Origin of the sequence: Paenibacillus aquistagni (assembly GCF_900177815.1) — a bacterium.
GTDB lineage: Bacteria > Bacillota > Bacilli > Paenibacillales > Paenibacillaceae > Paenibacillus_B > Paenibacillus_B aquistagni.
The window spans coordinates 115,344-173,014 of record NZ_FXAZ01000008.1; the positions used below are offsets into that span (position 1 = coordinate 115,344).

Genomic DNA, 57,671 nt, shown 5'->3' on the forward strand with positions numbered 1-57,671 from the left:
TCTCAGCTCTTCCTTCGCCTCGCAGATGAGCTTGGCACAACCTGCTCGTTAACCAATCATTTTGAACCCGATTGGTTCCCTTCCGATACTCCGCACGATGCCGAGTTATTATATCGCATCGGGCCATTGCTGTCATAGAAGATAAGCCGTTCGAAGCGTTCACCAAAAACGATTAACGAGGAGGCCATTCTATTGAAGCAAACTGCTATGAAACAACCCAAGTTGGACGTATTTAATCAAATGGAGTCTGAGGTAAGAAGCTATTGCCGCAGCTTCCAAACCGTATTTAACAAAGCAAGCAATGCCCTTTTATGGGATAAACATCATAAAGCATATATCGATTTCTTTGCTGGCGCTGGCGCACTGAACTATGGGCACAATAATCCTCGCATTCGCGAAAAGCTCGTTCAATATTTGCTGGAAGACGGCGTCACCCACAGCTTGGACATGGCGACCGAAGCTAAAGAGCGCTTCCTGCTTCAGTTCAACAACCTCATCCTTAAGCCGCGCAGCATGTCTTATAAGGTCATGTTCCCTGGCCCTACAGGCACTAATGCTGTGGAGAGCGCCCTTAAAATTGCCCGCAAAGTAACAGGTCGCACCAATATCATCTGCTTTACAAATGCTTTTCACGGCATGTCCCTCGGCTCTTTATCTGCGACAGGCAACTCCTTTAAACGCAAAGGTGCAGGCGTCACTTTAGGCAACACCACCTTTATGCCTTATGACCAATACTTCGGCTCATCCATCGATACAGCGGCTATGCTTGAGAAGATGCTCGATGATCCAGGCAGCGGCATCGATAAACCGGCTGCCGTCCTTCTCGAAACGCTGCAGGGCGAAGGCGGGCTGAACTCCGCAAGCCAAGCATGGCTTCAAAGCATTGAGAAGATCTGCCGCAAGCATGACATGCTGCTTATTGTCGATGATGTGCAGATGGGCTGCGGACGCACGGGAAGCTTCTTCAGCTTCGAGGACGCAAAAATCGAGCCTGATCTGATCTGCTTGTCCAAATCCATTGGCGGCTATGGCCTGCCTATGGCCTTGACCTTGATCAAGCCAAAGTATGATCAATGGGAGCCTGGAGAGCACAACGGCACCTTCCGCGGCAACAATCTCGGATTCGTGGCTGCAAGCGAAGCCTTGACTTACTGGTCCGATCCTGATTTTACGAGTCAAATCTCAAAAAAATCAAAGATTCTCCATGATTTTCTTGCACGCATGGCCAAGACGTATCCGAAAGAGATTCAAGAAGTACGCGGCAAAGGATTTATCCAAGGCTTAGCCTTTGTTGAACCGTCTCATGCCGGCAAGCTTAGCGCTGAAGCCTTCGAGCGCGGTGTCATTATGGAGACTTCCGGCCCTCGTGATGAGGTGGCGAAGATCATGCCGCCGCTTACTATTGAGGAGAAGCTTCTGCATGAAGGACTTGAGAGGATTGAAGAAGCGCTCCAAGCGATGTTCAGCCCTGCTGCGGCGAAGGGAAAAGTGTCGGTACACGCCTAGCCGTTCCATATGATTCACAACAACCATTCACTTATTCATGCACAAGGAGGATATGAACCATGATCGTAAAGCATCTGGACCACATTGTGAATACCGAAGACGATATTGATACAAGCACATGGAACTCCCGTCGCTTGCTGCTTAAGAAAGATGGGATGGGTTTCTCTATGCACGATACATTAATTAAGGCAGGCACCGAGACATCGATCTGGTATCGCAACCATGTCGAAGCCGTGTACTGCGTAGAAGGCGAAGGAGAGATTGAGGTTGTTGACGGGGAAACGTACCCGATTCGGCCGGGAACCTTATACGCTCTTGATGGACACGAGAAGCACTTGCTGCGTGCAAAGAGCCAGATGCGGATGGTGTGTGTATTCAACCCGCCGTTAACAGGAAGAGAAGTTCATGATCCGGAAGGAGTATACCCTCTCATCGAAGATTAAGCTCGTAGCAGCTTCATGCACCCTTAGTTGAATCGATGATGTCCCCTCACTCCATGATTCCAGATTCCAGTGAATGAAGATCAGCTGCAGGAAAAATCCCATTTCTATGAAAGAGAGGTCATTGCAAATGAAAACGGAAGCGAACATTGTCAACAAGGTGAACGATGTGTATCCATCTCGAATAGCTGCGAAGCCAAGTATTGAGGACCGTAAAGACCCTGTGGTCTACAGTTCATGGACAGAATCGAGTCCGCTGACAAAAGAGCAGACCGAATTTTATGAGAAAAATGGCTATCTGTTCCTAGAGGAATATTTCACAGAGGAAGAAGTTCAGGCATGGAAGCAAGAGCTTAAGCAACTGCAAAGCTATTACAAGGAACAGGAGTCCGAACACGTCATTCGTGAGCCAGAGAGCCACGAGGTGCGTTCTATCTTCGCGGTGCATGACAACAATGCGATCTTCAAGGCGCTTGCCAAACACGAGAAGCTGACTTCCATCATGGAGTATCTGCTGGGTTCCAAAACATACATTCACCAGTCCAGAATCAACTTCAAGCCAGGGTTCACCGGTAAAGAATTCTATTGGCACTCCGACTTTGAGACTTGGCATGTTGAGGATGGAATGCCGCTTATGCGTGCACTAAGCTGCTCGATTGCGCTTGAAGACAACAACCATTTCAATGGTGCGCTCATGGTCATTCCCGGGTCGCACAAGTCCTTCGTCTCCTGTGTCGGAGCGACGCCTGAGAACCATTACAAAGACTCGCTGCGCAAGCAGGAGTATGGCGTACCTGACCCAGACAGCCTTACAAAGCTTGCGGACGAAGGCGGCATACAGATGCCGATCGGCAAAGCCGGCTCTGTGCTCCTCTTCGACTGCAATATCATGCATGGATCAGGCAGCAACATCTCGCCGTATCCAAGAAGCAATGTGTTTATGGTCTATAACAGCGTTGAGAATAAGCTTGCGGAACCATTCTCCGGCCAGCAGCCCCGTCCGGATTATATTGCAAATCGCAGCATCTAGCAGCCATTACTCCAGCGGCTTCACACCGCGTATGTTCCTTGTGAGAGATTGCAAGGATCAGGTTGTAGAAGTTGTATGATGTAGCGCCGCCTGTCTTCAGATAGGTGGCGTTTCTTTTTGTGTTCATTCAAAGCCTACCTCCCCCACCCTCTTCGTCACTGTCACCAACTAGACCATGCCTATCCAGAAAGATCACATAGACAGTCAGGATGATGAATATAAATCAAGCAATACGTATGTAAGGGAGCATGTCTATGGCTGAGCATGTCTATGAACCATTATCAACAGAACAAATGGTTCAGATTATCCGCGAAGGACTTCCCCCCGCCTCGTATCCGAAGTCGATCTTAGTCATTGGTGCAGGCATGTCTGGTCTCGTTGCCGCCTCTCTGCTTCAATCCGCTGGACATCAGATTACGATAATAGAAGCCAATGACCGAGTTGGTGGACGTGTCTACACGATTCGCAACCCTCCGTTTCGAGAGGGCCTCTACTTCAACGCCGGGGCGATGCGGCTACCAGACAACCATACCTTAGCTCTCGAATATGTGAGGAAATTCGGACTGTCCCTCCATCCGTTCTTCACTAGCACGCCTGGAGATCTCTATTATACGAATAAAGTGATGACAAGGAAGCTTATCTATGAGCAGCTGCCAAGCATACTTAGATATCCTGTCGCTCCAGAAGAGCAGGATCAGACCGCCGAGGAACTGATTATCGCCGTGCTGAATCCGATTCTTGAATTTGTAAGACAAAATCCCGATCAGAACTGGCATATTGTTGAGGAAGAGTATAAAGATTATTCATTGGGGAATTGGCTCAATCTTCATTTATCACCCGGGGCCGTTGATATGATCGGTGTCCTGCAGGATCTTGAAGTGTTCATGGGTATGTCTCTCGTTGATGTCATTCGCATTTTTTACGCTCAGCCCTCCAAATACTTCTCCATCGAAGGCGGCATGGATCTTCTGCCAAAAGCCTTTTTGCCGCAATTGCAAGATCATATCCACTTTCATCAACGGATGACTGAGCTGCATGTAATGCCCAATTATCATGTTGTCCATTCCATTCATCAATGGACCAAAGCACCACAGCGCTTTACCGCGGATTATACACTCATCACGATTCCCTTCTCTACGCTGCGATTTGTTAAAATCAAGCCCTATGACGCGTTCTCTTCCAACAAGCATAAGGCTATACGCAAATTGAATTATTTCTCAGCCACCAAGATTGCCTTGGAATTCAAAAGCCGTTTCTGGGAACGCTCTGGCATGCTTGGTGGCCGTTCCGTCACCGACATCCCCATTCGCTTTAGTTATTACCCAAGCGACAATCTTGGATCTGCTGAATCAGCTATTGTCATAGCCAGCTACACTTGGGCAGACGAAGCCTTGGTATGGGACAGTTTAAGCGAGGAGGATCGAATCTACTTTGCGTTAGAAGGGTTAAAGGAACTACACGGTGAACAGGTGTATTACGAATACATCACTGGAACCTCCTTCTGCTGGGGGAAAAATCCTTATTCCATGGGAGCCTTCACCGCCTTCGAGCCTAGGCAGGATACTGAGCTGTATCCCTATATTGTACAGCCGGAAGGACGTGTGTATTTTGCAGGAGAGCATGCTAGTCTTATCCATGGCTGGATTGAAGGTGCTATTCTGTCCGCAGTAAGAGCAGCCTATCTGTTGAACCAGCACCCCCATGCTTGACCGCTGGGTAATCGTATAACAAGAACCTAACTTTGATATATGTATATTTTTAGAAGATTATAGAAATATAATACTATAATGATAGATTGTGTAGTATACTCTCGATGAACTCCACGGTTGCAACACCTGTTCTCCGCTACTGCCTGCGATCAGCCAGCTAAACCTACACCCTAATACTCCCTTTCCATGAAAGGAGGTAGAGCACGATCCACAATTTGCTGCTCAGCCCCCCATCTTCTCATTCCAATGAGCGGATTCCACACGCAATGTCTATGTATCAGACCTACTATAAGCTCGTATATCCCGATGTTTATCGCATTTTACAAGATCCCTGGATCGCAGAAGATGTCATACAAGAAGCCTTTCTAAAGGCACTCATGAATATGAACCGCTTGCGGCATGAAGCGGCCCTTACGAGCTGGTTCAGGCAAATTGCCAAGCACCAAGCGTTTGACTATCTCAGACGAAGCCGCAAACATCGTTCTATGATCCCTTTGCACGCGAATACGACCCCAGATAACGATTTTTCTGCCTCGTGTGAATATTCAGATGTCTCTCAATTCATTGAGAATAAGCTTCGCAATGAATCTCTTCTTCTCTCCTTAAGCAAGCTGCGCCCCCAAGATCAAAATCTAATAAAACTGCATTATTTCGAGGACAAATCATATAAGGAAATCGCTCAGGAACTTCAATTGACAGAGCAGATCATTAGCCAAAGACTCGCACGAGCTCGCAAGAAGCTTCGTCAATCTTTTACAAAAGCATGGCCTCTATAAAAATTATTCGTTAGATAAACGAGTCGACTTACGTCTTATATGATAGAGACATGAGCAAGATAGGCATCCTGTCTCTACTATAGATGAGAGGGGTAATATGGGATGAAGAGAAAATGCTTTAAGGTATTGCAGGCATGTCTGGCGATTATGCTCCTCATGCAAGTGAGCGTCGCTGCAGCAGAAGAACAAAAAGGCGGTTCACTGAGTCTGTCAGATTTGACAACGACAGACGCCATAAGCACGATTGATGCACCTGTGTTACAGCCTGAAGAGGAGGTCATTCACAATCTGTCACGATCACCTGAAGACCTTGCACTAAACACATCCAACACGCGTGCTCTTACCCGCTCCATTCAACTGGAAGACCAATCACAAGTCAGCTCCTTCTCCATTCATCAAGCATCTTTTGCTTCAGCTGTGCCATCAACTGTCACGACGGATACGTACTCAGGCGTCATCACGAATGAAGGAGAGTCATCGCTGTTATATCCAATATACGTCGATCCCGGACATGCTCTTCAAGTTCAACTGACACCTCCTGGCTCAGCGCAGCTAGATTATGATCTCTATTTGTATGAATTTGACATGGCTACCGGCGACCTTATTACGACTCCGATAGACTACTCCATCTATGGAACATACTTAAATGCATACAGCGACGGAACGAAGACGCTTACCGAGCATGTAGGAACGAAGAATACGACCACTGGAGCTAAAGCGTACCTTATTGAGGTATACGCCAAGCAAGGCGCTAGTATTAACGATCCGTTCTATGTAACGGTAGCTAAGAGCGCAAGCTATGATGCCTTTGAAACCGATGAGAGCGCCTTCCATGCCTATGCGATTACAGTAGCGACTGGAGGCTCTTCCTTAAACAGCCGCTCCATCAACTCCACAGTAGATAATGATTGGTATGCGCTTACCGTGCCTGCTGATCGCAACTATGATGCGATGAACTTTTCTTTAGATCAGACATCGGCAAGCAAGGGGTATAAAGTAGAAGTGTATGGTGTGCTTGCTGGTAATAAGATGAAGCTCATCACATCCACAGGCAACAACAATATACCGCTCGGAACAGGCACCTACTACATCCGAGTATATACGACTGGACAAGCGGATGACACCAACTATACTTTGGCAATGAGACCTGTCTTGCGAGCCGATAAGCTGATGAACGTGAGCTATAATTCTGGCGGAGGCTCTAATGATTATCCGACTTATCAATATGGTCGCAAATTCCGGATTCAGAAAAACTGGCTCACTGTCCAAGGCGTAGTCGCTACCTCAGATAATTATCCTGTAGCCAATGCCAAGGTTGATCTTCTCTGGTTAAACGAGAACTGGACAGAGCAAAGCGGCAACCGGACTCGTACAGGCTCTGCATATAGTGATCAGAATGGACAATTTACGATTACGCTCCAGCTTCCTCCTTCAACCGGCAGCATCGCTGAATATTTGCCTGGTCCAATCAGCTTCACCCATTACTATGACTTAAGCGGAATTCTTGTTCAGGTATCCGACCAGCCTACAGCCAGCAAAACGGATGTCATGTACCACTTTGCATACAGTGTTTATGGTGGATAGGCAGCAGAGCCAAGAAAGGCATTTCATGTGTTCTATTCTTTCTGCTATGTCACGAAGCTTAGGGATTCACGTAACAAAAAGCAGTCGGGAAGTTCGTCTTCTCGACTGCTTTTTCATGGTTTTCCTAGTTTTGCTTCCTTTACTTTTTCAGTTCTCGCTCGCCATAATGGTGGCTGGAACCTGAGAGAAAGCTCGCTCCTCAATGACAAATTGCTTAGCCATGCCCAGCTGCTCCTCTATGTCCTGCAAGCTCTTTTCGGCTTCAGCCCTAGTATGAAACAATCCCGCTTCTACGAGAAACATCCCTTCTTCATCCTTCAATATGCGCTTTCCCTCACGATCGGACAGCACTTCTTCGAATAACCCTTGTGACTCCCCGTATGGAGCGGATACTGTCCTAAGAGAATACATTGACGGCTTCTGAGTTAGATCAGCAGTAGACATGGGCTGAAGCGTAATGACCACCTGTGCAGGCTCTTCATACTCCTTAATCTCATACTTTACAGCTTCATTAAATACTACATTGAAGCGAATAAGCGAATCATCCATGGATATGATCTGATACGCATCTTCAATGTATTGGCTTTGCTCAAGCATCTTCAGTTCATCTATGGCTGTAAATCTTCTTGCATCCATGGAGAAGGTCATCATGCTGGGGTATGATGAGATCTTCACATGAAATAAACTTGCTGTCTTTTGAGGCTTGCTTCCCTCCGAGAAATGAAGAATGACACTCTCTTGAGCGCCTTCTTTTTCCAACTGAATATGACGAATGTTAGCTGCTCCTTGCAGAGAACCCCCGCTTGCGCTTCCATTATGAAATTGCAGCACCTGCACGAGCTTGCCAATCCCCGGAATGCTCTTCAGGCTGCTCGCAAAGGCCGGCATCGTATTCACGGTTAAGGTAAGCAAAATAAAGAGAACGGCAGTACTTACGCCGATTCGAGTGGTCCAGCGCTTTATCGTTCTCATGCGTTTGCGCTGAATCCTGCCTCTCTCCATACCTGATTGTACTGCTTGAGCAAGCTCTTTAGGAATCTCAATATCATAATAGGCTTGTTTCAATGGATGAATCTCCTTATTCAAGTAATTCACGCTCCCCGAGATTTAGTTTTAATTTTTCCAACCCCCGGTATATGATGGACTTCACTGTACTGACAGGAGTATCAAGCAAATCAGCAATATCCTTGATTGATCGGTCTTCAAAATATCTCAGCATCAGCACGGTTTTGGATTTCTCATCAAGCTGACCAAGCGCTTCATAGAGCACCATCTTGTCTTCTCTTGAATGCTGCACATAACTTGCTTCTTGCACCTGTTCTACATACACGACCTTTTTCTTTTTGCGGAGATAATCTATGGCGCAGTTTACGCCAATCTTGGTCAGCCAAGTATTAAAATACTGTGCTTGCTTTAACTTGTGCACGGAAATAAATGCGCGATATACGGTTTCTTGCACGATTTCCAAGGCATCATCCTGATTGTTTACATAAGTGAATGCCATCCGATAGATATGCTCTCTTCGCTCTTGAATGAGCAGAGCAAAGCTGTCCTCATCCCCATCGATAGCTTTATTGACTAGCTCTAAGTGATCCATACGACTGCGTACCTCCTGAACACATTCAATCCTTCTTCTCGCTAAATGCCTAATGCCAAACCTACAGTTCACCACTCCATTTATAATGGTCTACTCTTAATAGACGGCTTCATCGAGGAGAAAGACGCAGGTACGAACAAGGAATATGTTCCTATTCATGCAAAAACAGCTGTCTTCTATGAATGACCAAGAAGGCAGCTGTTTATTCAAGGTAACGAGTGTATGCTCTTTTTCCATCGCTATTCAAATAAGATTCCATTAGACATTTCTTGCAGGCGAGTCCAGTCCAGCACTCGAATATAATCCTTCCCCCTCTCCAGAATGCCCTCTTGGCAAAGTCCTTGTATCGTTCGGTTAAGATGCCGATGGGTGGTACCCAGCAGGCCTGCGATTTCGCCAATCTTGGAGGTTTGAAGCTCTGATGTGAAGGGGGTATAGGCCTCCGACAGCATCGTGGACAGCAGATAACTGGCAAATCGATTCTCAACAGACGACAGCAGGTTCACACTTGCTTGGCTTGTACAGGTTTGCAGCTTGTGACTCAGATGCAAAAGCAGATAATGCAGCAGCTTGGCATTATTCATCTCATGTTTGCGTAGATAATCAAAATCAAGTCCAAGCAGCACACAGTCGCTAACGGCAGCCACTTGAGACTTCACGGATATCCGGCTGATGAACTCAATATCGCCAATGACAGACGGAGGATTGCAGAAGCGAAGGAGCAGCGATTTGCCTGTAACCAGATTGGTCGAGATCTTTAATTTGCCCTCAACTAAAAAAAGCAGCGTGTGAATCTCATCTCCCTCATGGAACAGAACCTCATTCGCTCTGTAGGAGTACAGCTTAAATGGAATTTCTCGGATAGGATCAAACCATTGATCCATGCCAAACCGTTTTATAAGATCATTGACTTCATTAGATATAGGATTAACCATGTGGACACCTCAGGCTGTTTGATTTCGTTAAAGTGAAAAGCGAGGACATATGTCCTTCTATTATATCCCAACCCTTGTATGATAGAAGAAAAACGATATTCGAGGTGCACCATGAAGTTTGTCTTTGATTTGGATGGAACGATTTGCTTTCAAGGAAAGCCCGTACCTGCAAAGCTAACAGATGCAATAGCCGCCTTAACCGCAGCAGGGCACGAAGTTATCTTCGCTTCTGCAAGACCGATTCGCGACTTGCTGCCTGTCATCGATAAAGCTTTCCATGCTTATCCCATGATCGGAGGCAATGGCTCTATCGTGGCACAAGCTGGCGTCATTAGCTCTACCGTTCATTTTAAGGATCAAGAACGGCTGCAGCTCCTTGAACTTATTGCATGCTTCAACGCGACCTATCTAGCAGACGGCAAATGGAATTACGCCTATACAGGCCCCTTAGACCATCCGATTGTTCAGAATCTTGATCCTGAACAACGAGCAGCCAACATCACGATCGAGGAATTGCAGCCACTGATTAAACTCCTAATCGTAACCTCATCCGATATGGAGCGTCTGGAGGAACGTTTAAGCACCCTGAATGTGATCGTCCACTCCCATGGCAAGGAAGGGGTGCTGGATATTAGTCCCGCTGGCATTCATAAGTGGAGCGGCTTGCAGCAGCTAGGTGTCCAAGAGAAGACCTATATTGCCTTTGGCAACGATGCCAATGATATCACGATGTTTCAGCATGCCAAGCATGCGGTCATGATCGGCCATCATGACAAGCTCGTCTCTTATGCTTCTGAAGCAATCGCTATGGATGGAGAGCAGGAGGAAAAAGAGGATAGAATCGTACAGAAGCTGCTTCAACTCTCACAGATCTACAGCTAGTAAAAGAAAGCGGAGAAGTATGAAGACATCGATCTCATCTTCTTTAGCTTCTGCCGCTCCAACGAAGAAGCAACAACAGGGGTGAAGCCTAACCACATTCTAGCTTCATCCTGACATCATCATAACCGATGACATGAGCCGCCAATGAATCTTTCGCTTTATCAAAATTGGTGCAGTGGCTCTCCAGTGGCTACCATCACGCACAGCCACCGGCTTCACCGCAGCTTACTTGACAAAAAAGAGGCTTTGCGTCTATTTAACGCAAAGCCTCTATCCTTATTATGGTGCCATGCGAAGCAGCAACGTTACCGCTTCTGCTCTAGTTACAGCATCATTCGGCGCAAAGCGCTGATTCTTGCCTTGAATGAGCCCCGCTTCATAGACTGCTGCGGCTGCTTCTCTCCCCCATGCTGGAATATCATCCGCATCAACGAACGGAAGCGCTGCCTGCGAGCCCTTCAGCTCCAATGCGCGAGCCACGATGCTAACCAGTTCCATGCGCGTGATCGTTTGGCCTGGTCGGAAGGTATGATCCTCGTAGCCCTTCACGAGTCCTGCCTTCACCACACTGCTGACGTATGGCTTCGCCCAAGCTGGGATGCTTGCTGCATCCTTGAAGGATACCGCAGTCTCATCTGCCGGCAGCTTCAACGCTCGAACCAGCATAGCCATCAGCTCGCTGCGCGTTACTTTCGCATTTGGACGGAATGTGGAATCCTCATACCCCTTCACGATTCCGCGTTCTACAGCCTTCTCAATGGCTTCACGTCCCCAATGCTTCGCAATATCGGAGAAGCCTTGTTGCTCTGGCTTTTCATTTCCGCCATTGCCATTGCTGCCGTTATTTCCATTGTTATTATTATTTCCATTATTGCTGTTTCCGTTGTTTCCTGAGCTGCCATTATTACCATCGTTTCCGCTGTTGCCATCATTACCATTATTGCCGCTGTTATCGTTTGGCAGATCACTAAGCGTAATCGTCACGGACTTCGTTTGAAGCGGCACTGTTACCATTCCTTTGCCCTGATCGATCGTGCCTGCTGAAGTATGCTTAATATTGTTCACCATGCTTGGCAGTTGAATGCTGAAGACCGCATCTGCTGCATCTACCTTAGCTTGTGCCAAGCTAGTGGAGAATGTAAAGACAAGCTTGTTCCCGCTGCGCTTAATCTCATAGCCTACTCTTCCGCCTTGAAGAGCTGGATAGTTGTTGATCGAGGCTACAATCTGCTTGTTCTTCGCCGCTTCTTTGACCCATTCTTTTGGGATACCGCGGCCTACAATGATCTCGACCTGTTGATTCTTATCATAGATGCGCTCTGCAATTAGAGAATCGACCAGCACCTTGGAGTTTACAGCTTGGCCCCACATATGCTGTGCCGAGCCGCCTCCGCCCGGCGTATTCTGTACGCCAAGACGATCATTGGCAGCTGCCCATGGACTCGATTCTGCAGGATAGTTGATGCCTTCCCACCAGCTGAATGGTCCACTCATTGACTTTTCAATCATGAACTCATAGGCTTTGATACCCATATCGCGGTACTGCTCGCCGCGAAGCGCGGCACTGCCGTATCCCGCATTGTAAGCACTGGAATAGAAGCCGTGAGGATATCCGCCAAAGTTGTAAGGAGAATCGGTCGTCCCCTCTACCACACGGCGCTCCATACCGTATGTGTATGTGTCATCAAGCTTCGTTAAGTTAATGTTATCTGCTGGCTGCTCTGCTCCATAGAGATAGCCATCCCACAGCCATCTGCCGAACAAGAACATGGAAGCCCAGTTCGCGTCTCTCGAATCCTTCATCCGGTTCTCATCATTGCTCTGTACAACCGAAGCCGGAATATAGTCGAGTCCCTTCTCCTTCATTGTTGACTCAAGCTTTGCCGTAAAGTCTGCTAGCAGATCGTCGTACTGTGCCTTCGCCCACTCTGCCTCCGCGAGATAGCGGTCATCGCCCTTCAACTGATGAAGCTCTCTAGCAATATATTCATAGGAAGCCAAGCCTGTAAGCGCTGAATAGTTGTCGATCGTCCATAATCCAAGCGTATCAATGGCCTTTGTCTGCTTCATAATGCCGCCTTCGCCGGCACGATCGCTCTCGATGCTTCTTGCACCGAACTTGACGCGCTTTTCGAATACAGTGCCCATGGAGCCGTCATCCGCTGTCATCATCTCATCGAAGATCGAGGCATCGCCTGTCTTGCTCAAGTATACGGCATACGTCCATGGCAGCTTCCAGTTGGCATCCCAGAACTGGTTCGGGTCGATCTGCCCCGTCTCAATGTTGATGCCTCCTGTCAGCGGAATACTCTCGAGATACTCCCTCGCATGAGCGAAGTCACCGCTCTGAATGAGTTGAACGAAGATGCCGATCGTATCGTGCGAGTACAAGCGAGCATAGCCATTCTCACCAACATGCAGATAGTTGCCATCCTTGATGATCATGTTGTAAATGTAGCCTGCCTTGAAGGCATTCACAAGCTCCTTGTTCGGCAGGTTCATATCGACAACCGAACCAAGTCTTGTGTTCCAGTAAGACTTCATCTCGCTGTAATTCGAATCGAAGGAGCCTTGCTGTGCAATCTGAGCTCTCGATAGGGACGCAAATGCCTCCTTGCCTGCATCGAAGTACTCATACTTGTCAGCTTCGATCGCATACTCTCTTACCACAGTTTCGCCTGGCTTAATGACATAAGCATTAGCCGCTGCTGCGTTCATCGGTACAAGATTGCTCGATACAACCGGCAGCAGGCGTGTCTCGCTAGACGCGTTAGTTACCGTCATTCGCGTATAGTTGACGACATAGTCTTTGCCATCAACCGTTCTCTTGTTCGCGAATGATTCGAGCTTGACCTTCATCTCATGGCTGTCAAACTCATGAATAAACACTGGCAAATAGCCTTCGCCATTCACCCATTTGATATTGGATTCGCTTGTCGCCCCGAAGGTTACTATCTGCTTTGGCGCAACGGGGCCATGCTGCATTGGGCGGTTGCCGCCAATCTGATAGGAGCCATCCAAGAAAGCAAGCGTTGCATTCTTATCCCCTTCAAAGCCGAAGCCTGCGGTTACTTTCGGATTGGTTGCATATTGATAGCTCTCTGTGAGCTGAAGCGCATCCATCGCATTTAGCACAGCGGAGTAGGACAGAATCCGCTCTTGCTCTGCTGCATTTGCAGGCAGCGCTTGTGCCGCTTGAAGCACAGCTTTGAGGCTTGCAGCCGATTCATCAGTATAGCCTGCCAGAACGACTTGGCTCATTCCTGCCAGCATAGCAGCCACATCTTCCAGCTTCTTGCCAAGCGCAAGCTGGTCATAGCACTGCTGCACCCGAAGAAGCGCTGCATCCAGTTCCTCCTGCTTCACATCGACATCGCTCAAGCGCTGCTCGGCATGACTTACTGCAGCCTCCAAGGCTGACCACGATTCGAGGGTGAACAATTGACGGTTAACCTGCTTCACTTGTTCAAGCTTCTCAAGCAAAGGCGCCTTCACAATATTGCCTTCCTTCACGATGCGCATCATGCCTGTTCCAAGCGTGGATTCGGATAGGAGTACACCATCCTTCTTTTTGCCAAAGTACTCGTTCATGGAATCTGTAATCTTCGGCATAACCATCCATCGATAGGAGCCAAGTCCCAATTGTTCTTGCGTCAGTACCAATGCATAACGGGTATTGGATTGAAGATCATAGCTGAGCTCCGCAGTCGTAAGGCCGCCGTCAATGATGGAATCCTGCTTAACGACTGTCTTCGCAAGCGCTTCTCCCTCCGGAAGTCCCTCTGCATTAACAGCATGCAGCTGAACGACAAGGTCACTTACAGGCTCCTTATATCGTTTTACAACGAATTGAACAACCTTCATTGTGAAGCCTTCCTCTACAGAGAACGTCTGGTAGCGTGCTTGCTCATTCTTGGAAGTACCAAAGGTATACTCTCCAATGGAATGGCCTGTATAGTCAATGACGATATTCGATTCTCGCTTCACAAGAGCCGCTTGAGCGGCAAGCATGCCTTGGTAAGCGCTGTCAACTTGCTGCTGAGTGGCTGCTGCAAGATCGAGCATCCGCTTTGCTTCCTCTCTTGCATTCACGAGGTTAGCCCATGATTCATCTGTATACAGCCCTTGTGTCATATACATCAGACGATTGTATTCGTTATTCAGCGTCAGCTTGTCCGCAAGCACACGATTGCTAAGGGCAAGTCCAGAGAAGGACATATTTCCGTTTTTACTGCGAACATTGGTAAGACGCACATCTACTCTGATCTTTTTCTGAGCGGGGACTTGAAGCTGGACCTTCATCACCTTAGATGCAGCATCTGCTCCAAACTGCTTCGTATCAAGCAGCAGTTCATCAGCATATACCTCAACCTTCACATCAGCCTGCCACATCCCTAAGCCAAACATAAGTGTTGAAGGCACTGCTTGAGGTTCAACCTGAATATTCCATCCTACGCGATCATACTGGCCCGGCTCACGGCTGTCTGCTGGGTAGAATACGCCAAAGCCGGTATCCTTAGAGCCATATTGTGCGCCTTCCATCCCATCAGTCCACGTATAGGACATATAATTTACATCGCTGCCTCTGCTGGTCTTGCCTTCTGAAGCCGTATTGCCATAAACATCAAAGGTAACCGAGCTGCCTCCAGCCTTTTTCACCTGCGCGACCTTGCCAAGGTTGTCGCCTCTTAAGTGAATCCAATCCGCATCGCCCGTTTCAGTGAGATTAAGCGAATACTCCCCTTGAACCTCGCCATCAGTCATATGGAGCCCAGCATCTGCCTGCAAAGCATTTGCTTGCAAGACATTCTCCCCAGCTGCTGCTTCTGCTCCAAGGTTCACATTCGTTCCTTGAATGGTCTCTTGATCTGGGGAAGCCTGTACGGCTACTGGTCCTAGCGTTGTCGCAATCATGCTGACGAGTAGTGCTTTTGATACCCATTTCTGTAGTGGATCTTTCAACGTCAATTCTCTCCCTTCAATGCCCTTCTATAAATTCAATGCTCTTCTTAAAAAAAAGGGGGGGACCTTACATCATGCAAAGTCCAACCCCTGTCATGCTAGTTTTGTCCGTACTTGCTTTGAAGATCGTTGAGCAATTGCTCGACAGTCAGGCCGTCCTTCTTAAAGATGATCTCTTCTACGCCTTTAAGCAGGTCAGCGTGGAAGGCTTTTGTCTGCTCAGGATAAGCAAATGGCATGCCTACTTTTTCCATGTTGTCGAACACTGGCTTAAGCTCAGGGTTCTTTTCCAGATATTTAGGCAGCAAAGCAGATACTGCTGGAGAATAGCCGACCGCTTCGATAGCATTGATCTGAGCATCATCGCGAAGAGCATATTTGATCACTTGCATCGCTTCTTCTTTGTTCTTGCTGCCCGCAAGGATAGACAAGCCATGCGAGTAAGCGCTTTGTGCCTCAACCGTGCCTTTTGGCATTGGAAGCGCGATCATTTCCATGTCTGGGTTTGCTTCCTTCAAGTGGCCGACATACCAAGGGCCTGCAGTAGACATCGCGCCTTTTTCTTGGCTGAACACTTCGCCGTCCCAAGGAGCACCTACTTCAATCGGTGCAATCGCTACCTGATGCTTCAAGAAGAGATCCACGAAGAACTGAACGCCTGCAATGTTCTCCTTGGAGTTGATAGTCTTGCCGAAGCCCCAATCTCCTCCAAACGCATGCACATACTGTGTAATATGGAACGGATCAATGCTGCCGATAATGCCCTTTACGCCGTCCTTCGACATCGCTTTCGCCAGCTCTACCACTTCATCCATCGTTTCAGGCTGCTTCGTTATGCCGGAAGCCTCAAACATCTTCTTGTTGACGGCCAGCATGGAAGTAGAGGAATCGTAAGGGATCCCGAACAGCTTGTTGTCGTCGGTCCAGCCTTTATAGAGGGAGGCGGTAATTCGATCCTTCTCGAAGCCTACCTTATCGATCAGCTCATCCAAAGGAGCTAACACGCCTTTTTTGATATATTCATAGTTGCCTTCATCAGACATTGCGATAATATCCGGACCTACGCCTGCAGCAATCGCCGCTGGAACCGCTTTCCAAAATTCATCACTGGTCGGATACATCTGCATCTTCACTTTAATATTCGGGTGCTCTTTTTCCAGGCCATCGATCATGTATTCGAAGTTTTTCTGCTCCGAAGCGTTTGCCCAGTAAGCCATCGTAACTTCCACCGTCTGTTTCTTTTCTTGATCCGCTCCGCCGCTGTTAGCAGCACTATTCGCATCGCCTGCATTTGAGCCTGAGCCGCAGCCTACCGCAGTAAGCATCAGCAAGAGGGTACAGAGCAGCACAACTGCTTTCTTTTTCATAAGTCACTACCCCTTTTGTTCCAGATAATTCACCTTGGTCGGTGTTACCTTCATCTTAGCTTTGCGAACCTGCAGCGCAAACAGAGGATCTTTACATATCTTTGTGATTTTTTACTTTCCCATGCAGGTTTTTCGATACTCGTTAGGCGGAAGGCCATACATCTTCTTGAAGCTTATATAGTAGTTATCAATACTGTTGAAGCCTACCTTCTCCGCGATCTCATAGGTTTTGAGTTTGCCATCCCTGAGATAATCGAGCGACTTTTTGACCCGATAGCGGTTGATGTATGGAATCAGCATGGAGCCGGTCTGCTCTTTGAAAATGCGGCTGAGATAGCTGTTGTTAAGCCCGACATAATGAGCCAGCTCATTAAGCGTCAAGTCATGATCATAATGCTCGTGGATATACTCAATCACCCGCTTGATCTTATAATTCGTTGACATCTCCGCAGGCGAGAAGCTTTCCTGCAGCTCGTCAAGCTCCTCCAGCAGCATGGCATACAGCTCCGCTAATCGCTCGGCACCCATGATGCGCTGGATCTGGCTGTAATCCTCCTCTGCGGAGTTCGCGGGCATATAAGACTGGATGAGACAATGCAGATTCACACACAGCTCCATTACAGCATGGCGGTCAAGCGAACGCTGCTCCTTGATGACACCAAACAGCTCATGCACCGCTTGAATAGCCGCTTGGGCATTCTTCTCCTCTAGTGCCTTGCGAATCTGCTGCTCTAGCTTGGCAAGCCATGCTCGGTCGTGTCCCTCGCGCATTCTTGCCGGCTCATACACCATGACATTGCCCTGCTCTTCATAGAACAGCAGTTCAGCCGATTCCTGCGCCTCATGATAAGCCTTCGGGACATCCAACAAGCAGCCGTGCAGGCCGCTAACCAGAAAGCTTACTTGAATATTAAGAAACTGTCTTAACGTCTTCTCGATTTTGCGAATAAGCCCCCAGCGCTGCTCCAGGATGTCATTCATGCTTCTTACCGTGCTGTAGGATTTGATCAGGACAAGCTCCTTCGAACTCATCTGGAACAGTTCCAGCTCATCATAGCGCTGCAGCACCTCCTGCAGAATATTAAGAATGGAGAAGCCAAGCAAGTGCTCCATTCCTTTCTTATACCGCTCTCTTACTCTCTCATAGTGATTGATCGACATGATCATGCAGCAGACATTGGGCTGCCTGAGCTTCAGATCATACAGCTTCGTCTTCTCAGCAATCTCCCAATCATGGCGCACTACTCCAATGACGAGATCCCTGAGAAATATGGTCTTAAGATCACCGCGGCTTCGCTCCATGCTCTGCTGGATCGGCGTGATCCGCTCCTTCTCCTTGGCACGCTGTTCGTTCATCGTGGCGCGGACCCTTTCCAGTGCTTCGAATACGGCCAATTGCGTCAGATTTGGCTTGTGAATATAGTCACAGGCACCAAGCCGCAGCGCTTCACGCGCATACTCGAACTCATTATGACTGCTCAGAATAATAACCTTGCAGGCGGGCTTCGTTTCCCGCAGCTGTCTCAGCACCTCAAGCCCATCCATTACTGGCATTCGAATATCTAAGAACACGACGTCAGGACTAAGCAGCTCGATCTTTTCCAACGCTTCTCTTCCATTCGCAGCTTCCCCTACAAGTACGTAGCCATGCTCATGCCAATCAATAAATGTCTTGAAATTCAAGCGAATAAAGGCTTCATCGTCCACAATCATAATGTTCATGCGTATCCCTCTCTTTCCTCTTGATCCGAATGCGGATGATGCTCAATAGCTGGAATGAGTATCGATACCTCTGTGCCCTTCCCTACTTGACTATGGACGCGCACACCGTACCTTTCTCCATAATGAAGCTTCAGGCGCCTAGATACGTTGCCAACACCAATAGAGTTCATCGTCTGCCCATTCGATTTTTCCTGAGCCAGGAGCTCTTGAAGACGCTCATCCTCAATACCAACGCCGTTGTCTGTGATCGTAAACTGAATATCGTTTCCTGCTTTCTCCACTCGAAGCTTAAGCGTATACTCCGCAGAATCCCCAACGAAGCCATGGAAGATGGCATTCTCCACAAATGGCTGCACCATGAATTTAAGCGTGCTGCAGGTTAAGACCTCAGGGTCTGCTTCAATATCGAATTCGAACACGTTATAATAGCGCAGCTGCAAGAGCTCTAGATAGCTTCGTATAAAGGAGATCTCTTCTTCAATAAAAATAAATTCCTGCGTATTCCGCGTTGAAAAGGACAGCACCTTGATCATGTCATCAATAGCTTCGGTAATGTTGTGAGCCATCTGTGCTTGCGACATCCATTTAATAACAGACAGCGTATTATAGATGAAATGAGGATTAATTTGGTTTTGCAGCGCTTTCAATTCTGCGCTCCGTTTTTTCTTCTCCCCCTGCCTGATCTGCTCGATCAGTTCCTTAATCTCTCCTGTCATTCGGTTGAAGGAGCCCGCAAGCTGACCTACCTCATCCATGCGATCCTGAGTCGCAACGACCTCAAAATTCCCTTTTTCCACCTTGCCCATCAGTCGGCTGAGCCTTTGAATTGGATTTGAAATGCTTCTTGAGATCAGATAAGCCGTGACGAATCCTAAGCCAATCAGGAGCAGCAGCAGCAATACGGCCGTATTTCGAATCTGGATGATCTCAGCCAGCAGCTTGTCACGATGAACAACGCTGTAGAATTTCCAGCCAGAAATGCTGGATTCATGCTGCACCACGTAATACTTTTTTGGATTCGACTCCATCTCAGCCAATGCCTGACGATGCTTGAATCCGACCATGGAAGGATTGGAGCTGAACACCACCGTATCGTTGTCATCGACAATAAACTGACTGACATCCTTTTTGTCATCGAGACCGCTGAACAGCTTCTCAAGCTTCTCCATGCGGAAATTAATGAGCAGTACACCAAGCTTCTCAAAATTCTCTGTATCCACAAGCATGCGTCCCACCGAAAGGACAGGTCGCGGCTTGGCATACATCTGCTTCTCTTCATGCATGCCAATAAGAACCGGGCGTTCGGCATTATTCACAATGCGCTGGAACCACGGTTCGTGAACAGGGGAATATTTGTAATTGAAGGTCGTGTCATAGCCTCGGCGATAGATTAATGGACTGTTCTTCGGGTAGATAAGAATGGAGTCAATGTCTGGATTAAAATTCATCAACTCCTTGAACACGTTGTCGCTGATATAGCGATAATCCATGCTTTTGGTAAATGTCTCGTACGCTTCCTTGGAGTAGTCTTTGGACAAGATCTCAATCAGCTTCTCATCATAGAATGGGCGCTCAGAGGACTTGATCATATTGCTTACAAACGAATCTGCAGTGGATACCATCTGCAGATTCGTTTCCTGAAATGACTTTTCAATTCGTGTTTCAAAGACAGACATCGCATAAACATAAAAATAATCACTAATGACCACAAGAGGAACAATCATGAGCAAGGAATAGGTTAAGAACAATTTCTGACGAATGCTCCGATCTCGTAAGCGTCTCCACTTGCGCATGAAGAGGTCCCCTTTTTGTAGAAATTTATCGAATAATGACGAATTAATCTTATGCGATATCCCAGCCCGCTTCAACAACAAACGAGAAGGGCCTGCTCGATTCTATGGCTGCTTCTTGCCAATCTTCGCATCTTTTCGTGCATTTGCGCTTGCTAGGAACCTTTTAAGCATCCTGTGTCACAATTACATGCCAATTAGCCAAGTTATACACCCTGTACTGCCGATTTCTTCACTTCGCCTACTTGGCTCCAATGTGCCTTAATGCTCGTTAGCGTAAGCTTGGACGTATCCGGTACGACCATGTCTGCTTTGGACAGGATGGAGGCATCGCCTACCCCCACCGCATACATTCCTGCTCCTTTGATCGCTTGAATGCCGGCTTCCGCATCCTCAACGCCAATGCAGCTGCTAGGATGTACGCCAAGACCTCTTGCCGCAGCCAAGAATATATCAGGAGCTGGCTTCCCATTAGCAATGCTCGCTGGATCGACGATGCAGTCAAAGTAGGCCTCAACCTTCAGCTGCTTCAGCAACGTTTCTGCATTCCGGCTTGCTGAAGCCAGCCCGATCCGAAGCTGAGCCTCCTTCAGCTCATGGAACAGCGCTTCAATGCCTGGCAGAATCTCCGATTCATCCACCGCTTCTATGAGCTGCTGATAGACGCTGTTCTTGTGCGCCGCCCAATGCTCTTTCTGCTGAATGCTGATGCTTCTGCCGCCATCTTCCATCTGGCTTAGGATTTTTTCCAGAGAAGCCATCCGATCGATCCCCTTCAATTGTTCGTTAAAGGCATGATCGAAAGGCAAGCCGAGCTCATCGGCCAGCTGTTTCCATGCTTTATAATGATACTTCGCGGTATCGGTAATAACGCCGTCCAGATCAAAAATAAAGGCTTGAATGGCGGAAGCTTGAATCGTCATGCGAGATCTCCTCCTTCCAAGGAGATGCTCAGCATCTGATCAACCAGCTCGTAGGCCTTGCCATGAATAGTCATCCGGATCGGCTTTTGCACACTGTCCGGGTTCAGACGTTCAATCTTCATCTCTTGCTTCGTAATGGTCACTCTCAAGCGCTCACCTTGCCAAGCAAGCGGATAGGATAAGCGCTCCCACGCCTCTGGCAGCCTAGGGTTCAAGCGAAGCGCGCCCTCCCAGGAGCGGACACCGCCAAATCCCATAACAGCTGCCTTCCATATGCCCCCGATGGATGCGGTATGGATCCCTTCATCCGAACTGTGCATATTCGTTCCCAAGTCAATTTGGCATGCCTTTTGGAACATCTCATAAGCAAGCTCGCTTTCTGCTACATCACTTGCCAGCATGCTGTGCGTAGACAAGCTTAGGGAGGAATCATGCAGCGTCTTTGGCTCGTAATAGTGCCAGTTGGCAGCCTTCGTCTCCTTCGTAAACCAATCCTCCAGCAGATAGAACAAGACCAGAATATCTGCTTGCTTCGACACTTGAATATCGCTAAGCTGAGTCATGCTGTAGTCATTTAGAATCGAAGCCACCTGCTCTTGGTTGCGGTACTTGCTCAAGTCTATGACCTGCTTCATGAGATACGTATCATCCTGAGGAATAATCTTGGTTGTCTCATCTGGCTTCGGCAAATAGATAAGCGCTGACTTCTCCTCCCATACCTTCAATCGCTCTGCAAGGCCCAGCTTCTCATTCAAGCGCTGGTAGACCTGCGAATCCGCTTCCCTAAGCTGCTTCATGCACGCCATCGCCTTGGTTATATTCCAATACGCCATATAGTTGGTGAACGCATTGTTCGCGACATGCTCCTTGTATTCATCCGGCCCGATGACGTCCGTAATATGATACTGCCCCTTCTCGTCGTTCCACTCCAAGCGGCTTGCCCAGAAGGTTGCTGTTTCGAATAAGATCTCATAGCCATACTGATCCATATATGCTTGATCTGAGGTGGCTTGATAATAGTGCCATACGCCATACGCCACATCAGCGGTAATGTGCTGCTCGATCTTACCCGTCCAGATATAAGTAGGCGTACCGGTTACAATATCCACGGGTCCCCATTCCGGTGTCTCCTCTTCGCCTGTCAAGGCGGATTCCCAAGGATACATCGCACCTTCATAGCCGTTGTCGCGAGCCTTGCTGCGCGCTCCGTTCAAGGTGTGATAGCGATAGGTGACCAGGTTGCGGGCAATCTCGGGATGCGTATATAGGAAGTACGGCAGAATGAACACCTCTGTATCCCAGAACACATGTCCCTTGTAGCCTTCGCCAGTCAATCCCTTTGCTCCGACAGAGAAGCGGCTGTCATGGGCTGGCGTCATCAATACCAAATGATACTGCGCAAAGCGTATGGCAAGCTGATCAAAGGCATCCTGGCTATCCATCTCAATAGACGATTCATTCCAGAAGGCCTGCCATGCCTCCTCATGTTTGCGGAATTGGCCGCAGTAGCCGAGTTCTTCCGCCTTGCGCAAATGATGGCGGGCGGCCTGCTGCAGATGAAGCGCATCCAAGCTCTCCCATTCAAGATCAAGGCTGGTATGCATGCTTGCCAGCTTGTCGAGCGTAAGCGTCTTGCCTGCTGCTACCTTGCGCTTGTAGGTCAGGCTTACCTTTCTCCGCTCCATGCTAGGCGCTGGCGCTGCTTCTATACGAACGCCATTCTCCAGCAGCTGATGAGCCAAGGTATGCACGAATACAATGCCCGTCTCTGTCGTTGTCGCCGTATATTGAATGAGCTCCTTATCAAAGACGCGGCGGTCACCTTCAATAAAATGCTGTGCTCCTGAATTCGTTAGCTGCCCGTTAATGCTTGAGCGAATCGAAATATCGGCATCATGCTTCAGTGGTGTAATCTCCACCCGTTGTCCAATCAGATGACGATCGTAAAGCGATACGAAGCGTCTGAAGCTGAGCTTGAACCATTCGCCCTGCTCATCCTCCCACAGCATCTCGCGCTTTAGCTCACCCTTCCGCAGATCAAGCTCACGGCGATACTGAAGCAGCTTCCCCTTCTCAAGATGAAACGGTCTTCCATTCAGGCGAATATCGAGCTGAATCATATCTGCCGCATTCGGAAGCTCCGTAACCTCTTGAACGCCAAAGCGATTATAGGTGCCTGCAACGAATAAGTTGCGCCGCTCCCCGGGGTAGCTCTCCTCATGGGCCGCTCTCAGTCCCATGTATCCATTGCCCTGACAAAAGATGGTCTCATACTTGGCGAGATATCTCGCGTCAAATGCCGACTCCGCAACCACCCAGCCGTGACTTTGCTCATTCAATCCTGTATATGCAATCATGCTGTGACCTCCTCGTGTTCAAAACGGATGTAATGTGTGGGATGTTAGCCCTTCAGACCTGTTGTCGCAATGCCTTGTACCATATGACGCTGGAACAGCAAGAACACGATAATGATGGGAACCGTCAGCAGCACTACGCCGGTCATCGTTAAGTTCGGCCATTCGAAGTAGCGATTCTTCAGTGTGTTGAGGCCAACGGTCATCACATACCAGCGGCTGTCATTCACAAGGGTCACTGGCCATACGAAGGAGTTCCACGTTCCTGTGAAGCTGAAAATAATCTGTGTGCCGATCGCCCCCTTGGAGAGCGGCAGCATAATGCGGAAAAAGATGCCGATCTTGTTAAGGCCGTCAACCTCCGCAGCTTCTTCCAACTCACGCGGCACCGTCAGGAAGAACTGGCGCATCAAGAAGACAAGGAAGCCTTGGAACAAGAATGGAATAATGAGCCCTTGGTAGCTGTTCAGCCACTTTAGATCTACGATCATCGAGAAGATTGGAATAATCATGACCTGATAAGGCACCATCATCATCCCAATGACAAGGAAGAATACGACCCCTCTTCCACGGTAGTTCAACCTTGCTAGCGAATAAGCAGCCGTTGTGTTGACAATCAGGTTCCCGATCAGAATGCCGAAGGTAACGATGATTGAATTTTTGTACCAGATCAGAATATCGGAAGTCGTAAAGATATCCACGTAGTTCTCAAATGTAAAGCGAGTCGGCGGCACCAAATGTCCGATATCTTCCTTGCTTAATAAGGATGTGTAGATCGCATAGCCGAACGGCACGATAAAAAAGATCGAAAAGAAAAACAACAGCAAATAGCGTAGGAACTTCGCTTTGCGACTATCCGCCACCTAGATCTCCTCCTTCATGAAGCGTCGCTGCAGGAACGACAAGCCAATAATCAGTGCAAAAATAATAAACGCTGCCGCGCTGCCGTAGCCTGAACGGTTGAAGCTGAACGCTTGGCTGTAAAAGTACGTAACGATCGTACTTGTTGCACCCGCCGGGCTTCCTAGCGAGCCGTTGCGAGCAAGCGCATAAGGCTGATCAAACAGCTGCATGACGTTAATAATTCCTGACATAATGACGAGATACGTCACAGGCTTAAGCATCGGAACGGTAAGCTTCCAGAATTGCTGCCAGCCGTTCGCGCCATCGACAAGCCCTGCTTCATAGATGTCATTAGGGATGGTTTGCAATCCTCCCAGATAGACCACCATGTAGAAGCCGGTATACGTCCAGATCGTTAAGATCATTAAGAACAGCAGCGCATACTTCACATTGGCATACCAGGATACATCCGGAAAGCCAAACCAAGTAAGGAACTGCGTGGCGATCCCCTCCTGCTGCATAAACAAATACATAAATACAGTGGTTACGGCAATCGTCGAGGTGATGTACGGCATGTAGTACAGGGTGCGGAACAAGCCCTTGAATCGAAGCACCTTATTCAGATTCACCGCAATGACCAGTGCTAGAATGGCCTGCAGCGGCACTGCGACCACGGTCAGCAAGAAGGAATGGCTTAAAGCCGTCCAGAAGTCCTTGTCCTTCATAATCTCAATGTAATTGTCCAGCCCGACAAAGGTTGCGGCGTCAGGATTCAGGAAGCTGATATCCTGAAAGCTGTAGATAAAAGACTGCAAGAGCGGATAATAAAACCATATTCCCATCAAGATCAGAATGGGGGCCACGAATAGATAGCCTACAAATGTCGAAGAGTTCCCGAGTCCATACAATCTTGAACGAAAGCTTTGCTTCGGCTTGGACATGGAACGATTCATTTCAGTACTAGGCGTCATGCTGATACTCCTTCCGGTAACGAACCTTGTTCGTGTGATCATGTATCTTCATCATAAGAAGCGGTCGATTTTCCCGGAATAGAGGATATTTACAACAGTCCGAGGATTTTTACATTGGGTCACTATCGAAATAAAGCAGCAAATGGGTTCGAATAAAATGGCAGTCGAATGAAAGGTCCTTATGATCGTAGTTGTTCATCGTATTTTATGTGATAAATATCATATAGCGGAGAGATGAATCGAAGTATGATTGCATATGGTATATTCTGAAAATTTCTGAAAATGAAATGATAGATTGTAGATCATAGATTGAGGTGCCCGTTTATGCTTCAACCTAAGCTTCAGCGTCTGGAGACGCTGCGACTCAAGAATCTTCACCAGTCGGTTCCACGCTATGCGAGTCGTGTGCTTCCGACTCATATACAGCGCAAAATTCTGCGCATCCTGATCGCCTTTCCGTTGGCTCAGCTGGTTACCTATCTGATGGGCTATGGGACATCGCCGACCTGCTTAATCTCAACAGCGATGGTACTGTTCTCTGCCTCGCCTCTTGAGACTGCGGTGTACAAAAAGATGAATGAGCGGATTTTCAGCAATCTGCTGGGGATCGTTATTGGCTATGTCAGTACCTTAATGGTGGAGCCGCCTACTGCCCGTATCATCATCGGCGGACTCATGATTGTCTTTGTCGCCTATTGGTTCCCGAAGCTGAATATATCGCCAGCATCCACGAGTGTCGCCATGCTGATCGTAGCCGAAGCACCACGCTATGAAATGTATTTGTCGCTTCAGGAGCGCGCCTTTCTCGTTGTCCTTGGCTGCGTTATCGCATATATTGTCGTTCGGTTTATTGTGCCGCCACGTCATCATAAGACGCTCTATGCCAAGGCAGTTCGGCTCTCAAAGCAGTTTGTCCACCGCTTGCAAGCCATGCAGGCATTAAGTAAGGCTGATCGAGCGAAAATGCGCTTTGCGCTTGCACATATCAAGAAAGAGACGGACCGTTACGCCTATATTATTGATAACATGAATAAGAGCAAGGACCCGCAATTTGTACGGCTTGCTCAGATTCTGAAGTCACTGGATCTGCTGAAAGGAGTCATCCAATACATGCAGGAGCATGATGATGACTTTGAACAGTTAGCTGAGCCATATCAGGAGGCATTTCGAGCAGAGCTTGCTCGTCATCTGGAATATCATGCAGCGCTGCTGGATGCTGAATCCTTCGACGAGGAGCCCCTCCGCGATCATTCATACAGCTTTGGCGAGCTTCCTTATCACAAAGCGGCAACGTCCTTCTTCTATCCATTAGACCTATACGGCAGTTCGCTTGATTCGCTGCAGCATGCTCTGACTGTGAACGAGAATCGTGTCAGCTAAGTACGCTGTTCTTCTGCAAATCGGACCGGACACAGGGCTGTCCTCATTTCTAAATGTTCAAATTAGGCGAATCAGGACCAAGCCGGAGCTTCAACATTTGAATCATAAGTCTTCCTTTATGAAAAGTTTAAAATACATTACATTCGGCCAAGCTTCCACTTGAAGCTGATCACTCGCCGCAATAACGCAAAGAACGCTCCCTTAAGCTAATCAAGGGAGCGTTCTTGTTCTTTCACGGTTATAGATTATTCAAGTTTTATTGTTGTGTGAGCAGCATAAGGAATCCTTCTCTTAAAAGCAAAATGGCCTCCTTCGATTCAGTTCGATCGTCGTTCATTCATCGCGTCTTCGGATTATTATTGGATCAGCTGCGCCTTCTCCAGCAGCCTTTGAATCATGACAGCGGTCTCGGCTCTCGTAATGTTGCTCGTCGGCGACAGCTTGCCTTGATCGCCAACAACAATGCCTTGGTGCAGAGCCAATGCAGCGGATGCCTTGGCCCAATTGCCTAGACGATGGCTGTCCTGATAAGCTTCGAGAAGCTGCTGCTGTCGTTCCTCGCTAAGCTGATCCTCCACACCAATCCAGCGGATCGCTCTCGCGATAACGACCACGGCTTCTTGTCTTGTAATCGAGGCATTCGGCTTAAACGTTCCGTCTTGGTAGCCATCGATTAAGCCTAATGCCGAGCCGGTATGAACGATCGAGGCATACCACGGCTTCAAACCAATATCCGTGTAGGAATGTCCACGATGATCGGTTATCTCAACTTTTTCAAGCCCCATTGCACGCAGAATCATCGCGGTAAATTCCGCTCGCGTAATTTCCTTCTGCGGCTCGAATTGATCTTTCGCTGTGCCAAGAAGGATCATTCGGGAAGCCATCTCCTCAATGCTCTTGTGCGCCCAATGCTTCGCAGTATCCTTAAACGCAGCTTGATGATAAATGAGTCCATAGGTTCCGCTGCCAAGCGGCGTATAAAAACGAGCCATCGTCTCGCCGCCTTGCGTCACGATCGTCGTAGGAACGTGGGCTAGGCTTCTTCCATCCGTTCCTATTCGGACCGCTGTCGTAACACGGGAAGCATCTACATTCGATGGAATCGTAATGGTATGCTCCAGCAAACCGTTCAACAGGCCGATCTCTACGATCCGATCGTCTTGAACTGTGGCAAGGGAGAATCGAATTGGTGCCGTTAGCAATGTGGATGGCGTAGACACATCCGCAGACAGCTGCTCCAAGTGGACACGGAGCTTGGAGCCCTTATGTTCCTTTGCAATCGCATCTGCCGGAAGCTTGGGCAAGGAGACGGTATATCCAGCGTATCCGCCATTTAACATGATGGACGCTTGCTTGCTTCGCAAGCGCTCATACGCCGCTGCGGTCATCTCCAATATCACACTCCTGGAGGAATCCAAGAGGCTAATGATTACTGCCGGACCAGCCTTGACTCCTTCCAATGCCTTAATCAGTTCAGCTTCGTCCAATATTACGGTCGTATGATCACCACTGCTAGTCTGCTCGACTTTATATCCTTTGTAAGTCGTATCGTCAATCCTGATGGAGATCTTGACCTGATTGTCCTCGTCAGGATAAGGATAATATCCCCCACCGCTATATCCACTATATTGAATGGATTCCGAATACATCTCACTGCTATTAAGGGCGTGATCGCGGAACTGAACGTATACCCGCTTCTCCCCACTGCCGCCTTGCAGGCTCCAAGTCTTCTTGGCTGCCGCTGGCTCCCAGCTTGACCACTGCTTGCCATCATGGGAGAAGCGCATATCCTTAATTCCAGAGCCATGCTCGTCAGATGAGGTTAGCGTCAGATTGACCTGTCTAGAGCTCGTGCTGCTCTCGCCGCCGTTGATCTTTATCTCACCGACAGGCTTGGTCTGATCAAGCTTAATGCTCGCTTGAATGGCTTGTTGGCTGACCAAGCCCGCATGATCCTTCAGTTGAACCTGTACGGTCTTCTCTCCATCACCAGATGTTAAGCTCCAAATCTTGGCTAGGGCTGCCGCTTCCCAACTGCTCCAATCAGAGCCGTTGTTAGAGAACCTCATCTCTGCTGTTTGGCTGCCCTCTGAACCGTCTTCCATCGTAATCGCTAGGTTAACCTCAGTCTGATTCGTCCAAGCATCTTGATGGTTGATCGTCAAAAGTCCCGTTGGAGGGGTGGTGTCCAGCTTGATAACCGCTTGGATCGCTTGACCGATCCATCCCGCTTCGTCCTTGAAGCGTATAAAGATCGTCTTGGTCCCATCTCCTGCTGGGAGGTTCCAAGGCACACTCAAGCTTACTGGGGTCCAAGTGCTTGGCCAAGCATCTACTCTATCGCTGATCTGCATGCCTGCCGCATCCGGACTTATAGCTGACAATGTCAGCACTGCATCTCGGCTTGTTGTCCACTCAGCACCATTGTTGACAGCCACGGCACCGGTTGGCGGAGTCGTATCCAGCTTAATCGACGCTTCATCTGGCTGGCCAATATTGCCTGCAGCATCCTTGAAGCGTACGTACACCTTCTTCTCACCGTCACCTGCTGACAAGCTCCACTGCATCACTGGTGCGATTGGCGACCAGGCTCCCGGCCAGTTCGTGTTATCCATGCTGACCTGCATGCCAACAGCATCGCTGCTGACATTCGTGAATTGAAGCGATACATCTGGGCTGGTCGCCCATGCTGCGCCTCCATTGATGCTGATCTCACCCGCTGGAGCATCTGTATCCAGCTTAATCGATGCTTGAGCCGTATCGCTTATATTGCCTGCTGCATCCCTGAAGCGCACATATACCGTCTTCAGCCCATCGCCTGCTGGCAGCCCCCAACTTATGCTAGCTGAGAGCGGGGTCCAAGGAACCGCAGTCCAATCCGCATCCTGATCGGCGATCTGGAGGTCGGTGATATGCTCGCTCACTCCGGTAAAGGTGAGCTGAACATTCGACTGATTCGTCCACTCTTCTCCGTTGTTCACCGCGACTTGACCAGAAGGCTTGGCGGTAAGCACGTAAATGGTCTTGCTGACGATATCGCTTATGTTGCCCGCTTCATCTCTAAAGCGCATGTAGACGTTCTTTTCTCCATCGCCCGTTTCAAGCACCCACGGAAGCTCACCTGTCGGCAGGCTCTGCCAGCCCGATGCATCATCGAAGGCTGCAAGATCATTGGAGACCTGCATCTCCTTCACATCCGGGCTAAGGCCAGACAATGTAAGCTTGACGTTCTTCGTATTTGTAAAGTCCGCATCTCCATTCATCATAAATGTGCCTGTTGGCGCTGTAGTATCAATCGTAAACGCCACTGTCGTCGTGTTCCCAGCCGCATCGGTCACAATAAGGGTATGATGGCCCTCATCCTTAACCTCAGACCCTGATGTGAAGGCACTGCCATTGAGAGTTGCTGTTCCCTCATTGTAATGCACTGTAACGGAAGTCCGATAAAGGCCACCATGCTGCACTCCGGTTACAACTGGGGGCGTCTCGTCCAGTATAATCACTGACGAGTACTCATCACTGACGTTGCCAGCAGCATCCCGATAAGCTGCGTACACGGATTTGCTGCCTTCTCCCGAATCAAGTGTCCAACTCTTCGTGCTTGCAGCCGGCTCCCAAGTCGCTGAGCCAGCAGCCTGCGTCTCATTGCGCAGCCGCATCTCCACAACTCCTGATCCGCTGCTGTCATCGTGATATTGAAGTTGAAGCGCAACCTGCTTGTTTCCAGTCGCGATTGCTCCGCTGTTTATCGTAATTGATCCTGTCGGTTTGACGCGATCCAATCCTATGGAAGCAGACATCGTTTGGGGACTCACATTGCCAAATGAATCTCTGTACTCCACATATATCGTATGTGGTCCGTCCGTGTCTGGCAGCGTCCATGCATAAGAAGCTGAATAAGGCTCCCATGGCGTCCAATCTAGCGAGGCGTCTGATAGGCGCATGTCGATGTTATGCTGACCAGCATCATCTTGGGCTTGCAATTGAAGGGCTGCGCTTCGGTCTGATGTCCACGTCGCCCCATTGTTAATCGAGATGCTCCCAGTTGGCGCTGTAGTATCTACCGTAATGGTCATAGCGTACGCTTGCGAGATCAGTCCCTGACTGTCCCGTACTTGCATATATATTGTCTTCTGTCCGTCTCCCGGGGATAATGCCAGTGATTTTGAATAGGCAAAAGGCTCCCAGTCGGGCCATTGGCTTACATTTTCGCTAAATCTCATGGAGATAATATCATCGTCGTCGGGGTCACTTGCAGATATATTCAAATTAACGCTGGTGTGGTTCGTAGAGGTTCCGCCTTCCACCGTAAACGTTCCTGTTGGAGGCTGATTGTTCATATAAGTGATGTGCAGCTGTGGACGTTGAGATGGGTCGGCATGCTCGTTGGAATAAATAAAGAAGCGCCCACTGTCTTGATCCAGCTCATTGCCTGTCAAGATAAACACCATGTCAGGATCTGATAAGCTTGTATAACCTTTTACAAGATCGGTCACATCGATTCTAATCTTATGGCCGGGGGGATGTGTAGGTCTCTGATCGCCATCTAATGGGGCGTCATATCGCTTGGGCGGTACAGCCGCATCCGCGACAGGAATAGATGGTTCACTCTCTTGAAGTTCATTGGCAATTGAACCATGGATATCCATGAAGAGTGGATGCAGAGGCTGAGCGCCTTCTATCATGTTTACGCTGAGCTCTAGCTCTGCAGAGAGCATAGGCTTGTGTTCTAGCAGCCTAAAGTGAATAGCGGCTCTGTTTTTTACATTCTCCCCAAAATCGGGGTCATTTGTGATGCCAACATAGATATTTTCACTAAAATCATCAGTGTATACCCCATCGTAGCCATTGCTGCCCATAATCTGAAACAGATCAGAAATAGCTGAGAGTGTTGTTGTCGTTGTTGTAGAGGCGTATGTCTTATGAGGCAAGCCGATCGTCGTGAGCAATGTAGAGCAGAGCATCGTCACGATCACTATGATCGCATTTATTTTCTTCACCGCTTCCCCTCCTTATCTTCTTCTATGAAAGATGCATGAAGATACAAAATATTCCTATCAGATAGACTAATCGAACCCTGTATCGACGTCAATAAAAAATCGATCTAAAACAACAAAAGTTGACACAAAATTACAAATGTGATAGTAACATTAATAGGAACTTCTATTTTTAACCATACCAAGAAAATAGGTGATCCTCATGTCCATCATGCCAACCCTCACCCCTACAGATGGCAAAGACCCCAAAGTTGAGGAATTTCTATACCAAGTATTCTATTCCACCAAGCAAGAAGAAGCGGTGTCATGGGGATTCCCCCCTGAAGAGGCCGACTCTTTTATTCGTACACAATGGATGATTCGACAGCAAGCCTATCAGCTGCAATACCCATGCGCTAATACGGAGCTCATTATCGATGATCATAGATGGATTGGCAGCCTTATGACCGTCCGCACCGAAGAAGCCCTTCATCTCATTGACCTAGCCCTACTTCCAACTTATCGCAATCAGCAGCACGGCACTCATATCATTACTAAGCTGCAGCAAGATGCGTCAGAACATCACATTCCGATCCTCCTTCATGTCCTTGCCATGAATCCCGCCCTTCGCCTTTATCAGCGAATGGGATTTACCATAACCGGTAACCATGAGCCTTATCTCTCCATGCAGTGGACGATGGATACCGGCACCTAACCCATACACAGAAAGGAGACAATGGAATGAGCGACTCGTATGTAGGAGAAATACGCATGTTCACTGGCAATTACGCCCCTGCAGGATGGGCATTCTGCAATGGCCAGCTGCTGAGTATTTCAGAGAATGAAGTGTTGTATTCACTAATTGGAACGACCTATGGAGGAGACGGCCGAACAACCTTTGCACTGCCTAATCTTCAAGGTCGAATTCCGATCCATCAAGGAAACAGCTATATACTAGGCCAGCAAAGCGGCACCGAGACGGTCACCCTGACCGTTAACCAGCTCCCTCAGCATACGCATCTGCCTGCCGCAGACACAGCCGCTGGAGACAACCCAAGCCCTGAGCAGCATTTCTTTGCTTCATACAGCGGCAAGCCTTATTTTTCAACCGCTCCCAACAGCACGATGAACACGTCAACCGCCAGCCACGTTGGTGGAAACCAACCTCACAACAATTTCATGCCTTATCTAACGGTTAACTTCATTATTTCGTTATATGGAATTTATCCCTCTCAAGGATAATGGTTCCTTATAAGAACAACAAAGGAGGAATACAGACATGGCAGAGCCTTTTCTCGGTGAGATACGTGTCTTTGCATTTAATCAGATTCCTAAGGGCTGGCTTCCCTGCAACGGCCAGATCCTGCCCATCCCTAATAATCAAGCTCTTTACTCCTTGCTAGGAACCACTTATGGGGGTAACGGTACAACGAACTTTGCCCTCCCGAATCTGCAAGGAAGGGTTCCTGTTCATGTTGGCAATAGCGTTTCCGCTGGAGAAGCACAAGGCGAAGCCGCGCACACGCTCACGATTAACGAGATGCCTGCTCATACTCACGAGCTGCGTGCTTCCAATGAGCCCGGGTCAACGAGCAAACCTCAGCAAGCAGCATTCGCTCAAACTGGCTCTAGCACACATCAGTACAGCTCCAATGCCAACACATTCATGAGTGCTGCCGCCATGACCCCAGCAGGCCAGTCCCAGCCCCACAACAACATGCAGCCATACACGGTGTTATCCTTTTGCATTGCAACTATAGGCATTTACCCATCTCGTGATTAGGAGGGGTTCAACATATGGATCCGTATTTAGGCGAAATTAGAATATTCGCAGGTCAATTTGCGCCAAAAGACTGGGCGTTTTGCAATGGACAGCTGCTACCCATTTCACAAAATACCGCCCTTTTTTCCATCATTGGAGTCCGCTATGGGGGAGATGGAAAAACAACCTTTGCCCTGCCGAATCTGCAGGGAAGAGCGCCTTTGCACTTTGGTGCAGGGCCTGGGTTGACGCCCCATGAATTAGGAGAAGCAGGCGGCAGCTCAAGTGTAACCCTATTGGAATCGGAGATTCCACGACACAGCCACACCCCTGGTGCGGTATCATCAGGATCAGGTGACGCTAATCCAGAGCAGAAGGTGTGGGGACCAACAGCAGGGCTTCCAGGTCCCAAAATCTACTCAACTGCCGAACCGAACGTATCCATGAATCCTGCTGCATTATCCCATACCGGAAGCAGTCAGCCGCATAATAATATGCAGCCTTACTTGGGAATCAATTTTATTATTTCTTTAGCAGGAGTCTACCCTCCTCGCAGTTAATGCTGTTGTACAAGCAGGATTCAGAATCATGTCATTCCTATCTACAGGGCTGCCTTCATCATGACAGGCGGCTCTTTTTTGCATGTCCTCGATTTCATCCCCTAATCGCACCGCACCTCCCATTGAACAAGTGAGAAAAGGGTGTTATTATTAATCCAAACATTGTTTTAAACGTTGTTTTATTCACCTGTTTAACTTGTAATTCATAATCATTTCCTCGTAAAGGAGAGGTCGCATGACACCATTGGACAAAAATAGCGAAACGAAGAACATGATTCTTGCAACTGCCCTGGATATGGTTAAAAAAGAAGGCTTCGAAAGCATGACCATTCGCAAAATAGCCGCTCGCTCCAACACCAATATTTCTTTAGTCAATTATTATTTTGGATCCAAGGATCAATTGATCAGTGAAGTGATGAAGATCCTGCTGTCTGGGTTCCACGAATGCTTCAAGGTGCTCGAAGATGCTGCCCTGCCACCAAAGGAAAGGCTAAAATCATTTTTGCTTCAATATGCAAGCGTCATACAAGAGCATCCCGAGCTGCTCTCTCGCATCCTTACGATGGGAGATCGATTATTCCCATCTCAATATGAATATGGATCCTTTATGCAAGCAAGCGGCTTCCACCTGATCCATGAAGTGCTGAGAGAAATAACGCACGAACGACAGCCAGAAGCGCTGATGACGATGATGATGCACATCTTCGGAGCTGTGTTTATGCCTATTTTAATGAAGCCTATCCTTGAGACTGGTGCTGGTCTCCATATCGCGCCTTTAGAACAGCAGATTGATATTTTGTTTGAACGCTACTTTCTCAACGACTAACGATAAAGGAGAGACGAACATGAGCAACTTGCGAAAATATTGGCCTGATCTCGGCATGCTGGTCGGGATTGTAACCTTGATCGGTGTATGGATAAATCGGCATCAGCTCTCTGAAATTACTCTTCTGCTCTGGCTTAGCTTTATCGCGATCTTAGTCCATCAATTCGAAGAATATCGCTGGCCAGGCACCTTCCCTGGCTTGTTCAACCGCGTTATCTTTAACAGCAGCGAGCCTGACCGATATCCTCTTAATGCGCAGTCCGCCATGATCATTAATCTTGTGATTGCCTATGTATTTTATCTTCTTCCTGTCTTTTTCCCCGCTGTCATCTGGCTTGCCCTTGGACCGATTCTCATGGGCTTCTTCCAATTCATCTGGCATGGCATTTTTGCCAATCTCAGAGCCAAGACACTGTATAACCCCGGACTATTCGCTGTTATTGCGCTTCATCTTCCCATAGGAGGATGGTACATGCATGACATCGTTACCCAGCATCTTGCCACCTCTTGGGATTGGATGATCGGAATCATCTACTTCGTTATTGCGGTGTATATCCTGATCATTAAAGGGAACACGTGGCTGAAGAATAGCTGCTCGCCATATCCTTTTACTAACAAACAGATGGGTTCTTGGTTCTTATCTCACGAAGACTAGAATGCTAGAATAGATACTTGAACAATGTAAGCTTTGTTTGAGCAGTACACTGGCCTCCGTGCCCTCCCAGTGCCATGGAACACCGCATTGAGGCCTTTTCTTTTACACGATCCATGAAAAAAAGAGCTGCCCGAAGACAGCTCCTAACCATAAGGTGTTAAACGAGTACAGTAACGGCTTTGCCGACCTCAAATACCTTGCAATCCTCGACCTGACGCTCCGTGTGCGGCATCAATTGACTGCGCCCAAAGAGCTGATTCATCTCTTCTAGGCTGTGCCAAGTCCACCCTGCTGTCGTAGCCAAGTAAGATACATAGGTTTCGTTGTACAAAAAGACGACCTTCTTGCTGATGCGGTACAGCTCTTTGAGCATGATGCTGATCAGCGGCTCACTGAACATTCTGAAGTAATCTGTGACGATGATGACATCAAACTGCTTCGAGGGATACAGCGTATCCAAGCCCAGTAAATACACAAATTCTTTGTCCGGCCACTCTTGCTCATAACGATCAAGCAGCCGCTTGTTCTGCAAGAAGACATGTGACACCTCTAACGAGGAAAGCACCGCTCGACTGTCTGCACCGATAACGGCTGAGCGCATTGTTCCTTGCAGGTACTCTTGGTTCAAAAACTGAAGAAGCTTACTGCTGTATGCTGGAATATAATAGTGCATAATCAAGCGATTAAACTTCGACATGATCAGATCAAAATGCAGATCAGCTGAATATGGATAAATCTCCGTATCAAAGGTGCGATGCTTCATATGCATCTTTTTACGGTTCAAATAGCTGGATTTGATCTTCTGATCCATATTGTTATCGGAAGGATGAGGAAGATGCAGCGTGCAAATATCCGCTGTGGCATACATGGAAGCACCATGCTTGTGCAGCTGATAGGCAAAGTCCGTATCTTCTGCTCCCCAGCCCTTCAGTGTCTCATCGAATCCTCCCGCCTTGAGGACGATATCGCGTGATGCCGTCACGGCACCGCCCCATCCCATCGACCATGGAATATCCATGCGATTAAGATCATGATCGACAAGCTCAAAATGCGAGGTGCGCATATCCTCCCAACTCGGATGGTAGCGAAGCTGTTCACAGATGTCCGCTAGATTGGAAGGATGAATGTCCTGAATCATGGTCATATCCTCTTGTTCTGGATCAGCAAAGGCCCCCATCACATAATGAAACAGCACCTTATTCGTCTCATTGCCTATTCGAGCCACGACTCGCTCGATAAAGAACGCAGGAACAACAATTCCACAGTCTAGAAAAACAAGCACCTTACCGCTGCTCTCTTGGATGCCCACATTGCGTGTGCGCGAACGGCAGGAACGCTTGTCCCGCTCCAAGTACAAATACTTTAAATTCGTGATGAGGCCTGCATAATCGTCAATGATGTCCTTAACAGGCTGGGAAGATCCATCGTCTATCACGACGACCTCCATCTTGATGTCAGTATCGATAACCTGATTCGCAATAAAATACAAAGACCGCTCCAACTGCTCCATCTTATTGTATACAGGAATAATGACCGATACGTCCAATTTCTCCACTCCCTCCAGTTACTTTCTCGCCTATTATTGAAGTTCTAGAATGAGCTGCTTGATAAGAGCCTTCTCTGCAGCCATCATATCCTCAAGAGATTTCAATAGCGGCTGTAGTATTTTTCTATTCTCACTCATAAAGCTCTTAAGCATGAGGTTACGCTGGGTATAAGACTGTTTTTCAAGCCGCTCGAATTGTTCAAGAAGCGTCGTTTCTTCCTTGAGGTAGCCATGCTTTTGCAAGTACTGGACTCTGGCCACCATCATCTTTTTATGCTCCCATAGGATATGGAATGGGCGAACATCAAAGTTCTGCACGCCTTCCATCACACGAGTAATAAAGTCTTGGAGCAACGGATAGATCTCTACACCGAAGTAGCCTTCCACAGGCTGCTGCGTCATTCTTAACCGCTTGGTAGAGTTGCGGCCCTCCAAATAATCGTTAAGCACATCAATCATCAGCTTCAAATCAAAATCAAATCTGGCAAGTCCAGCACCATATTTGCTTGTTTCGTAGTCACAGGGCTCCAAGCGCTTGCAGGAGCTGATTAAGGTCTGGGAGGATGATCCCTCGGACAGGTATGCCTGCTCGAATTGCTCGAAGGTTACCTCCTGCGTGGAGAACTGGCGATTTTTATCAAAGATAGCCACATGATAGATTTGCCGATCCAGATCATAGCCATAGATGAAAATATCATGGACAAAATGGTTTTGCTGGTAACAGATCGAGTTATGAATATAATATTCGTCCACATAGGTCACCACATAGAATTCACGTTCAAGCTGGGTAATCAGGTAGCGATGAATATCTACGCCGAGCTGCGAGAGCAGCACCTTATCACAATGCCGATAGATCAGCCAAGGCATATTGCCATAAGCAATCATCAAGTCCGGATAGAAATCAAGCCGGTATTCCTGGAAGTCATTCAAGTAATGTTTTGCGATAAACAGCTGTATATAGCTGGTATGGATCCACGGCTGGGCATACTCAAAGGGCTGGAGTATCCCTAGCACATAGGCATGTCCGAGAAAGCCATAGACTTGCGGCATCTCAAAAGGCAGCTGCACCTTTCTCTTATTCTGATCTGCCAGCACGGAATCCAACTCGACTGTACTTAACATGTAATTGACCCTCCATTCATCTAAGCTGTTCATTGTTCATTTAAAATGATTCTGGATCAGCAAACATCCGTGTGCAGCGATTGCACATCATGAGATTGGTATTTTTGAGATAGTCGCGGAATTGGGTCGCGCGCTCGCCCTCCCACATGTCGGCAAAGCTGTCTTCGTAAATATTGCCGTACTTAAAGTCTGGCAAATCCACACAAGGATAGACATCGCCCGTGCGGCGGATAATCATCTCATGCCAAGGAGCCACACACTTGGAACGGCCAAATACATTTTCAATGTCCGTATAATAATCATGGATGTCAATATAGTGCGACGAATCAATGCCCTCCATCGCCCACAGCTCCTCAAGCTCTTTTTTCAGCAGCTGTGTGTCCATCGGGATAGAATCCTCCACAAAGCCCTGCCATGCAGGAGATACCTCGCAGTCCAAATCATGCTTCATCTGCGCAGCATACGCACGTCCGCGCTCCGGTGTCGTAAATAGAAGCGGTGCCAGGTTGACAGACAAATCACGGCGTCTAGACCATGGATTGCGTGGATCATGCAGAACCACATCTGCATCCTTGAAGCGCTCGCGAAGGGCGCTCATAAACTGCTTAATGCTCAAATAGTTGGATGGCGACAAGACCATCGTGATATTAATGAAAGGAAACATTTTTTTGCGTCTCTTCTTCTCTTCCATCAGCGCTTCGATATTCTCGCAAATCTTCTGGAAGCTTCCTTTGCCGCGAATCGCATCATGGAACTCCTCCGGGCCATCAATGGAGATGTTCATCGCGACGATATTCTGCATAATGAATTCCACACGATTCTTGATCAGAGAGCCGTTCGTCAGCAAATAAATGTTAGCCTTGCGCTTTCTCAGGTGTTCCACCAGCTCCGTAAAATGCTTGTACAGCATCGGCTCTCCGCCAGTAATAATGACACCAAGGTTTTTGTTGACAGCAGTGACGTCATCAAGGAACTTCTTCAACACGTCGATGTCAAGCTGCTCACGGATCGCTCGCTGCGGCTCCTTAAGCGCCCAGCCTGTATCCCCCCATATGTGACAGAAGTTGCAGCGGTAGTTGCACAGCTCTGAAGGAAATAAAGTCAGCTGCTTAATCTCTGGGACAAGGTTCTTCACGTGCTCCTCAAGAGCGACTCCTCCAAGCTTGCCTGCTTTCGTTAACATGATGACATCCCCCCTATTATTGTTCGCCTTGGTTCAAGCTGATGTAGTTCATAATTTGATTGATGGTGCTAAAATTGCGAAAGTCCAAGTCCTCATCGCTCCACGATACGCCAAACTCCATTTCAGTTGCGATAACCAGCTTGATGAACGTCAGAGAATTAATCCCTAGAGAAGACAGATCATCATCTAGTCCGCACTCATCCAGCAAGCTCGGATCATCAACATTATCCTTCAGCAAATCAATGACTCTTTGTCTTAACTCGTCCTTCGTCTCCATTGTCATCTTCATTCCTCCTAATGGTTATGGGTCAGCGTAAATTGAAGCTGGTTGATGAACTCCGATAGAAACTTCTGCTCGGCTACGATCAAGTGCTCTAATCTAGCATGAATCGCTGTGATTCGCTCTTCCTGGTAGATCGGAGCATAGAAGTAGCGAACCATGCCTTTGCGCACGGTCTCCCAATGCTCAACACATGCACGGTGGCAAACAAGGAGCGAACTGTCTGCTCCATACAGATAGAGAAGCCGATATCCCTCTACTTGCTTGGCATTGAGGATCTGGTTTAGGATCTCAATGATCGTATCGATCTGATCACTCAGTGATTTCGCTGTGGAGCTCACTTGCTTAAGCCATGCCACCAGCTGCTGAAGAACTGTCATGCTCTCCTGCAACTGAACACGGTGCTCCAGCTGACGACTGGCAAAGGCGCGACGGAGCGCATCTCGTTCAGGCTGTGCATATCGGGCATTCTCACGATGTATAATTCGGTAATACGCTGGTCGATGCTCTAACTGCTGATACTGCGCTTTGAAGCCTTCACAGGCTTTGTCCATATCCGTGAAGGAGATCGTGCATGGCTTGTAGGAAAGATTCTCCCTGCGATCATGCTCGATAATATGAAAACACTGCTCAGCCAAATCAAAGCCGTAAACCAGCAAGGTATGATCCACATGCTCCTGTTGGTATACATCCTTGCGTGATGGAATTGCGTAAGCGTCCACCCATACAATGACTGGATGGCCTTGGCGCAGGCTTCCAATCAGCTCCTCGATTGTATCCGTGAAGCTGCCTTGTGCTTCAACGTTAAGATTCATTTGATGAAACAACGATTCCTGAGATTCTATCTCTTCGTACCTTATCTCGTAGCCGCCGCTTTCCTCCCCATCCCCCCGATGGTAGAGAATCAGATCATTAAATAGATAAGGAAGAATGCTTCCTCCAAAATGTGCGACGACTGGGAACAAGGAGTTATAAAAACAATTGCGATAGTAGAGATCGTTAAAAGGCTCAATATTAGACAACATAAATAATGTAGAGGTTGAGGGATTGTCGCACTCCCTTGCCTCGATGCCCACTGGCGCTTCATGCAGCTCTGAAGCAGCTGCAGTCTGGGCCAATGCTGTCTGCTCGCGATGATTGGACTCCTTGGAGAACGAAGCATGAGCTGTCGATTGAATATCCACCTCCTTCCGAGGAGATTCAATACCTTCACCTGGCAGCTGCTCTAGATAAGCGGCAGCCTCGCGAATCGTAGGGTATCGATACATCAGCTCAGAATCCAAGGAGATGCCTGCCTTCTCCAATTCCACCTCCATGCGAATGACTAGAATAGAATTGCCCCCAAGCTCGAAAAAGTCGTCATCGATGCTAAGCTCGTTTACCCCAAGCAATTCTTCCCATCGCTTAGCCAGCTGCCATTCAATAGCTGTATAGCTTCCATCATGTCGTCCTGACAGCTGCGGCAGGCGTGACGCTGCAGATCCGGCTCCTGCAGACAGTGGATGTCGTACAGCACCTGCTCCATCCACTGCATTGACGCTCAAGCTTGGCGCTGCAGCATGAACGGAAGTTTCTGCCGACAGCTCAATCCAGCAGCGCGAGGGCTCAAAGGCATATACGGGAAGATGAAGCTTCGAGCAGGACCTCCCTTCATATAACGCATCCCAATTTACGACTCCCCCATGAATAGCCTGCTTGGCAAGCTCCTCCAGCACAGATCGATTCATCCTTTGCTCTGCGCCAGTACCCCGTAGGATAAGCGCCGCCATCGCTTGGCTGCGAGCCTTCAATTCCTCAGCTGTCCACTCGCCATTCTGTCTGGCCTCTTTTCTAGCACTGACTACGCGATGCTCGTCATAATAGATGCCTTGCTTCTCATACGAAGCGAAGCCATGATCCATCACCCACTGCAATTGATCGAGGAAGCCTGCGGTGCTGTCTGCAATGATGGCCAAGCGGCAGCCATACTGTCCTCTTCCTGTATTGACGGTATAGCTCAAATCAAGAAAATCTGCCTGAAGAAGCCGACTTCTCTCCTTCGCATAACGCATAACAAGCCGCTCAAGCGATGCTCTCGTCTTCGCTGATAACAAGAGCAGTTGGGGTTCGCTGGCCCCGACGTCTTCAAATGTGCGCTGTGCCGACTTCACCTCCAGCTCGTCAGGTGCTTCTTCCAGCACGATATGGCAGTTCGTGCCGCTGAAGCCGAACGAGCTGACACCGCATCTGCGCGGCTGCTCTGCCTCCGTAAGCCACGGCTCCAGACGATCCGAGACATATAGCGGTGATTGCTCAAAAGCAATATTGCGATTCGGCCTTGTAAAATGAAGCGTTGGCGGCAGCTGCTTATACTTAAGCGCTGCAATCGCCTTGGCAAGTCCGGCAACGCCAGATGCGGCGTCGAGATGCCCAATATTCGTTTTCACAGAGCCGATGGCACAGAACTGCCGCCTTGTTGTGTAACGTCGAAAGGCGCGTTTGATCCCATCCGCTTCAATAGGATCGCCGAGCTTCGTTCCTGTGCCATGCGCCTCGATGTAGCCAATCGTCTCGGGATGAATGCCCGCATCCTCCCACGCTTGACTGAGAAGCAGTTCCTGCGAGGCGGCATTCGGGGCTGTAAGCCCGACTGATGTGCCGTCCTGATTGGCCGCACTGCCTCGAATAACTGCATGAATCGGATCACGATCCTTAAGCGCTTGTCTTAGCGGCTTGAGCAGCAGGGCTACCGTCCCTTCCCCCCATACCGTGCCGTCAGAGCCGTCGTCAAACGCGCTTGTTTTCTGATTCGTCGATTCGATGCCAATCTCAAACAGACCGTCCACTGGCATCAGGCATACCTTAACCCCACCGGTTATCGCCATCTCGCACTCCTTGTTGCGAAGCGCCATGCAGGCGGTATGGACCGCAACCAATGAGGAAGAGCAGGCCGTATCGACTAATAATGCGGGTCCTTGCAAATCGAGCAAATACGCAATTCGTCCTGCAATGATGGATGGCGTGTTCCCCGTGCTTGCCATTGGAATCTGGGAAGGCTGATTTTTCGTTATATACTGGCCATAGACCGGCCAATCTGCATACCCGAGATAGATGCCCGTTTTGCTGCCTTGAATTCGGCTGCCCCCATAACCCGCATCTTCAATCGCTTCCCATGCCGCTTGCAGAAACAAGCGCTGATTCGGGTCCATCAAAGCCGCTTCCTTCGGCGACAGGTTGAAGAAGGCATAATCGAACTCGTCAATTCCCTTCATAAAGCCGCCATGACTGAAGCGAATCTCTTCATCGCGAAGCGGAGTGAAGCTGCGTATGAACCCTAAGCTGTCCTGCTGCCTAGCCTCGGGCAGCAGTCCGATGCAATCTCGCCCATGCGCAAGATTGTCCCAGAATTGCTTCAGGTTGTTTGCTCCCGGCATCCGCAAGGATAGTCCAATAATCGCAATATCCTTGTCGCTTGCATGACGCTGCTGTTTCAAAGCTCGAAGCAGCTGCACCGCTACCTGCTCGTCCATTCGGCCTGCGGCCACATGCTCAAATATTTGACCTGCTACGTTATCCATGAGCCACCTCCAGCTTGCGATAGCGATCGACTGCCTCTTCGATAGACCATTCACCCTGCTTGATTCGATCGAATATCGTTAGCATAGATTCGCTAAATTCATCTTCAGCCTTGTCCGATATAAGGCTCTTCTGAGCGTGAAGGGTTCCTACAAGATCGTGCAGATGGCTGGTTAATCGTGCGATCGTCGGATAAGAGAACAGATCTGCAATGGAGATGAGATCCGGGAATGCTTGTTCCAAATGCTCCTGGACTCTTGTGATGAGTATGGAATCCCCGCCGATCTCGAAGAAATTGGCGTTAGCATCAATCTCCTCGTAGCCGAGCACCCATTTCCAAGCCTCCGTGACGACTTGCTCAATTTCCTCCCAAGCGTGCGGAATAAGAAGTTGCCCACTACTCGCTTCGCTTGAATGGACATCCAATTGATGCTCCTTCAACGTTCCAAGGGAATTACGCGACATGCTCGGTTCCTGTGCTTTTCCCAAGGCAAGCTCTCTTGCCAGCTGCAGCTGTTGAGATAAGCGGAATGGGAGCTTATCTTGAAGAGCAAATAAATGGCTCCCCCAATTCCAGAACCCAACATATGCTTGTTGGGATCGGCAATAGGATTGCAGCAGCTCCTGAAAGGCTCTAATCCCTTGATGTTCTGGCATGAAGCAGAACATCTCCTTCGATTCCGCGGAATCCGAAGCTTGAGTCTCCTCATGTATCCAAGCTGGCCAATTGATGACCAAGGTCTTCATGCCGGCACGATTCCGATAAGCGCTATAGGCATCCAAGTAGGCATTGCCTGCCGTATAAGGCCCTGATCCAACTCCGCCAACTAACGTAATCGCTGACGAGAACAGAACAAAGAAATCCGGTTCATCTTGTCTTGTGAACTGATCAAGCAAAAACGTGCCTGTCGTCTTTGCGGCAATTACGCCTTGCAGTTCCTCTCTCGTCAAGCGACTAATCAGATTGCCTTCAGATACCCCTGCCGCATGCACTACTCCTGCAATTCGCCCGTGCTGTCGACGCAAGTCCTCCAGTGCCTGACGAAGCTGAGCCGGGTTCGCAGTATCCGCCTGAATCCAATCGACATGCGCACCTTGCCGCTCCATGCGGAGCACAGCGCGAATCGCACGCTTTAGCTTCTCATCTTGGCTTGCTTGTGCGAGCTCCGCCCATTGCCCTCTTGCTGGAGGCTGTGATCTGCCAAGCAGCGCAAGCCGCACCGGCCCGCCCGCTTCATTGGCAAGCTGTTCTGCCATGAGCAGTCCAATATTCCCTGCTCCGCCCGTAATGACATACACACCTGCATTCGCTTCTTTGGATGAAGAATCGGATGCTGGCTGCTGATGCTGGCGCTCGTCTTGCACCTCTATCGCAAGTGGCTCCACCCGCTCGACATAGCGTTTCCCTTGACGATAAGCGACCACGAACTCCTTCGATGGCGATTGAAGCTCATTTACGATCGCTTCAGACAAGTCCGTATTCTCGTCAAGATCAATCCAGCGCAGCTTCAAGCTCGGACATTCCCACACCAGCGCCTTGCTTAGTCCAATGGCTGCGCTGTGCTCAGGCAGAACGCGCGCTTGATCCGCAACGACTTCAGCGGCATAGGCAGAAAGCATCGTTAATGAGATCGCCGCTATATGGCGTTCTGCATGATGCGTTATCGCTTGAGCCAGCCGATACATCTGGTAGACTGTCTCATTCAGCCGCTGCTCATGCTCATCAATGCTGGCAGACTCGTCTGTCCAAGCTGTCAGCCGGGTGAGATCAATGATCTGCAGTTCGCGGTATTGAGCCTTGCTCGTCAGCTCTGCAAGCAGCTGCTCATACTGGCTGACATCGTCGCCAACCTGATAAGCTTGCTCGCTTAGCTGCTCGTAGCGCTCTCCTACAATGGCTTCAAACACCTCCGCACCAGCTTCAACGAAGCGATCGATCAAGCGTCGATCTGCCAACCGATCGCGATGCAGCAATAGATAGACTTTCTCCTCGAAGACAGAATCGGAGCCGCTGATTAAAGATTCTGGACTCCACAAACGCTGATGGTAAAAATGCTTGTGCCCAGCCGCCGAAAGTGATGTCTCCCCTTCAAGCTTCTGCACTCCTCCCGAATCGCAGCCTCCACTGATACGAGATGACTCTCCCGGGCTCTTCATAACAGCAGCTGACATTCCCGCATTCACCTGCTTCAACTTCACCCAGCAGCGATGACGGTCAAAAGGATACGTCGGGAAACTGACTCTTCTTCTTCGTTCCTGCTTGTACAGCCGCTCCCCATTTATGTGCACACCCTTGGCAAAAAGCCGAGCAAGCTCTTCCCAGTTCGCATGATCTGGCCGATCAGACTGTAAGCATCTGTCGATCACAGTCTCAACTTCTGCTTGCAGCCTATCATGCTCCTGGTTGAGAGCATGGCTGTCGCTCACATAAAGGCCGCCATGCTCACCTATGTCGCCTTCATCTTGGTCCCATGCAGCATGCGAGCTTTTAAGGCGTTGAAGCTTGTCCACCACTTCTTGCACCTGCTGTGCGATTAACGCCAGACGGTAACGGTAATGTCCGCGCCCCGTGCATAAGGTATAACATAAGTCGCCAAGATCAAGCTCAGGATGAGCGAGCAGCTCGTCCAGACTCGCATCGACGTATGACATGAGCGATGACTTCGACTGAGCAGATAGTGTAAATAAATGATATCTGCTCTCTTTGCTTGCAGATACTGTCCTCGGAGTGGGTGCCTCCTCCACAATGATATGGCAATTGGTGCCGCTGATGCCGAAGGAGCTGACACCGCTGCGGCGCGGATGGCTTCCCGCCTCCCATTCCTGCAGTCGGTTGTTCACATAGACAGGAGATTCGGCAAAGTTAACGACTCGGTTCGGACGATCAAAGTGAAGCGTTGGGTAAAGGCGCTTATGCTTAACGGATAACACGGCCTTCAGCAAGCCAGCAATTCCCGCTGTATTGTCCAGATGGCCAATACTGCTCTTAAGTGCCCCTATAGCACAGAATTGGCGCTTGTCAGTGAAGCGGCGGAAGGCTCGCTCCAACCCTTCGATCTCAATCGGGTCCCCTAACTTTGTGCCTGTTCCATGCGTCTCGATATATCCGATTGATTCCGGATCAATGCCAGCACGCTTCCAAGCATCGGCTAGTACAGCCTCTTGCGCTTGAGCATTAGGCGCCGTAATGCCGACAGAGCCCCCATCCTGATTGACGGAGCTGCCCTTAATGACGGCATAGATATTGTCGCGGGCCTCAAGCGCTTGATCGAGCGGCTTCAGCATCATCACGACAACGCCTTCCCCAGTGCCTGTGCCATCTGCTTGGTCATCGAAGGTGCGTGCGCGAGCGGTGGAGGATTCAATGCCGACCTCGTATTCTCTTACTGGAACGAGATGCAGCTGAATACCTCCGACGATAGCAGCGTCGCACTCGCCATTGCGCATCGCTTGGCAGGCCAGATGAACGGCGACTAGCGAGGAGGAGCAAGTTGTATCAACGAGCAGACTCGGTCCTCTCAAGTCCATTAGATAAGAGAGGCGACTCGCAATAATAGGCCTTACGTTGCCTCCCATGGACATCGAGATGGCATCTGGCTCTACCTCGCGGATCAGCTTCAAGTAATCGGCATCCGAGCCATACCCTATATAGACACCGGTTCTACTGCCGTTAAGCGTGCCTCCTCCGTAGCCCGCATCCTCGATGGCACGCCAGGCTGTCTCCAGAAAGAGCCGTTGATTCGGGTCCATAAGACTCGCTTCACGCGGCGACAGCTTGAAAAAGGAGTAATCAAACTTATCAATCTCATTCAGATACGCCGCTTCGCCATAGACCACGGAATCTAGATCGGTACCGATGTGCTTGAAGTATAAATCCGTATCCTGCTTGCGAGCATGAGGAAGCGGACGAATGCAATCCCTGCCTGAGCGAAGATTGTGTTCAAATTGTTCGACCGTATCAGCAAGCGGAAGCTTAACCGCCACTCCGATGATGGCAATATCTTGATTCGATGTACGATCGAAGGCAACATCCTCCAGCTCAGCAGCAGGCCTCCGGTTTAATTTTATGGACTGAAAATCCACCCCGATCACCTCCACACATATTCAAGCTTGTCTTCTCTATATGGTTTGGAGAGAACTGAACGTCATTGGGCCGCAGCTTCTTAATGGCTCTCCTGCTGCAAAAGAGAAGAGAACAGCTCCGTGGTGCCCGTTAATCTCAGAATCTCTGCAAAACGCTCCTGCTGTTCCTGTTCAGGGACCCTCTTCGTCACAAACATCTGCCGCAAATGCTCCAGCGCCTCCTGCATCTGCTCTTTTGTCGGCTCTTCTCCTGACTCATCCAGCTGCTGCTGCAAATGCTGAACCTGACGGTAAGGGGCAACAAAGCCTCGCTCATATTCCTCCAGGTCCCAGTTGCGATTGCGCGTGCATACCGCTGCTGCGAGGCATCGGGTAACCACATTGTTTGTCCGTCGGCGCTTTGCTTCATCTTTTATCTCGCCTGCCAGCTCTTCTTTAAGTTGTCCCCGCTCCAACGTCTTCTCATAGGGATAACAGGTGATACTCTTCGCATCCGTCCTTACGAATTGGGTCAGTACCTGCTTTGGCCCTAATTCAGCTGCCACAGCCACTCCCGCAGCCAGCAGCTCCCTCATCGTCAGGTCCCAACGGACAGGGGCAGTCAGCTGCTTGGTAAGATACGGTACGATCTGTTCGAGAGATTCATAGGGCTTGCCCGTCACATTGGACAGCACCGGCCATCTGAATGGGTGGTAGGTGCAAGCAGCCAACTCCTCCTCAAATCGAGCAGCTGCGTCCTGCATGAGTGGACTATGGAACGGTGCGCTCACCTTTAGAAATGCAATACGCGCTCCTCCTTGCTCCAACTGCTTGGCAGCAGCTTCAACAGCCTCCCGATGGCCGGAGATGACAAGCTGAGTGGATGAGTTGTAGTTGGAGATAACGACAGAACGGTTCATATCAGCCGATACGTTTAGACAGGTTCGTTCAACCTGCTCAGGCTGGCTGCCCATAATGGCACACATAGCGCCAAGACCCTCCGCTGCCGCCTCCTGCATAAGCTGTCCGCGTCTTCGAACGAGCCTAAGCGCATCTGCAAAAGGGATCGCCCCTGCACTGGTCAGCGCAGAAAACTCACCTAAGCTGTGTCCGGCCAAGCAAATCGGTTCCACGCCAATGTCATCCATGTAAGCATGAAAAAGCGCTGTACTGACAGCGAGCAGCGCTGGCTGAGCGTTCTCCGTTCGGGTCAGCTCCTCCGTGCTGCCTTGAAAGATCAACTGCTGAAGATCCAGACCTAGAACTTCACTCGCCTCCGCGAATAATTCCCTTGCTGCCGCCGATTCATCGAGCAGTTCCTTGCCCATTCCAATATATTGAGAGCCTTGACCAGGAAATAATAACGCCAGCTTTCTCATGAAACTTCCCCCTTTCATGACACCACACGACTAGAGATCAATTGGCGCAGCAAATCGATATAACTATCAACAAGCATCTGAACTTCGTCTCTGGCTAGCCGGTTATCATTGAACTTGATGACGACCGACATCTCGTTTTGTTCGGTTATATCTTCAATTCCGATTGTGAGGTCGTATATTTCCAGCAATCCAGCGTCGATCTCAAGCTCTTGCTGGCTTAGCATTAATGGCAATAGGTCATGCTCGCGCTTTATATTGGAAGCTGCGCGCAGCTGTTGGATGGAGTAGGAAGAAGCATGGACATTTGTTCTACGCTGATGCACGCTGTGGAACAACTCGTCAAAGCCGTTGATGGCATCTCGATCCAGCCGTATCGAGATCGCCTCTGTTCCTCCTTCAAGCAGGAACTGTATCGCCGAATGCGGCTGTTCATTCCATTCGCTTAAGAGATAGAGGAACATGCCTGCAAGCACATCGAGAGCCTCTGCCTTCGACTCCGCTGCCATCGCATGGATCGGCTGGCGAAGCTGTTCTTGCAAGTAGAAGCGAATGCTTACCATTCCGCTGCCATTGCGCTGCTTGCGGAACAAGCTTGGAGGCATTTCTTGAACATCAAGCTCAAGCGGTTGACTCTCTACCTTGCCTCTCCCCTCTCTCTCGTCGATCCATGCCGCCAGCTTGGCAATCGTCGTATAAGAGAATAGATCCACGATCTGAATGCCGAAAGCATACTCCTTCTCCAGCTTGGCATGAAGCTGCATGAGCAGGATAGAGTTGCCTCCAAGGTCAAAGAAATGCTCATGGATCCCTACCTGCGATAGCCCAAGAACCTCCTGCCATACACGGCGAATCTTGCTTTCTGTCTCACTGGCATGATGGGCCTCTATGCCTTCCGACTGCTCTGCGACCATTGGCTTTGCGATAAGCATGAGCTGCTGGCGATCAAGCTTGCCGTTGGTCGTCATCGGCACATGGTCCACCTGATAGAACTGCTGTGGAATCATGTAAACCGGCAATGTGGCGGCCAATGCTTCTCGAAGCTCCCTGACAGCCGCTTCAGCGCTCAGCTTCACAAAGGCAGTCAGCATCCTTATTCCATGCTCATCTGTCTGCGGCAGAACAATCGCCTCTGCCACCGCTTCATGATGAAGCAAGCAGGATTCCACCTCGCCCAGCTCGATCCGGTAGCCGCGAATCTTGACCTGCTGATCCTTTCTGCCTACATAAAGCAGACTTCCATCCGAACGCCATGCCCCCATATCGCCTGTTCGGTACATTCGTGCCCCTGCTTGATAAGGATCATCAACGAAGGCTTGCGCATTCAGCTCAGGCCGGTTCAGGTATTCCCTTGCCACACCTGCGCCTGCAATGCAGATCTCGCCCGCTACCCCGATAGGAGCTGGGTGGCCGTAGCCATCAAGGACGTATACGCGGTAGCCGAGAATCGGCTTGCCGATCGGAATGCTGTCAATGCCGACCTTGCTGACCGTGCTCATCTTACAGTCCTGCTCCCCTGCTGGCTCTTCATATCGATGATAGGTCGCGCATACCGTTGCTTCAGTCGGACCATACGTATTGTAGACCTCAGCTCTATGAGACAGCTCCTGCATATACTCTGGCTTCAGCACATCGCCGCCGCTGATAAATACACGAACGCTATCCATGCCCGCTTGCTTATTTAGCTCATTCATTAAGAGCGGCGAGCATGATACGAAGGTAATCTGATGCTGATGGATTCGTTCCACGAGCTTCGGCATGTCGAGCACTTCCAGCTTGGTCGCCACGACGACCTTTCCTCCAGTCAGCAGCACAGGGTATACTTCCTCTACAAATTGATCGAAGGAGCAGGAGGCTTGCTGCAAGAATACATCCTCTTGATTCAGCTGGAATTCATGCAGGAAGGCATCAACGTACGCTAGAAGATTGCGATGCTCGACGACAACCCCTTTTGGAACTCCAGTAGAGCCGGAGGTATACAGAATGTAAGCCGCATCGTTAGACTTGGGCATGGATTGTGGCGGCATCACAAGCTCTTCATCCTGTTCTGTCCTACACAAATCTGTATCCGTCATGTTCATGATGGCGCCTGCAAATGAGATAGAGGCTGGCAGTGAAGCTTCCGTTGTAATCACCATTCTCGGAGCACAGTCATCCAGAATCTGCTGAACCCGTCCAGGCGCATAGTCAGCGTCTATCGGCACGTAAGCTGCGCCTGACTTCAGCACTCCAAGCATCGCTATAATGAGCTTCTCGGAGCGATCCAGCCAGATCGCTACGGGCTCGCCCGCCTGAACCCCTAAGAAACGAAGGCGGCTGGCTACCTGATTGGCAGCCTTATTAAGCTCCTCATACGTTAAGCTGTGATCCCCACAATGAATCGCGATACGGTGCGGAGTCTGTTCGGCCTGCAGCTCGAATCGGGCATGAATCGTATCCGTATTCGGGCTTACTGCCTTATCCTCAACCATTGGACCTTGCGAGAAGGTATCGAGAAGCAGCGTACGCTCCTCGTCTGTCAGTAGATCCAGCTCTCGAATGCGGAGCTCATCTTGCTCCATGATCTGCTCGATCATCTTCACGAAGTGTGTACCCAATCTTCTTACCATCGAATGAGAGAACGAAGCTGCTGCATAAGCAAAATCCACTTCTAGTTCTCCGCTGCGAAGCGGCTGGATCCCGATTGTCATCCCATAATGAGTCGATTCTTCCATCGCATAGCGTTCGATTCGAAGCGGACCGCCCTCGCCAAGGGTTCGATCGAGTGGATAATTCTCCACCACCATGATCGTATTGAACAGAGGCGCATGAGAGTCAGCACCGCTATAGCCGCTGATCTCCACCAATGGAGTTAGCTCATGCTCCATCCGGCGAATGAGCTTGGCATTCACATTTCGAACCAGTTGATGAACGCTGTCCTCGGCTTGCCAGCTGACTCGGATCGGGATCGTATTGATGAACAATCCGATCATCTCTTCCACGCCTGCAAGCTCCGGGGGACGACCCGACACTGTCGTTCCGAAAAGCACATCCTCGCTCTTGCTGTACCTTCCTAGAAGCAGGCCCCATGCTGTATACAGCAATGCAGCCAAAGTCACTTGATGCCGCTGCGTGTACGTCGTTATCGCTTCGGCCTTTACCTTAGGAAGGAGAACGCTATACCGTTCTTCTGCCGACCCTTTTGCCCCTGCTGCCCATTGGTCTGACTCATCGTCGTGGTGAACGTCAAGAAAGGTGCGTTCCTGCCATCCTGCCAGCTCCTGCTCCCAATAGGCCTGCTGGCTCCTTTTATCTTCTTGCTTCAGCAGCTGCACGTACCGCTTGAATGGCGTCTTGCGACGCTCAACCAGCAGCCGCGCCTCTCCTTCAGCATTCGCTTGATAGGCTTCCAAGAACTCCTTCAGCAGAACGCCGTTGCTCCAGCCATCGAACAAGATATGATGCCAGGTCATTACCAACTCGCACGCCTCATCTGGCAGCAAGCACAGCATCATTCGCATCGGCGCGACTTCAAGATTAAGTTCCTTGCTGCGGTCCTTGCACTTGATCTCCTCGACCATAGCATCCGACTGCTCCGATGAGCATTGGCTGTAATCGTGTACTTCTATTGGAATCTCATGCTCCTTCAGCACGATCTGAATCGGCTTCTCCAGCCTCTCCCAGCGATATACCGTTCGAAGCAGCTCATTGACTCGCGCTACGTCCTGCCAAGCCTGCTTGAAGGTTGCAACACAGCAGCTGCCCGCCATGCGAAGTGCGAATTGCTGGGTATAGTGCCCCTTGTTTTGACCACTCCGGTAATGAAACAAGAGCCCTTCCTGCAGTGGAGTCAAAGCCATGATGTCCTCCACATTTGTTTTATCCAATGGGTTGGAACCGCTCATATCGCTTCATCCTCTCCTACCAGCCAGTTCATTCCCTGGGCGTTATTTTGAATAGATGAGGTCCTTGTTCTGTTCATTCCGAACCACTTCAACAACTTGGCCAAGCTCCATCTTGATCACCTGATCAGCCGTATGGAAGTAACGATCATCATGCGTAATCGCTATGATGCACTTCCCTCTTTGCTTCAGCTCAGGCAGCAGCGTGTGATAGAAGAAGGCCCGGTATTCAGGATCTTGATCTGCGGCCCATTCATCAAACAGGCAGATCGGCCGATCCTCCAAATAACTGATTAAGAGTGCCAAGCGCTTCCGCTGCCCGGTAGAGAGCTTCGTCGTATTGAGCGCTCCATCCCGAATCTCAACCTTGTCCTGAAGGTGAAGTACCTTCAAATAGTGCTCAATTTCCGTTTGCTTCAGCTCATAAGGCACCCCGTAGAGCTTTTCGAACAAATAAAAATCACTGAAGATCGCGGAGAATTTCTCGCTTAGATCCCGTGAGGCCGCTTCCTCGCCGTTCACTGTGACTCCGCCGTGCACAGGCTCATATAGACCGGTGATCAGCTTCGCGAGCGTCGATTTGCCGCTGCCATTCCCACCGGTAATGAACGTGACCTCGCCAGCCTTGAAGGTGCAGTCGACTGGTCCTACCGCAAAGCTCTCGCCATTGCCATAATGGTATTCCACTGCTTTGAGCTTCAATTCGAGCGCAGCTGCCTGCTCCAAGCTTGGCGCCGCCTGCTGTCTCGCTTCCTGAATCGAATCCAGCTCTCTTGACAGCTCGTTGATGCGGTTCCAACTGATCCGCACCCGGAAAATATTCGGGATCGTACCTAAGATGCCGTGCACGGGACCTGTCATATAAAGCAGGACAAACACATAGTTTCTAAGCGTGCTGACCTTCAAATCGCTAAACAATAGCGGGAACAAGAATACAACCGCGCCGATGACAAAGGTGAACAGCAATTCGCCGATGACATTCACATTTGCAAATTTCAAGTCGCCGCCAATGCGTTTCTCTCGGTAGGAATGACAGTTTTCCTGCATATCCTGCTGGAAATCTTTGCGTTTGTGGCTGTTAAGGCTGAGCTCCTTGAAGCCGCCTGTGAGATCGCCAATGAAGCGGAAGAATACATTTTGTATATCACGCGTCTGCTCCCACAGCTGATTGGCCTTCATGCCGACGAAGTAGTGAATGCCTGCTGCGATGACAATAAAACCAATGGCCAGCAGCACACCTAAAGGACTGATCATGCCCATGTATACAAAGCAGCTGATCAGCGTTACGAAGCTGGTTGCTCCGGTAATGACAATGTTAGAGAAGCCGCTGATTGTCTCCGTATCATTGTTGAGCGAGGCTGGAATCTTCCCTTCTTCCACGCCTTCAATCCGTTGATAAGAGGTATTCAGAATCTTGCTTAACAGCTCAATTCGCTTCTCATACACCATGTCATTAGCGATGCGTACAAGCCTAGTGCGCACTAGCTTTTGGCCAAATACATAGATCGCAATGCCAAGCAGGAAGAAGAGAAACATCCCGCTTTGGAACTCATCAATATCGCGATTTAGCGTCTCATTGACGATAAAAATGATCAACGCGTTGCCGAAGCCGCTGGCTACGCTTAAGAGCGTGATGGCAAAAAATGAGCGGTCATCGGACTTCGGAAAGATCGTCGTGAATAGAAAATACAAACCAAACAAGAAGATGGTTCCGTACAAGGAGAGCACGGCATACCGCAATGTATTAGGCGCCCATACCTGCACAAAGGACCAATCCACGCCCCAAAACAGCGTGTCTGGAATCTGATACAGACAGTAAGCGAGTCCTGCCATAAATGCAAAGAAGATGGAGAACCCGGCAGCTGTGGTCGTATGTCGGCCAACATAGCTGCGGCTTCCTCTAATCGCCTGCCACACTGCTTTGGAAGTGAGCCACAGCACAAGCAGCATAACGGGAATCGTCAAGAGAAGCACAACGGAGGAAATGGCGTCCAAGCTCTTGTACATATCGCTCTCCGGATCAGGCACTTCCTTGTCCACCATCATGTTCATAATCCCTTGCGCAGCTGCCCCGGAATACGGCGTGTTCATGTTGGCCAGCACCGCAACGCCTAGTCCCTCAGAGGGACGAAGGACGAAATAGGTAGAGTAGTTCGGATTGCCGCCTGCATGAGCAAGCATGCCTTCCCCATCCTGATAGACACTCCATCCCGCAGCATAGGAAGAGCCGTCTCCCGCTGGCGCAACGGAGCGATCTGCCTCATGCGAGGCGCTAATTACGCTATCGAAGGGCTCAGCTTCAGGCAGCGCCCCCATTTGGATCTTCAGCCACTTGGCAACGTCATTCGTATTCGATATGATGTAGCCCGCCGGCGTATTGCCTCGGTACATCGGAGCATCATAAGCTGCAGGCCGCAGCATCTGAAGCTTATAGCCCGGAGCAAGCTCCCCTTGAGCGGCAGCGTCCTTGCGGAACAAGTATGTTTGGTCCAAGCCAAGCGGAGTCAACACATGCTGCTGGACGTACGCCTCATATGACATCCCAGACACCTGCTGAATAATCAGAGCAAGGATGTCATAGTTGATCGTGGCATACTCGTATTTCTCGCCCGGCTGATGATCAAGCTGCTGGCCGATCTGTGTTCGCACTGTTCGTTCCAGCGCAGCTTCATCCTCCGCAGCAGGAATATCCTTAATGCTGTGGAATGGAATGCCGCTTGTATGATGCAGCAGGTGCTTGACTTGCATCTCGGCTGGCTTGCCTTCATAGGTCGTTTCAAACCAAGGCAAATAGGTCTTTACAGACTCATCACGATTCACTAATCCTTGCTGCTCCAGCTGTAGAAAAGCCAAGCCCGTGAACGCCTTGCTGGTCGAACCTAGCTCGAACAATGTTTCTGGCGTCACTGCGATATCCTTATCCCGATCCGCATAGCCAAAGCCCTTCTGGTAGACAGTTTCGCTTCCATTCACGATAACGACAGCCATCCCTGGAATCTTGGATTTGTCCATCATCTCTTCGATGTAACGGTCTATTCCTTCCGCAGACGCTGCTCCCATAGAGGAAGCCGCCGCAGCCAAGCTGCCGCCCGAGGCTGCAAATAGCGCTGCGCTTAAACCGATAAACAGCAGCATTCGCATTAATTTATTCATGGCACACCTTCTGCTTCGCATTTTTCACGTATTGCATGATTTCGTTAACCGCTAGATCAATACCGCCTGCTGATTCGAAGGACTGCTTGATCTTACGCAGCTCCTCACGGTAAGAAAGATCGTTAGCAGCCTGATCGATTGCCTGCCTCAGTTCATCCCTTGCAGGCTCGCTGCTGCGGAGATAAATGCCTGTATGAGAACGCTCCACCATCAACGCGCCCATAAATTCATCAAAGACTTGCGGCAGCACAACCATAGGCACTTCATAGCACAGCGATTCATATATGCTGTTCGCTCCGCCATGCGTAACGAAGACAGAAGCCATGCTTAAGAGCTTCAATTGTGGCACGTACGGCTGAATGATGAAGTTGGATGGGTGTTGGCCAAGTACTTCTGGATCGGTCCCGATTCCTGTTGCCATTATGACTTGATAGTCCGAATCCCGAAGCGCTTCGAAGCAGGTCTGATAGAGTGCCGATAGATTATGAAGAATGGTCCCAAATGCAATATAAATTAGCGGCCTCCCGTCTAATCGCTCATACGGGAATTCAGGCTCCGTTCTTGGGTAGACCTGATAGCCTGCAAAAACATGTGTATGGTCGAAGGATTCCGCGTGAATCTGAAATGCTTTTGAGGTAAACAGAAGGTTAAGCCCTTCCTTGCTGCAGAAAATATCGTTCATGACATTCATTCCCGGCCTCCCATACTTAAGCCCAATGACACGGGAGAGCTTATCGGTCAGCTTGCGGTAAATATCATGCTGGCCTTTATGCTTCTGATAAAGCGGATCTTCAGCAGCTAGCAGCACATACTCCATGAAAAATTCAGGGTCCTTGCTCGCCATCTCATCGATGAACGGGAAGTTGGCAAATACCGAAATGCCAGGAATGTCAAGCTTTGCAGCAAGCTCCTTGCCCCATAAGCAGAAGCTGTCGTGAATAATATAATCCGGCTGCCATTGATAGACTTCATCATGCAGCGCTTCAACCAAGGTTCTGGATTTCTCCATAATAAAGTCAGCAAATACGAGCAGCGTCTCGATTCCTGTGCCATGGTGTCGTCCGAAGCTCAACATTCCGCGGTAGCTGCGAAAGGTAGCGCCTGTTTGCTCAATTTTTTCTCGAAAAGGATCACTGCAATAATAAATGACCTCCTCGCCTCGCTCGATCAACCGATGTATGAGGCCAAGGGTCGGGTTCACATGTCCATGCAGATCAACGCCAAAGAATACAACTCTCGACATTTCAGGCCACCTCCTTGGGGGTTGAACCATTTCTTTTGCTATACGAAAAGTTAATAGAGTTAACTTCACGCGGGGCAAAGACACCCGTACAGCAGCGCTGAACGTTTCTACGTAAACAAGCTGTCCAGCTCATCCTGCGAAAGATTGACCGTATCAAAGTCTGATGGCGTAAACTCCTGTACTTCGTTCCCCGCACAATGGCTTATGATGGCAGCCAGCGCTTCCTCGTAGCGTGCCATAAAGGAATGCAGCGTCACATCCGCGAACTGGCTTTGGCTATAATTGACGCTTACGCGCAAGCTCTGATGCACGATCATGGCTTGTATATCAAGCAGGGCCGTTCGAGCATTGGCTCTGCTGGAATCAAGTCCGCTGCCCTCCTCCGCTAAGGTGAACCAGGGATTATCCCATGCTGCATCAAAATCCCCTAAGAAGTTAAAACGAACCAGCTGACACGCGTCGTAATCCAATGCTAGCTTCTGCTTGGCCTGCAAGATGCCGAAGCCGATTCCTTGTGACGGAATGGCCCTTAGCTGTTCCTTGACTGACTTGATCCGTGCAGCTAATGCATGTGGCTCTGCGCCCTTCATAGGCGATGTCAATCTCACAGGGTACATGCTAGTAAACCAGCCGATCGTGCGGGATAAATCGATATCTTCATGCCCTTGCTCTCTTCCATGCGACTCCAGCTCGATCACGAGATCGTCCATTTGGAACGTC

The 57,671-nt window shown here is 49.4% G+C and carries 38 protein-coding genes (2 of these 38 cut by a window edge); 15 read left to right on the plus strand and 23 right to left on the minus strand.

Features of this window, described 5'->3' with window-relative positions; genetic code table 11:
* The 7 genes from ectA to B9Y93_RS21720 form a co-directional block, all read left to right on the plus strand.
* Positions 1-138, plus strand: partial view of a diaminobutyrate acetyltransferase gene (gene ectA, locus B9Y93_RS21690; protein WP_085498364.1) — the end only. Its footprint begins 366 nt before the window's first position; 138 of the gene's 504 nt are visible here — the last part of the coding sequence; its start codon lies beyond the left edge, outside the window; the stop codon is at positions 136-138.
* Between the two features lie 69 nt (positions 139-207).
* Positions 208-1,506 (plus strand): diaminobutyrate--2-oxoglutarate transaminase, encoded by a 1,299-nt coding sequence (ectB, locus tag B9Y93_RS21695; protein ID WP_085498366.1) that lies wholly within the window; start codon positions 208-210, stop codon positions 1,504-1,506.
* Between the two features lie 59 nt (positions 1,507-1,565).
* Entirely contained in the window at positions 1,566-1,949 is a 384-nt protein-coding gene (locus B9Y93_RS21700) for an ectoine synthase (RefSeq protein WP_085498206.1), read from the plus strand.
* Positions 1,950-2,076: 127 nt separating this feature from the next.
* The gene (gene thpD, locus B9Y93_RS21705; RefSeq protein ID WP_085498208.1) at positions 2,077-2,976 is read left to right on the plus strand and encodes an ectoine hydroxylase; all 900 of its coding nucleotides are present in this window, start codon (positions 2,077-2,079) and stop codon (positions 2,974-2,976) included.
* Between the two features lie 254 nt (positions 2,977-3,230).
* Positions 3,231-4,685, plus strand: a complete 1,455-nt coding sequence (locus B9Y93_RS21710) for a flavin monoamine oxidase family protein (protein WP_240968206.1) — start codon at positions 3,231-3,233, stop codon at positions 4,683-4,685.
* 266 nt (positions 4,686-4,951) lie between these two features.
* Entirely contained in the window at positions 4,952-5,461 is a 510-nt protein-coding gene (locus B9Y93_RS21715) for an RNA polymerase sigma factor (protein ID WP_139829203.1), read from the plus strand.
* Between the two features lie 102 nt (positions 5,462-5,563).
* Complete coding sequence (locus B9Y93_RS21720) at positions 5,564-7,045, plus strand: hypothetical protein (RefSeq protein WP_085498213.1); 1,482 nt, start codon at positions 5,564-5,566, stop codon at positions 7,043-7,045.
* 147 nt (positions 7,046-7,192) lie between these two features.
* Here the strand turns inward: B9Y93_RS21720 and B9Y93_RS21725 are convergent, their stop codons facing one another.
* From B9Y93_RS21725 to B9Y93_RS21735, 3 genes are all read right to left on the minus strand, one after another.
* A complete protein-coding gene (locus B9Y93_RS21725) occupies positions 7,193-8,110 on the minus strand; it encodes a DUF4179 domain-containing protein (RefSeq protein ID WP_139829204.1) in 918 nt (305 codons plus the stop codon).
* Positions 8,111-8,123: 13 nt separating this feature from the next.
* The gene (locus B9Y93_RS21730; RefSeq protein WP_085498217.1) at positions 8,124-8,642 is read right to left on the minus strand and encodes a sigma-70 family RNA polymerase sigma factor; all 519 of its coding nucleotides are present in this window, start codon (positions 8,640-8,642) and stop codon (positions 8,124-8,126) included.
* 239 nt (positions 8,643-8,881) lie between these two features.
* Complete coding sequence (locus B9Y93_RS21735) at positions 8,882-9,577, minus strand: Crp/Fnr family transcriptional regulator (protein ID WP_085498219.1); 696 nt, start codon at positions 9,575-9,577, stop codon at positions 8,882-8,884.
* A gap of 111 nt (positions 9,578-9,688) precedes the next feature.
* Here B9Y93_RS21735 and B9Y93_RS21740 point away from each other — a divergent pair, with 111 nt between their 5' ends.
* Entirely contained in the window at positions 9,689-10,459 is a 771-nt protein-coding gene (locus tag B9Y93_RS21740; RefSeq protein ID WP_085498220.1) for an HAD-IIB family hydrolase, read from the plus strand.
* A gap of 279 nt (positions 10,460-10,738) precedes the next feature.
* Here B9Y93_RS21740 and B9Y93_RS21745 read toward each other — a convergent pair whose 3' ends face one another.
* The 8 genes from B9Y93_RS21745 to B9Y93_RS21780 all read right to left on the minus strand — a co-directional run bounded on the left by B9Y93_RS21745 (position 10,739) and on the right by B9Y93_RS21780 (position 25,391).
* Positions 10,739-15,421, minus strand: coding sequence for an S-layer homology domain-containing protein (locus tag B9Y93_RS21745; RefSeq protein ID WP_085498222.1), 4,683 nt, complete (start codon positions 15,419-15,421; stop codon positions 10,739-10,741).
* A 98-nt stretch (positions 15,422-15,519) separates the two neighbouring features.
* Positions 15,520-16,788, minus strand: a complete 1,269-nt coding sequence (locus tag B9Y93_RS21750; RefSeq protein WP_085498224.1) for an extracellular solute-binding protein — start codon at positions 16,786-16,788, stop codon at positions 15,520-15,522.
* 111 nt (positions 16,789-16,899) lie between these two features.
* Complete coding sequence (locus B9Y93_RS21755; protein ID WP_085498226.1) at positions 16,900-18,510, minus strand: response regulator; 1,611 nt, start codon at positions 18,508-18,510, stop codon at positions 16,900-16,902.
* The gene (locus B9Y93_RS21760; RefSeq protein WP_085498229.1) at positions 18,507-20,303 is read right to left on the minus strand and encodes a sensor histidine kinase; all 1,797 of its coding nucleotides are present in this window, start codon (positions 20,301-20,303) and stop codon (positions 18,507-18,509) included. The genes B9Y93_RS21755 and B9Y93_RS21760 overlap by 4 nt, the downstream gene beginning before the upstream one ends.
* A 203-nt stretch (positions 20,304-20,506) precedes the next feature.
* Entirely contained in the window at positions 20,507-21,223 is a 717-nt protein-coding gene (gene pgmB, locus B9Y93_RS21765) for a beta-phosphoglucomutase (protein WP_244903533.1), read from the minus strand.
* A complete protein-coding gene (locus B9Y93_RS21770; RefSeq protein WP_085498231.1) occupies positions 21,220-23,580 on the minus strand; it encodes a glycoside hydrolase family 65 protein in 2,361 nt (786 codons plus the stop codon). Before B9Y93_RS21770 ends, pgmB begins: the two co-directional genes overlap by 4 nt.
* Positions 23,581-23,624: 44 nt before the next feature.
* Positions 23,625-24,440, minus strand: coding sequence for a carbohydrate ABC transporter permease (locus B9Y93_RS21775; RefSeq protein ID WP_085498233.1), 816 nt, complete (start codon positions 24,438-24,440; stop codon positions 23,625-23,627).
* On the minus strand, positions 24,441-25,391 hold the full coding sequence (locus tag B9Y93_RS21780) for a carbohydrate ABC transporter permease (RefSeq protein WP_244903534.1): 951 nt from the start codon (positions 25,389-25,391) through the stop codon (positions 24,441-24,443).
* 324 nt (positions 25,392-25,715) lie between these two features.
* Here B9Y93_RS21780 and B9Y93_RS21785 point away from each other — a divergent pair, with 324 nt between their 5' ends.
* The gene (locus tag B9Y93_RS21785; protein ID WP_085498238.1) at positions 25,716-26,771 is read left to right on the plus strand and encodes an FUSC family protein; all 1,056 of its coding nucleotides are present in this window, start codon (positions 25,716-25,718) and stop codon (positions 26,769-26,771) included.
* Positions 26,772-27,127: 356 nt separating this feature from the next.
* Here B9Y93_RS21785 and B9Y93_RS21790 read toward each other — a convergent pair whose 3' ends face one another.
* On the minus strand, positions 27,128-31,771 hold the full coding sequence (locus B9Y93_RS21790; protein ID WP_085498241.1) for an S-layer homology domain-containing protein: 4,644 nt from the start codon (positions 31,769-31,771) through the stop codon (positions 27,128-27,130).
* 199 nt (positions 31,772-31,970) lie between these two features.
* On the opposite strand from B9Y93_RS21790, the gene B9Y93_RS21795 reads away from it, so the two are divergent.
* The 6 genes from B9Y93_RS21795 to B9Y93_RS21820 all read left to right on the plus strand — a co-directional run bounded on the left by B9Y93_RS21795 (position 31,971) and on the right by B9Y93_RS21820 (position 35,550).
* Positions 31,971-32,462: a GNAT family N-acetyltransferase gene (locus B9Y93_RS21795; RefSeq protein WP_085498244.1), complete on the plus strand. Its 492-nt coding sequence runs from the start codon at positions 31,971-31,973 to the stop codon at positions 32,460-32,462.
* 26 nt (positions 32,463-32,488) lie between these two features.
* Entirely contained in the window at positions 32,489-32,989 is a 501-nt protein-coding gene (locus tag B9Y93_RS21800; RefSeq protein WP_085498246.1) for a phage tail protein, read from the plus strand.
* Between the two features lie 37 nt (positions 32,990-33,026).
* Positions 33,027-33,530 carry a phage tail protein gene (locus B9Y93_RS21805; RefSeq protein ID WP_085498248.1) on the plus strand — a complete coding sequence of 168 codons (504 nt, stop codon included), beginning with the start codon at positions 33,027-33,029 and terminating at the stop codon, positions 33,528-33,530.
* Positions 33,531-33,544: 14 nt separating this feature from the next.
* Positions 33,545-34,069: a phage tail protein gene (locus B9Y93_RS21810; protein ID WP_085498250.1), complete on the plus strand. Its 525-nt coding sequence runs from the start codon at positions 33,545-33,547 to the stop codon at positions 34,067-34,069.
* A gap of 235 nt (positions 34,070-34,304) precedes the next feature.
* Positions 34,305-34,895 carry a TetR/AcrR family transcriptional regulator gene (locus tag B9Y93_RS21815; RefSeq protein WP_085498252.1) on the plus strand — a complete coding sequence of 197 codons (591 nt, stop codon included), beginning with the start codon at positions 34,305-34,307 and terminating at the stop codon, positions 34,893-34,895.
* A 19-nt stretch (positions 34,896-34,914) separates the two neighbouring features.
* Positions 34,915-35,550 carry an HXXEE domain-containing protein gene (locus tag B9Y93_RS21820; protein ID WP_085498254.1) on the plus strand — a complete coding sequence of 212 codons (636 nt, stop codon included), beginning with the start codon at positions 34,915-34,917 and terminating at the stop codon, positions 35,548-35,550.
* 157 nt (positions 35,551-35,707) lie between these two features.
* On the opposite strand, the gene B9Y93_RS21825 is transcribed toward B9Y93_RS21820, so the two are convergent.
* The 11 genes from B9Y93_RS21825 to B9Y93_RS21875 form a co-directional block, all read right to left on the minus strand.
* Complete coding sequence (locus tag B9Y93_RS21825) at positions 35,708-37,105, minus strand: glycosyltransferase family 2 protein (RefSeq protein WP_139829205.1); 1,398 nt, start codon at positions 37,103-37,105, stop codon at positions 35,708-35,710.
* 24 nt (positions 37,106-37,129) lie between these two features.
* Positions 37,130-38,218, minus strand: coding sequence for a hypothetical protein (locus B9Y93_RS21830; RefSeq protein WP_085498257.1), 1,089 nt, complete (start codon positions 38,216-38,218; stop codon positions 37,130-37,132).
* A 40-nt stretch (positions 38,219-38,258) separates the two neighbouring features.
* Positions 38,259-39,401, minus strand: a complete 1,143-nt coding sequence (locus tag B9Y93_RS21835; RefSeq protein WP_085498259.1) for a radical SAM/SPASM domain-containing protein — start codon at positions 39,399-39,401, stop codon at positions 38,259-38,261.
* Positions 39,402-39,417: 16 nt separating this feature from the next.
* On the minus strand, positions 39,418-39,684 hold the full coding sequence (locus B9Y93_RS21840) for an acyl carrier protein (protein WP_170936643.1): 267 nt from the start codon (positions 39,682-39,684) through the stop codon (positions 39,418-39,420).
* Positions 39,685-39,695: 11 nt separating this feature from the next.
* Complete coding sequence (locus B9Y93_RS21845; protein WP_085498263.1) at positions 39,696-43,238, minus strand: beta-ketoacyl synthase N-terminal-like domain-containing protein; 3,543 nt, start codon at positions 43,236-43,238, stop codon at positions 39,696-39,698.
* The gene (locus B9Y93_RS21850; protein ID WP_139829206.1) at positions 43,231-47,319 is read right to left on the minus strand and encodes a type I polyketide synthase; all 4,089 of its coding nucleotides are present in this window, start codon (positions 47,317-47,319) and stop codon (positions 43,231-43,233) included. The genes B9Y93_RS21845 and B9Y93_RS21850 overlap by 8 nt, the downstream gene beginning before the upstream one ends.
* Before the next feature lie 80 nt (positions 47,320-47,399).
* Entirely contained in the window at positions 47,400-48,677 is a 1,278-nt protein-coding gene (gene fabD, locus B9Y93_RS21855; RefSeq protein WP_085498266.1) for an ACP S-malonyltransferase, read from the minus strand.
* A 14-nt stretch (positions 48,678-48,691) separates the two neighbouring features.
* The gene (locus B9Y93_RS21860; protein ID WP_085498268.1) at positions 48,692-52,558 is read right to left on the minus strand and encodes a non-ribosomal peptide synthetase; all 3,867 of its coding nucleotides are present in this window, start codon (positions 52,556-52,558) and stop codon (positions 48,692-48,694) included.
* Between the two features lie 42 nt (positions 52,559-52,600).
* On the minus strand, positions 52,601-55,708 hold the full coding sequence (locus B9Y93_RS21865) for a cyclic peptide export ABC transporter (RefSeq protein ID WP_085498270.1): 3,108 nt from the start codon (positions 55,706-55,708) through the stop codon (positions 52,601-52,603).
* Positions 55,701-56,951, minus strand: a complete 1,251-nt coding sequence (locus B9Y93_RS21870) for a macrolide family glycosyltransferase (protein ID WP_170936641.1) — start codon at positions 56,949-56,951, stop codon at positions 55,701-55,703. The genes B9Y93_RS21865 and B9Y93_RS21870 overlap by 8 nt, the downstream gene beginning before the upstream one ends.
* A gap of 107 nt (positions 56,952-57,058) precedes the next feature.
* On the minus strand, positions 57,059-57,671 hold the 3' portion of the coding sequence (locus tag B9Y93_RS21875; RefSeq protein ID WP_085498274.1) for a non-ribosomal peptide synthetase. The gene runs 3,920 nt beyond the window's last position; 613 of the gene's 4,533 nt are visible here — the last part of the coding sequence; its start codon lies off the right edge, out of view; the stop codon is at positions 57,059-57,061.

Coding starts and splice junctions, on each gene's coding strand:
- B9Y93_RS21795 (WP_085498244.1), top strand. CDS start 31,971: ATGTCCATCATGCCAACCCTCACCCCTACAGATGGCAAAGACCCCAAA.
- B9Y93_RS21740 (WP_085498220.1), top strand. CDS start 9,689: ATGAAGTTTGTCTTTGATTTGGATGGAACGATTTGCTTTCAAGGAAAG.
- B9Y93_RS21715 (WP_139829203.1), top strand. CDS start 4,952: ATGTCTATGTATCAGACCTACTATAAGCTCGTATATCCCGATGTTTAT.
- thpD (WP_085498208.1), top strand. CDS start 2,077: ATGAAAACGGAAGCGAACATTGTCAACAAGGTGAACGATGTGTATCCA.
- B9Y93_RS21860 (WP_085498268.1), bottom strand. CDS start 52,558: ATGAGCGGTTCCAACCCATTGGATAAAACAAATGTGGAGGACATCATG.
- B9Y93_RS21770 (WP_085498231.1), bottom strand. CDS start 23,580: ATGATTGCATATACAGGATTGAATGAGCAAAGTCACGGCTGGGTGGTT.
- B9Y93_RS21810 (WP_085498250.1), top strand. CDS start 33,545: ATGGATCCGTATTTAGGCGAAATTAGAATATTCGCAGGTCAATTTGCG.
- B9Y93_RS21830 (WP_085498257.1), bottom strand. CDS start 38,218: ATGTTAAGTACAGTCGAGTTGGATTCCGTGCTGGCAGATCAGAATAAG.
- B9Y93_RS21700 (WP_085498206.1), top strand. CDS start 1,566: ATGATCGTAAAGCATCTGGACCACATTGTGAATACCGAAGACGATATT.
- B9Y93_RS21780 (WP_244903534.1), bottom strand. CDS start 25,391: ATGACGCCTAGTACTGAAATGAATCGTTCCATGTCCAAGCCGAAGCAA.
- B9Y93_RS21820 (WP_085498254.1), top strand. CDS start 34,915: ATGAGCAACTTGCGAAAATATTGGCCTGATCTCGGCATGCTGGTCGGG.
- B9Y93_RS21800 (WP_085498246.1), top strand. CDS start 32,489: ATGAGCGACTCGTATGTAGGAGAAATACGCATGTTCACTGGCAATTAC.
- B9Y93_RS21840 (WP_170936643.1), bottom strand. CDS start 39,684: ATGACAATGGAGACGAAGGACGAGTTAAGACAAAGAGTCATTGATTTG.
- B9Y93_RS21865 (WP_085498270.1), bottom strand. CDS start 55,708: ATGAATAAATTAATGCGAATGCTGCTGTTTATCGGTTTAAGCGCAGCG.
- B9Y93_RS21845 (WP_085498263.1), bottom strand. CDS start 43,238: ATGGATAACGTAGCAGGTCAAATATTTGAGCATGTGGCCGCAGGCCGA.
- ectB (WP_085498366.1), top strand. CDS start 208: ATGAAACAACCCAAGTTGGACGTATTTAATCAAATGGAGTCTGAGGTA.
- B9Y93_RS21835 (WP_085498259.1), bottom strand. CDS start 39,401: ATGTTAACGAAAGCAGGCAAGCTTGGAGGAGTCGCTCTTGAGGAGCAC.
- B9Y93_RS21735 (WP_085498219.1), bottom strand. CDS start 9,577: ATGGTTAATCCTATATCTAATGAAGTCAATGATCTTATAAAACGGTTT.
- B9Y93_RS21805 (WP_085498248.1), top strand. CDS start 33,027: ATGGCAGAGCCTTTTCTCGGTGAGATACGTGTCTTTGCATTTAATCAG.
- fabD (WP_085498266.1), bottom strand. CDS start 48,677: ATGAGAAAGCTGGCGTTATTATTTCCTGGTCAAGGCTCTCAATATATT.
- B9Y93_RS21815 (WP_085498252.1), top strand. CDS start 34,305: ATGACACCATTGGACAAAAATAGCGAAACGAAGAACATGATTCTTGCA.
- B9Y93_RS21785 (WP_085498238.1), top strand. CDS start 25,716: ATGCTTCAACCTAAGCTTCAGCGTCTGGAGACGCTGCGACTCAAGAAT.
- B9Y93_RS21870 (WP_170936641.1), bottom strand. CDS start 56,951: ATGTCGAGAGTTGTATTCTTTGGCGTTGATCTGCATGGACATGTGAAC.
- B9Y93_RS21750 (WP_085498224.1), bottom strand. CDS start 16,788: ATGAAAAAGAAAGCAGTTGTGCTGCTCTGTACCCTCTTGCTGATGCTT.
- pgmB (WP_244903533.1), bottom strand. CDS start 21,223: ATGACGATTCAAGCTTCCGCCATTCAAGCCTTTATTTTTGATCTGGAC.
- B9Y93_RS21710 (WP_240968206.1), top strand. CDS start 3,231: ATGGCTGAGCATGTCTATGAACCATTATCAACAGAACAAATGGTTCAG.
- B9Y93_RS21720 (WP_085498213.1), top strand. CDS start 5,564: ATGAAGAGAAAATGCTTTAAGGTATTGCAGGCATGTCTGGCGATTATG.
- B9Y93_RS21730 (WP_085498217.1), bottom strand. CDS start 8,642: ATGGATCACTTAGAGCTAGTCAATAAAGCTATCGATGGGGATGAGGAC.
- B9Y93_RS21755 (WP_085498226.1), bottom strand. CDS start 18,510: ATGAACATTATGATTGTGGACGATGAAGCCTTTATTCGCTTGAATTTC.
- B9Y93_RS21760 (WP_085498229.1), bottom strand. CDS start 20,303: ATGCGCAAGTGGAGACGCTTACGAGATCGGAGCATTCGTCAGAAATTG.